Source organism: Streptomyces sp. NPDC052496 (assembly GCF_040679095.1).
In the GTDB taxonomy this organism is placed as follows: domain Bacteria; phylum Actinomycetota; class Actinomycetes; order Streptomycetales; family Streptomycetaceae; genus Streptomyces.
In genome coordinates this window covers 1-54,824 of sequence record NZ_JBFAUH010000041.1, presented here as the reverse complement: position 1 = coordinate 54,824, position 54,824 = coordinate 1, and the positions used below count along the sequence as shown (strand labels likewise).

The 54,824-nt window shown below is 71.2% G+C and carries 45 protein-coding genes and 5 pseudogenes; 22 read left to right on the top strand and 28 right to left on the bottom strand.

The genetic code is table 11. The features are described 5' to 3' along the window. Positions 1-671: 671 nt before the first annotated feature. Both AB0L45_RS36265 and AB0L45_RS36260 read right to left on the bottom strand, forming a co-directional pair. Positions 672-1,058, bottom strand: a complete 387-nt coding sequence (locus tag AB0L45_RS36265) for a hypothetical protein (RefSeq protein WP_365847814.1) — start codon at positions 1,056-1,058, stop codon at positions 672-674. Next, a pseudogene (locus AB0L45_RS36260) lies at positions 1,055-1,327 on the bottom strand (hypothetical protein); the annotation flags it as partial. The gene AB0L45_RS36265 and the pseudogene AB0L45_RS36260, both read right to left, overlap by 4 nt. An 816-nt stretch (positions 1,328-2,143) precedes the next feature. On the opposite strand from AB0L45_RS36260, the gene AB0L45_RS36255 reads away from it, so the two are divergent. The 6 genes from AB0L45_RS36255 to AB0L45_RS36230 all read left to right on the top strand — a co-directional run bounded on the left by AB0L45_RS36255 (position 2,144) and on the right by AB0L45_RS36230 (position 6,695). Next, on the top strand, positions 2,144-3,076 hold the full coding sequence (locus AB0L45_RS36255; protein ID WP_365847812.1) for a hypothetical protein: 933 nt from the start codon (positions 2,144-2,146) through the stop codon (positions 3,074-3,076). Positions 3,077-3,100: 24 nt separating this feature from the next. Further along, positions 3,101-3,343, top strand: coding sequence for a hypothetical protein (locus AB0L45_RS36250; RefSeq protein WP_365847810.1), 243 nt, complete (start codon positions 3,101-3,103; stop codon positions 3,341-3,343). A 426-nt stretch (positions 3,344-3,769) separates the two neighbouring features. Continuing rightward, the gene (locus AB0L45_RS36245) at positions 3,770-4,291 is read left to right on the top strand and encodes a nitroreductase family protein (RefSeq protein ID WP_365847808.1); all 522 of its coding nucleotides are present in this window, start codon (positions 3,770-3,772) and stop codon (positions 4,289-4,291) included. Further along, positions 4,251-4,586: a DUF6092 family protein gene (locus AB0L45_RS36240; protein WP_365847806.1), complete on the top strand. Its 336-nt coding sequence runs from the start codon at positions 4,251-4,253 to the stop codon at positions 4,584-4,586. The genes AB0L45_RS36245 and AB0L45_RS36240 overlap by 41 nt, the downstream gene beginning before the upstream one ends. A 38-nt stretch (positions 4,587-4,624) precedes the next feature. Beyond that, the gene (locus tag AB0L45_RS36235) at positions 4,625-5,365 is read left to right on the top strand and encodes a tRNA-dependent cyclodipeptide synthase (RefSeq protein WP_365847804.1); all 741 of its coding nucleotides are present in this window, start codon (positions 4,625-4,627) and stop codon (positions 5,363-5,365) included. Between the two features lie 94 nt (positions 5,366-5,459). Next, on the top strand, positions 5,460-6,695 hold the full coding sequence (locus tag AB0L45_RS36230; RefSeq protein ID WP_365847802.1) for a cytochrome P450: 1,236 nt from the start codon (positions 5,460-5,462) through the stop codon (positions 6,693-6,695). 1,779 nt (positions 6,696-8,474) lie between these two features. On the opposite strand, the gene AB0L45_RS36225 is transcribed toward AB0L45_RS36230, so the two are convergent. Then, positions 8,475-8,930, bottom strand: coding sequence for a hypothetical protein (locus AB0L45_RS36225; RefSeq protein WP_365847800.1), 456 nt, complete (start codon positions 8,928-8,930; stop codon positions 8,475-8,477). Positions 8,931-9,447: 517 nt separating this feature from the next. Here AB0L45_RS36225 and AB0L45_RS36220 point away from each other — a divergent pair. From AB0L45_RS36220 to AB0L45_RS36205, 4 genes and pseudogenes are all read left to right on the top strand, one after another. Further along, positions 9,448-9,882: pseudogene (locus AB0L45_RS36220) on the top strand (transposase); the annotation flags it as partial. A gap of 151 nt (positions 9,883-10,033) precedes the next feature. Beyond that, positions 10,034-10,363 (top strand): PadR family transcriptional regulator, encoded by a 330-nt coding sequence (locus AB0L45_RS36215; RefSeq protein WP_016570786.1) that lies wholly within the window; start codon positions 10,034-10,036, stop codon positions 10,361-10,363. Positions 10,364-10,365: 2 nt separating this feature from the next. Further along, positions 10,366-10,758: a DUF1048 domain-containing protein gene (locus AB0L45_RS36210; RefSeq protein WP_365847822.1), complete on the top strand. Its 393-nt coding sequence runs from the start codon at positions 10,366-10,368 to the stop codon at positions 10,756-10,758. Positions 10,759-10,908: 150 nt separating this feature from the next. After that, positions 10,909-12,144, top strand: a complete 1,236-nt coding sequence (locus AB0L45_RS36205; RefSeq protein ID WP_365847798.1) for a serine hydrolase domain-containing protein — start codon at positions 10,909-10,911, stop codon at positions 12,142-12,144. A gap of 45 nt (positions 12,145-12,189) precedes the next feature. Here the strand turns inward: AB0L45_RS36205 and AB0L45_RS36200 are convergent. From AB0L45_RS36200 to AB0L45_RS36180, 5 genes and pseudogenes are all read right to left on the bottom strand, one after another. Further along, a pseudogene (locus AB0L45_RS36200) lies at positions 12,190-13,325 on the bottom strand (Tn3 family transposase); the annotation flags it as partial. 409 nt (positions 13,326-13,734) lie between these two features. Continuing rightward, entirely contained in the window at positions 13,735-14,136 is a 402-nt protein-coding gene (locus AB0L45_RS36195) for a hypothetical protein (protein WP_365847820.1), read from the bottom strand. 498 nt (positions 14,137-14,634) lie between these two features. After that, positions 14,635-16,632, bottom strand: a complete 1,998-nt coding sequence (locus AB0L45_RS36190) for a hypothetical protein (protein ID WP_365847796.1) — start codon at positions 16,630-16,632, stop codon at positions 14,635-14,637. Positions 16,633-17,609: 977 nt separating this feature from the next. Continuing rightward, positions 17,610-18,146 (bottom strand): hypothetical protein, encoded by a 537-nt coding sequence (locus AB0L45_RS36185; protein WP_365847794.1) that lies wholly within the window; start codon positions 18,144-18,146, stop codon positions 17,610-17,612. Positions 18,147-18,767: 621 nt separating this feature from the next. Then, the gene (locus AB0L45_RS36180) at positions 18,768-19,328 is read right to left on the bottom strand and encodes a hypothetical protein (RefSeq protein WP_365847792.1); all 561 of its coding nucleotides are present in this window, start codon (positions 19,326-19,328) and stop codon (positions 18,768-18,770) included. Between the two features lie 233 nt (positions 19,329-19,561). Between AB0L45_RS36180 and AB0L45_RS36175 the strand changes: the two genes are divergently transcribed. Beyond that, the gene (locus AB0L45_RS36175) at positions 19,562-22,189 is read left to right on the top strand and encodes an ATP-binding protein (RefSeq protein ID WP_365847790.1); all 2,628 of its coding nucleotides are present in this window, start codon (positions 19,562-19,564) and stop codon (positions 22,187-22,189) included. 189 nt (positions 22,190-22,378) lie between these two features. After that, on the top strand, positions 22,379-22,468 hold the full coding sequence (locus tag AB0L45_RS36170; protein WP_365847788.1) for a K(+)-transporting ATPase subunit F: 90 nt from the start codon (positions 22,379-22,381) through the stop codon (positions 22,466-22,468). Between the two features lie 90 nt (positions 22,469-22,558). Here the strand turns inward: AB0L45_RS36170 and AB0L45_RS36165 are convergent. From AB0L45_RS36165 to AB0L45_RS36130, 8 genes and pseudogenes are all read right to left on the bottom strand, one after another. Beyond that, positions 22,559-22,995, bottom strand: a pseudogene (locus AB0L45_RS36165) (amino acid transporter); the annotation flags it as partial. A gap of 416 nt (positions 22,996-23,411) precedes the next feature. Then, positions 23,412-24,188 carry a GNAT family N-acetyltransferase gene (locus AB0L45_RS36160; protein WP_365847787.1) on the bottom strand — a complete coding sequence of 259 codons (777 nt, stop codon included), beginning with the start codon at positions 24,186-24,188 and terminating at the stop codon, positions 23,412-23,414. Positions 24,189-24,441: 253 nt separating this feature from the next. Then, positions 24,442-25,248, bottom strand: a complete 807-nt coding sequence (locus AB0L45_RS36155; RefSeq protein WP_365847785.1) for an SDR family NAD(P)-dependent oxidoreductase — start codon at positions 25,246-25,248, stop codon at positions 24,442-24,444. Positions 25,249-25,651: 403 nt separating this feature from the next. Further along, positions 25,652-26,308, bottom strand: coding sequence for a hypothetical protein (locus tag AB0L45_RS36150; protein ID WP_365847783.1), 657 nt, complete (start codon positions 26,306-26,308; stop codon positions 25,652-25,654). A gap of 794 nt (positions 26,309-27,102) precedes the next feature. After that, positions 27,103-28,803, bottom strand: coding sequence for a hypothetical protein (locus tag AB0L45_RS36145; RefSeq protein ID WP_365847781.1), 1,701 nt, complete (start codon positions 28,801-28,803; stop codon positions 27,103-27,105). Positions 28,804-29,188: 385 nt separating this feature from the next. Continuing rightward, a complete protein-coding gene (locus AB0L45_RS36140; RefSeq protein WP_365847779.1) occupies positions 29,189-29,527 on the bottom strand; it encodes an STAS domain-containing protein in 339 nt (112 codons plus the stop codon). Between the two features lie 68 nt (positions 29,528-29,595). Continuing rightward, positions 29,596-30,867, bottom strand: a complete 1,272-nt coding sequence (locus tag AB0L45_RS36135) for a SpoIIE family protein phosphatase (RefSeq protein ID WP_365847777.1) — start codon at positions 30,865-30,867, stop codon at positions 29,596-29,598. Then, positions 30,864-31,670, bottom strand: a complete 807-nt coding sequence (locus tag AB0L45_RS36130) for an alpha/beta hydrolase (RefSeq protein WP_365847775.1) — start codon at positions 31,668-31,670, stop codon at positions 30,864-30,866. The genes AB0L45_RS36135 and AB0L45_RS36130 overlap by 4 nt, the downstream gene beginning before the upstream one ends. Positions 31,671-32,008: 338 nt before the next feature. Here AB0L45_RS36130 and AB0L45_RS36125 point away from each other — a divergent pair, with 338 nt between their 5' ends. Then, on the top strand, positions 32,009-32,986 hold the full coding sequence (locus AB0L45_RS36125; protein WP_365847774.1) for an SDR family NAD(P)-dependent oxidoreductase: 978 nt from the start codon (positions 32,009-32,011) through the stop codon (positions 32,984-32,986). Here AB0L45_RS36125 and dctA read toward each other — a convergent pair. The 4 genes from dctA to AB0L45_RS36105 all read right to left on the bottom strand — a co-directional run bounded on the left by dctA (position 32,940) and on the right by AB0L45_RS36105 (position 37,361). Then, a complete protein-coding gene (dctA, locus tag AB0L45_RS36120; RefSeq protein WP_365847818.1) occupies positions 32,940-34,412 on the bottom strand; it encodes a C4-dicarboxylate transporter DctA in 1,473 nt (490 codons plus the stop codon). The genes AB0L45_RS36125 and dctA overlap by 47 nt on opposite strands. 198 nt (positions 34,413-34,610) lie before the next feature. Next, complete coding sequence (locus tag AB0L45_RS36115; protein ID WP_365847816.1) at positions 34,611-35,669, bottom strand: tartrate dehydrogenase; 1,059 nt, start codon at positions 35,667-35,669, stop codon at positions 34,611-34,613. A 362-nt stretch (positions 35,670-36,031) separates the two neighbouring features. Continuing rightward, positions 36,032-36,904: a LysR substrate-binding domain-containing protein gene (locus AB0L45_RS36110; RefSeq protein ID WP_365847772.1), complete on the bottom strand. Its 873-nt coding sequence runs from the start codon at positions 36,902-36,904 to the stop codon at positions 36,032-36,034. A 55-nt stretch (positions 36,905-36,959) separates the two neighbouring features. Further along, positions 36,960-37,361 carry an STAS domain-containing protein gene (locus AB0L45_RS36105; protein WP_365847770.1) on the bottom strand — a complete coding sequence of 134 codons (402 nt, stop codon included), beginning with the start codon at positions 37,359-37,361 and terminating at the stop codon, positions 36,960-36,962. Positions 37,362-37,761: 400 nt separating this feature from the next. On the opposite strand from AB0L45_RS36105, the gene AB0L45_RS36100 reads away from it, so the two are divergent. Continuing rightward, positions 37,762-38,331, top strand: a complete 570-nt coding sequence (locus tag AB0L45_RS36100) for a DUF1360 domain-containing protein (protein ID WP_365847768.1) — start codon at positions 37,762-37,764, stop codon at positions 38,329-38,331. On the opposite strand, the gene AB0L45_RS36095 is transcribed toward AB0L45_RS36100, so the two are convergent. From AB0L45_RS36095 to AB0L45_RS36085, 3 genes are all read right to left on the bottom strand, one after another. Further along, complete coding sequence (locus AB0L45_RS36095; RefSeq protein WP_365847766.1) at positions 38,306-38,458, bottom strand: hypothetical protein; 153 nt, start codon at positions 38,456-38,458, stop codon at positions 38,306-38,308. The two genes, AB0L45_RS36100 and AB0L45_RS36095, sit on opposite strands and share 26 nt — an antisense overlap. Before the next feature lie 81 nt (positions 38,459-38,539). Next, positions 38,540-38,716, bottom strand: coding sequence for a hypothetical protein (locus tag AB0L45_RS36090; protein ID WP_365847764.1), 177 nt, complete (start codon positions 38,714-38,716; stop codon positions 38,540-38,542). Positions 38,717-39,181: 465 nt separating this feature from the next. Next, a complete protein-coding gene (locus AB0L45_RS36085) occupies positions 39,182-40,657 on the bottom strand; it encodes an MFS transporter (RefSeq protein WP_365847762.1) in 1,476 nt (491 codons plus the stop codon). 230 nt (positions 40,658-40,887) lie between these two features. Between AB0L45_RS36085 and AB0L45_RS36080 the strand changes: the two genes are divergently transcribed. After that, positions 40,888-41,985 carry a WYL domain-containing protein gene (locus AB0L45_RS36080; protein WP_365847760.1) on the top strand — a complete coding sequence of 366 codons (1,098 nt, stop codon included), beginning with the start codon at positions 40,888-40,890 and terminating at the stop codon, positions 41,983-41,985. On the opposite strand, the gene AB0L45_RS36075 is transcribed toward AB0L45_RS36080, so the two are convergent. The 3 genes from AB0L45_RS36075 to AB0L45_RS36065 all read right to left on the bottom strand — a co-directional run bounded on the left by AB0L45_RS36075 (position 41,966) and on the right by AB0L45_RS36065 (position 44,655). Then, positions 41,966-42,337, bottom strand: a complete 372-nt coding sequence (locus AB0L45_RS36075) for a VOC family protein (RefSeq protein ID WP_365847758.1) — start codon at positions 42,335-42,337, stop codon at positions 41,966-41,968. The genes AB0L45_RS36080 and AB0L45_RS36075 overlap by 20 nt on opposite strands. Positions 42,338-42,629: 292 nt before the next feature. Next, entirely contained in the window at positions 42,630-42,971 is a 342-nt protein-coding gene (locus AB0L45_RS36070; RefSeq protein WP_365847756.1) for a hypothetical protein, read from the bottom strand. 508 nt (positions 42,972-43,479) lie between these two features. After that, positions 43,480-44,655, bottom strand: a complete 1,176-nt coding sequence (locus AB0L45_RS36065) for a protein-L-isoaspartate(D-aspartate) O-methyltransferase (protein ID WP_365847754.1) — start codon at positions 44,653-44,655, stop codon at positions 43,480-43,482. Between the two features lie 274 nt (positions 44,656-44,929). Here AB0L45_RS36065 and AB0L45_RS36060 point away from each other — a divergent pair, with 274 nt between their 5' ends. From AB0L45_RS36060 to AB0L45_RS36050, 3 genes are all read left to right on the top strand, one after another. Beyond that, complete coding sequence (locus tag AB0L45_RS36060; protein ID WP_365847752.1) at positions 44,930-45,847, top strand: aminoglycoside phosphotransferase family protein; 918 nt, start codon at positions 44,930-44,932, stop codon at positions 45,845-45,847. Positions 45,848-46,085: 238 nt separating this feature from the next. Then, positions 46,086-46,913, top strand: a complete 828-nt coding sequence (locus AB0L45_RS36055) for a SigB/SigF/SigG family RNA polymerase sigma factor (RefSeq protein ID WP_365847750.1) — start codon at positions 46,086-46,088, stop codon at positions 46,911-46,913. A 163-nt stretch (positions 46,914-47,076) separates the two neighbouring features. Further along, a complete protein-coding gene (locus AB0L45_RS36050) occupies positions 47,077-48,357 on the top strand; it encodes an aromatic acid exporter family protein (RefSeq protein WP_365847748.1) in 1,281 nt (426 codons plus the stop codon). 163 nt (positions 48,358-48,520) lie between these two features. Here AB0L45_RS36050 and AB0L45_RS36045 read toward each other — a convergent pair whose 3' ends face one another. Next, positions 48,521-49,417 (bottom strand): alpha/beta hydrolase, encoded by an 897-nt coding sequence (locus AB0L45_RS36045; protein WP_365847746.1) that lies wholly within the window; start codon positions 49,415-49,417, stop codon positions 48,521-48,523. A 325-nt stretch (positions 49,418-49,742) separates the two neighbouring features. On the opposite strand from AB0L45_RS36045, the gene AB0L45_RS36040 reads away from it, so the two are divergent. Continuing rightward, on the top strand, positions 49,743-50,534 hold the full coding sequence (locus tag AB0L45_RS36040; RefSeq protein ID WP_365847744.1) for a DUF6042 family protein: 792 nt from the start codon (positions 49,743-49,745) through the stop codon (positions 50,532-50,534). Between the two features lie 345 nt (positions 50,535-50,879). On the opposite strand, the gene AB0L45_RS36035 is transcribed toward AB0L45_RS36040, so the two are convergent. Beyond that, on the bottom strand, positions 50,880-51,332 hold the full coding sequence (locus AB0L45_RS36035) for a helix-turn-helix domain-containing protein (RefSeq protein ID WP_365847742.1): 453 nt from the start codon (positions 51,330-51,332) through the stop codon (positions 50,880-50,882). Positions 51,333-51,458: 126 nt separating this feature from the next. Between AB0L45_RS36035 and AB0L45_RS36030 the strand changes: the two genes are divergently transcribed. From AB0L45_RS36030 to AB0L45_RS36020, 3 genes and pseudogenes are all read left to right on the top strand, one after another. Beyond that, entirely contained in the window at positions 51,459-52,742 is a 1,284-nt protein-coding gene (locus tag AB0L45_RS36030) for an MFS transporter (protein ID WP_365847740.1), read from the top strand. A gap of 196 nt (positions 52,743-52,938) precedes the next feature. Continuing rightward, positions 52,939-54,162: an ABC transporter substrate-binding protein gene (locus tag AB0L45_RS36025; RefSeq protein WP_365847738.1), complete on the top strand. Its 1,224-nt coding sequence runs from the start codon at positions 52,939-52,941 to the stop codon at positions 54,160-54,162. Positions 54,163-54,363: 201 nt separating this feature from the next. Then, positions 54,364-54,824 (top strand): annotated as a pseudogene (locus tag AB0L45_RS36020) (two-component sensor histidine kinase); the annotation flags it as partial.

Below are 54,824 nucleotides of genomic sequence, written 5' to 3'. Positions count from 1 at the left end.
GCTCGGCGTCGCTCTCCGGCGCCCCGGAGGGCCGCAGCGAGCTCGTCAGTCCACGCACGGGATGCCTCCGCCATCAATCATGGGAGCCGTCTGCCTGGGACCTTCCGCCCCGGAACCGGCTCCAGCAGTCGAATAGGGAGACGTGAGATGTGATGTCAGGGTTCCGGAAGATAAGCGAGATATGACGAGTCCGGTGCCGAGCCCGACCAAGGCACCGGATGCTGGAAAGCCGCCGTCCGTTGCGCCGGCCTGTGCGGTGTCGCGAGGGCTTTGCGGTTTGGCATCACACCGCACTGGCGAGACCTCGCTTCAGCGCCGAGGATTTCGGATCCGCTCGCCCGGGCTCTGTCGTCGTTCAGGGCTCCGGATCTACGCATCGAGGACCGGCGCTTGAATCCACGTAAAGGGAAACCGAGTCCGTTGGCGCCTGGATGGCGCACGGCGGGAATCGGAACCGCCTGAGAAAAGCCTCAGAGAGCGTGTGCGACACCGAGCCGTCCTCGGAAAGGAGACTCTTGAGTGGGTAAAGTCCGTGCTCCTGGGGCGCAACGATAAGTCGCTGAAGCAGCGGGTCCAGGAACAGTCGACTCCACTGGCAAGATGGGCGAAGTTGTCATGGGGAAGGTTCCTCAGTTCGCCAGATCGGTCGCTTCGGCACGATCGGCACTTGCTCACGGTGGCGCGAAAACCCCCTCGATCCAGTCGCTCTCCACTGGCATGGCGAGGTTCTGCTGTGGGTCGTGCGGGCCAGGCTTCTGGCCGGGCTCGGCGTATCTGATGTCTACGATCGGGCCCTCGGTAATGACCTCCTGTGGTGTTTTATTGGTGCGTGCGAAAGGACGATGAAGGCGCCGCCTGGTTTCGTCTCTCTCGGTTCGCAGGAGGGGGAGGGGCAAGTCGATGCTTTCGGTCTCGCCGCGCAGGACGGTGGCCACGGGGTCATTCCGCGCGAAGGGGCCGCCGAGGGGGTGCTCGACCTTTGGGCTGCCCGGCACCGCGTTGTAGGTGATGACAGCGGCCAGTTCGCATTCCCCACGTACGGCCAGTTCCTCTTTCACGGACCGTAGGCAGTGGGAGAACGCAGATTGCGCTCCACAGGGCGGACAGCACCCCTGTGCCCGTGCCGAGCGGTGCGTACCGCACCGGGCGGAGTGTTGGTCCGTTGCGCCGATGCGGTGTCCGCCCACGCGTTGCCGTCCACCGCCAGCCCTGGGTCACCGGCCAGCGCCGCCGGAGTCATTGCGGTGAACGCCACGACCTCCCGGTGGAAATGGGACTGGTCGGCGTAACCGCAGTCCGCCGCGACCCGGGCCGCGCTGTCGCCTGCGGTGCCGCACATGGTAATGCAGATCATCCGGTGTGCGCTGGCGATCCGGGACACCGAGGGCGAGGCGCTGGTCGCGCCGGAGATGCTCGACCAGGTCCGGCTGCCGCTGAAGGCCGCCGCAGCCGAACTCCTCGCCCGCGCCGGGATGCTGCGCACCCCGCACGAGTCCGCCGCCCGTGCTGTGGCCGGTCGGGTCCTGCGCGGGCTGCCAGTGCTGGGCCATTACAGCGTCCCGGTGCCGGAGCTGCCGCGCAGGGCGGCACCGGCCCGACCGCTACCCACCGGGCCGCTGCCTGCGCTGCCGACGTGCGGATCTGCCCCTGCACGAGGAGGGGCCGTGCAGGGGCCGCCTGGCCTACGAGCGCGAGTGCGGCCACGAGGCGGGCGGAGCAGCCGGCACGCAGCTCACCTTCGCCGGGGCCCTCGCGCACCAGTTCAAACGGCGAGACGGAGAGCTGGGCTTCGTCGCGCACCACCAGTCCGGCCCGGCCGCCCGTACCCGTGCCCGGGACCGGTTCACCCCTGCGCCGCCGGGCAGAAATCCGCTGCCGCCGATCCCCCCAGGCCAGACGACGCTGTTCACGATGCCCCGAACCTGAACCTGGAGGCCCGAGTAGTACGCCGATGTCGTCTCGGCCGACCTGCCGGCTCTGGCGCACGGTTTGTCGCATGTGTTCGCTGCCAGCTACCCACGAGCCTGGCGTACCGCCAAGAGCAGTATCCCGGCAGCGCAGTCCTCGTCTTGCGCACCCTGCTGACCCGGCTGGGCCCCACGCCCCGATCCCCGAGCGGGACGTACGGACCCTGGCGCAGACGGTGGCGGCCGGCCCCGCCGCGACCCACAGCGTGATCTCCTTCCTCGACCAGCACGGCCTGCTGGAAGCCGATGAAGTCGACGAAGCCGATGAAGCCGCCGAAACCCCCTCCCAGCTCCTCGCCGATGTCCGCCGCCAGCCCTCCATCCTTCCCGTGGACCTGGACCTGGACCTGGACCTGGACCTGGACCTGGACCTGGACCTGGACCTGGACCTGGACCTGGACCTGGCCCTGGACCTGGGCCGGGAGCGACGCGACCGGCACGACGACCGAGCCCTGCACCAGCGCATCGCGCAACTGCCCGAACCGATGGCCGGCCAGCTGCATGCCTGGGCCCGCGTCATGCGCGGCCGCGGCCGCTATCAGCCCCCCGGCAGGTTTCCGGCTCATCCGCCGCACCTGCGCATCACCTGGCCCGCCCTGATGACCTGGGCCGACGACGGGAAAGACTTGCGGCAGATCACCAGCGACGACCTTCACATCGAACTCGACCGGCACCCGGGCAACATTGCCCGCGCGATGCTCAGCGTCCTGCGCAGCATCTTCCGGGCCCTGAAACAGGAACAGGTGATCTTCCACAATCCCACCGCCGGGATGCAGGCATCCGCCGGCGTCCACCTGCCGCTGCCGTTGCCGCTGCCGCGGCCGGTGCCCAGCGACCGCCTGGCCGGCGCCCTCGACCGGCTCGCCCGGCCCGCCGCACGGCTGATCGTCGGCCTGGTCGCCATCCACGCCGTGCGCGCCGTGGAGGTCGCCCGCCTGCACCTGGCCGACGCCGGCCTGACGTACCGGACCCTGGTGCACCGAAGCGAGCACATCCACACCGTCTACCTCGACGATCTGAGTGCCCACCTCGTGGCGAACTGGCTGCGCGAACGCCGCCACCGCTGGCCCCAGACCATCAACCCACGCCTCCTGATCAGTGATCAATGATCAGTGCTCAGTGATCACTGATCATTGATCGCTGCTCAGACCTACCGGCACCCGGCCTGCCCGCAGATCAGCTACTGCGCTCCGCGGGCCGCCTTCGACCAGGTCGGGCTGCTGCCCCGGCAGGTATGGGCTGATCGCATCCTCTACGAGGCCCAGCAGACCGCCGACCCGGTCCACCTCGTTCGCCTGTTCGGGATCCACCCCGCCATCGCCGTCAAGTGCGTGCACACCGCACATCCGGACAAGGCACTGCCGCAGATCCGCTGACCCGAAGAGCTCCGCCCACACTCATCCCGGCATGAGGCGCTTGCCGAGGTTCCTCCTTCCGCCCGAAGGCCATCGCGCGCTTGCACCTGCCGGGACGCTGCAATCGATCACTCGTTCGGCCTCCCGTGGGGCGCGCCATCACAGTGCGGCTGGCACGTTGGCATTGCTCCCGCCTGCCTGCACGGCCGACCGGCTGGAACTGCGGGCTCAGTGGAAGGATCCAAGTGGCGACCGTCCGTATTGCGGCCCCGAACCCGGCTCCGCCGGCCCGTGCCGCCTCTCCAGCAGACCATCACCCCGCTTACTCCCGCGCCGCCGGACGTCAGTGGCTCCGCCGCCATGGTTGACACGTCAAGTTCCGTCACCGACGTCCCGGGCGGGCTGCCGCGTACCGTCCCGCCACGGACCCCGTCGGCGTCCGCGTTCATGCAGACCCTGCTCACCCGCAGCGTGGTACGCGGCTACACCGACGCGCCGATCGACGCGCCCGTCGTGGAGGCGCTGCTCGACGCCATGCTGGCCGCGCCTTCCGGGGGCAATGCCCAGGCGTGGTCCTTCCTCGCCGTCCGGAACCGGCGCACCATCCGGCGATTGCGCGGCCTGTCGCCGGGTGTGATCGGACTGCCCCCGCTGATCGTCGTCGTCTGCGTGGACACCACGCGGGGCACCGATGCCTCCGGGCGGCGGATCGCGCCGCTGTGCGCAGCCATGGCCACGCAGAACCTGCTGCTCGCCGCGCACGCGCACGGGCTCGGCGCCTGTCCGGTGCACGGCTTTGTGCCCGGCGTGCTGCGGGAGCTGCTCGACCTGCCGGCCTGGCTCGACCCGCTGCTGATGGTGCCGGTCGGGCATCCCGCGCAACCTTCGCAACCGTCCCTGCGGCGTCCGAGAAGCGAGGTGATCAGTTATGAGCGATTCGGCCTCTTCGAACCCGCCGCAGCTGAATGAAGGGCTCGCGCTGCTGGCCGGCTTCCTGCTCAGCAGCGCGCGCGGCCTGATGGACGAACCCGGCTTCTACGGCGTCTTCCGGTGCATGGACGGGGCGCGCCGCACCTTGGAACTGCTGGAGGCCAGCGGCGCCCACGACCCGCGGCTGGCCGCCGTCCGTGCCGAGATCGAACGCGTGGCCACCGGCCCGCAGCAACCCCTGGATGCGGCCGAACTCCTGGACGACCTCTGCCGTCAGGTCGCCCACGCCATCCGGACACCCGCACCGGCCGCAGGCACCTCCGTACGCCCCTGACCCGGGCGGCCCATCCCAGCTGACAGCGAGGAACATCTGTGACGACCCCCCTGACCCCCACCGTGGCCACGATCGCGAAGAGCTACACCGCACTGCCACACACGCCCAACTGCCGGCGGCTGCTGTCCGGCGCCGACCACCTGCTGATCGGCGTCAGTCCGGGCAACAGCTACTACCGCATCCCCACCCTGGCCCGGATGCTGCGCTGGGCGCACGCCACCTTCCAGCGGGTGGACGTCATCGTCCCGGACCGCTCCCTGGCCGCCAACTACCGCGCGCAGGGCTATCCGGAGCAGGTGGCGCGCAAGAAGGCCCGCACCGAGATATCCAGCGTCCGCCGACGCGTCCGCCGCGCCTTCGAAAGCAGCGGCATCCCTGAAGCGGAACAACGCACCCACCAGCTGTCCGAGCTGGCGCAGTGCCCCGCGTACCGCGCACTGCACCAGCGGGTCCGGGACGCGCTGGCCACGGACGAGCACACCCGCCGCGTCTGCCGGGAGGTGACGGCCCGGGCCGTCACCGGTTCGCAGGACGGACGGCAGTCGACGCAGGACGAGACCCCGCAGGCCGACCCGACGGGCCTGGCTTTGGAGTACCTCATCGACGAGCTGCCGTTCTTCATCGACACCCCGAGCATCCTCGGCGTGCCGACGTCACTGGCCAGCTACCACGCCCCCGTCCCGTTCGCCGACCTGCTGTACACCGAGAACGGACCACTGCGCGCCACCGCCGACCAGGGTCTCGTCCTGCTCTCGGAGAACTCGGCCGAACACAGATGACCAGCATGCCGCCGAACGCAGCCGTCGACGGCACCCGCCCCGCCCGTCCAGCAGGACGGTGCGGGTCCTCCCCTCACGAAAAAGAGCACTCGCCGTGACCACCGCACATGACCCCGCCGTGCCCGCGGACCTCGCGTCCGGCACCCTCACGTACCCGTTTCACGACTGGAGCCAGCAGCTCTCCCCGCACTACGCGCGGCTGCGCGAAACCGGCCCACCCCTCTGCCCGGTCGTGGCCGAGTACACCGGCGACCGGCTGTGGCTGGTGACCCGCTACGCCACCGCCGTGCAGGTGCTGGAGGACCCGCGGCTCAGCTCGGCCGATGCCATGGCCTCAGGCTCCCCGCGCCAGGAACCCGTGGAGTTGCGGGCCCCGGGCACCCGCGGCAATGGCGTTGCTCTTCTCAAGGAGGCCGGGCTGCGAGCGGTGTTCGCGGACGGCCTCGGTCCGCGTGCGGTCCGCCGCCACCATGAGTGGATCCGCGAGCGGGCCGACACCCTGATGCACGAACTCGTCCAACGCCGGGACACATTCGACCTGGCACGGGAGTTCGCCCTGCCGCTGGCGCGGGAGACGGCATCGAGATTCCTGCTGGGGCCGCTTGGCGCCGATGAGGGAGAGCAGCTGATCCGATGGGCGGACCTGAGCCTGCGGTTCTGCGGAGCGACCGCCGAGCAAATGGTCGCTGCCTTCACCGACATGCACCAGTACTTCCTCACCCATGCCCGCCGCCTGGCCGACGCACCGGGGGAGCACCTGCTCAAGACCGTGGCCACCACCACAGGCGCTGGTCGACTCAGCGACGCGGACTTGGCCGAAGTCGCCGAACTCTTCCTCGTGGCCGGGTACCCGACCTCCTCCGGGTTCCTCTGCGGAGCCCTGATCACTTTGCTGAGGCATCCCGAGGCCGTCATGGCGCTTCACCGCGATCCGGCACTGGTCCCGGCCGCCGTCGAGGAACTGCTGCGCCACACGCCCCTTTCCACCGGGGCCGCCAGGCGCCGGGCCACCGAGGACGTTCAGGTGGACGGTATGACCATCAAGGCAGGCGACGTGGTGCTGGTCTCGATGGAGGCCGTCAACCACGACCCGGAGGCGTTCGAGGAACCAGACGCCTTCCTCCTCGGCCGCCAGGGCCCGGCGCACTTCGGCTTCGGGCGCGGCCTGCACTTCTGCCCGGGCAACCGGCTGGCGCGCTGCCTGATCGACGCCATGGTGCGCACCGTGGCCCGGCACCCGGGCCTGCGCCTGGCTGTAGAGCCGGAGGAGATCCGCTGGCATGAGGGCCTCTTCTTCCGCCGCCCACAGACGATTCCGGCGTCCTGGTGACCCATCCGCTCACCCACCGCCACTGGACGCTCCCCCCTCCGCCACTGGACGCCCCCCCGCCACTGGACGCCCCCCGCCACTGGACGAACCCGCTTACCTGCCCATCCTCAAGCAGAACCCGTCTAACAGGCGCAGATGAAACCGGGTGCAGGAACAGGTTCCGGGCCACGCGCCGTCAGGATTTCGCGAACTCGCACACTTCTGGACAGGACATGCTGCAGGCGGACCATCGGACCTGCGTCGTAGCCCTGTTGCGTGACCCTGAGCAGGGTCTCGCGGACGCCACCGGCGGCGCGGGCCTCGACCACCTCCTGGACCAGCTGCCGCAGGGGCCGCTCGGGGGGCAGGCTCCGGACGGTTGAACCGGGACGCGGCGTCGGGACGCAGGACTCTGGGCGGAACCGCGCGGCAGCGCCTGTCCGGCTGCCTACTCGTGGGCGTAGTGCCCGATGACCTCCCAGCCCGGCGCGCCCGGGTCTCCGGCGAGTGCGACGACGGTGGAGTCCTCGTTCTCGACGAGGAGGTGGGCGAGCGTGATGCGTTGGTCGTCGGCGGCGTAGCACTACTTGATCCGGTTCAGCTCGCCTCGCCGTCGCGCGACTCGGACCCTTCCGGTCCACGCATGCCGCTGCTCGTCGGTCAGAGCCTGTTTCCGAGAATTAAGGGCTGGTCTGACCTGGCGGAATGCCAGGAGCTGTGCCATTACGGCGATGGGTTCGCCGGTACTTTCCATGGTGACCCGCTACCGCTGTCGAAGAACCGACGGGTGCCGAGCGGCACAAACTGCCCAGCGTGACTTTTGTATGCCGGTCACCGTTCGTAGAACATGACCACTCGTCGGGCACTCGCAGGGCTTACCGTCACCGCAGCAGTAGTCGGAAGTACGCTGGCCACAGCGCCCCCTGCCGCAGCCGGCGGGGTCCTCGTCTTCCTCTCACCTGCCTACGACAACAGCTGTTTCAACCGCGGCCATGCCACAACTGGAGGCAGCACCACGCAGGGCAGCGGAACCGCCGGGGGACTCCTCGCCGCAGTTCCCGTCTCCGCACCGACGAACCAGTGCGGCGGCGCCGACATTCCGGCGGTTAAGGCGGCTCGCCTCATTGTGAATGTGTAGGAGGGTGGCTGACGAGTTCCTGCGCCAAATACCGGAACCGCCGGAGGTTCCGGTAATGCGGATCCATCCCCGGCCCCCGCCCACACCCGAGGCCGGCAGTGGCGGCTCCCACGGCTGCGCGCGGATCCATGCGATCGTCGCCGCTACCAGCGGACCTTGCAACACTATAAGTACCGCGACGAGGTGTCCTGTGCTCTACCCCTGGAGTTCTGACCTCCCCCGACCCGCCCCCCCATTGCCACACCAGGGTGTGCTGCTCACGCTCGGCGGCCGAGCCGGGCGGGGTGGGACGGTCGAGGATGCGGACGATCTCCGTGTGGGAGGTGGCGAGCGAGACGAGACGGACCCGCCACGTGCGGGTGTGCCGGGCGGGCGGCAACCCGTCGACGGCGCTGCGGGCCGCATCCAGCAGGGGCCGGCGTGCGAGGCGAGGGCGACGTTGTCGGTCGCAGGGGGTCGGGGATCTGTTTTCCTGGTGGTGTCGCATCAGCGGCGCGGCGCGCGACCGGGTGGGGCCTGCGCGGTCATGGCCGCCGGACGCTGCGGCCCAGAGGGGACCACCGGCGCGGCTCAGGATGTATCGGCCAGGAGGTTGATGACGCCTTCGACTTTGACCTGGCCGCCTTGCCCGCGAGTGATGCCGATCGGCTCGGCGTCGGGCGTCATCGCGACCGCCCGGTGGGGGAGGCAGTCAGGTGGACGGTGGGCGCGTACGCGGGCTTCGGCGGGATCGGGAGCGTGGAGGACGCTGACGTGGTGGGCGCCGAACGGCGCTGTGGCACGCGGCCGGCGGCCCGCGCGATACGGCTGCGCCGCTCCGCCAGCCCGTTGGGCCTGACGGGACGCGGCGGGCCGGCCGAAGCAGTGGGATCTGGGGCGACGTCGGCGTGCACGGCGTACCCGCTGCGGCGCAGGTCGTGGACGGCCTGCCGGGTGCGGCGCGGGTCATCGAGTTCCGGTTCCGTCAGCCGCAACAGGCCCGGCTGGCCGCCTAAGGGCTCGAACTGTTCCCGTACAAGGAACCAGCGAGCCAGATGCGTGGAAATGTTGGAGGTGGCGGAGGCGACGAAGCCGTGGTGCGGGTGGGTGCTGAAGGCGAAGTGGGGGCTGGGGCACAAAGAGCGGGTTCTCCTAGCGTCGGTCGCCGCAGATCAGCGACGGGGTACGGGCCGGGCCGGCGGGAGGGCACGGGGCGGCGCCGAGGCCGTGAGGACGGGCCGGGGGCGGGCTGGCGGCTCGTGCCTGCCGGAGGAACGATTCGCCGTAGGTGAACCAGGTTTCGGCGGTCGGCCACGTCCGGGCGTTGCGCTCCGCGGGGTGAGCGGGGTGAGCGGGGACAGGCCAGATCCGCGCGCACCGCTTCGGCATCGGTGAGGGCGTCGGCGAGCTGCACGAGCGCCTCGGCGTCCTCGGTCCACGGGCTGGCGGTGGGGCGGCACCGGTCCAACAGGGTGGGAGCGTGGTCCACAACGGTGAGGAACTCATCCCAGGCGGTGCCCAAGAACTGTGCCGTGGCGGTGCCGAGCTCGTCGAAGCTGAGCGGTGTGGCGTCGCTGTAGCGGCCGGAGGCGACCATCGCGGTCCAGCCGGAGGCGATCATCGGGATCCAGGGGCGGTGCTCAGCCGCCGCTGGCCGAGGATGCCCTCGGCCGGCAGATGCTCGCCCTCCTGGGCCAGCTGGAGGCCGCCTGCACCGCCGCCGACGACCTCGCCCAGGCGGTGGAGGAGTCTTTTCCCCAACACCCGGACGCTGACGTGCTCCTGAGCTTCCCGGGCCTCGGCGTCCAGCTCGGCGCCCGGGTGCTGGCCGAGATCGGCGACGACCACACCCGCTTCGCCGACACCCGCGGCCTGAAGTCGTACGCAGGCTCCTCACCCATCACCAAAGCTTCCGGTGAGAAGTCGAGCATCACCCGCCGCCGGGTCAAGAACGACCGGCTCAATCACGACGGATACCTGTGGGCCATCTTCGCCTTGACCGCCTCCCCGGGCGCCAAGGTCCACTACCGACGACGCCGCGACGAACACGGCGACTGGCACTCAGCCGCCTTGAGACACCTCGACGACAGGCGGCGGATGCGTCAGACCGGTCAGGCTGGAGGGCGGCCGAGGGCAGAGCTCCCGACCAGGCCCGTCTACTCCTTCCTGCTAAGTACCGGTAGTCAGCGTTACGGTGTACCAGTACTCAGTAGCACTGAATACCTCGAGAAGGAGGTGCCCCATGGCCAAGCTGCTGACCGAGATGCTCAAGGGCACGCTGGACGGCCTCATCCTCGCGTCCCTGTCCGGCCGGCCCGCGTACGGCTACGAGATCACCGCACGGCTGCGGGAACAGGGCTTCTCCGACATCGCCGAAGGCACCATCTACGCGCTGCTCCTGCGGATGGAGAAACGCGGCCTGGTCGACGTGGAGAAGGTGCCCTCCGAGAAGGGCCCGCCGCGCAAGGTGCACTCCCTGAACGCGCAGGGGCGGGAGTACCTCGAAGAGTTCTGGAGGACATGGAGCTTCCTCACAGAACGACTGGAACAGCTCCGCGAAGGGGGAAAGTAACCATGTCCGAGGTTGAGAAGAGCGGATTCCTCTCGAAGGTGATCGGGCCCAAGAAGCGCTGGCGGGCGTACAAGGCGCGCGTCAGGACGCTTCCCGCGAACCACCGGACCGCGGTCGAGGCGATCGAGAAGTACTTGATGCACTTCGTACCGATCGATGAAGACAGCAGTGCGTCGATGTTCGAAGACCTCGCCGACCTGTTCGAGCAGGCTGCGGCGGATGGCACGCCGATCCGCGAGATCGTCGGAGAGAACCCGGTGGAGTTCGCCGAGGCGTTCGCGCAGAACTACTCCGAGGGCGGCTACGTGCCCGCCCGCGCACGGAAACAGCTGACCGACGACATCGAGGGCGCCGCCGCCGGTACCGAGGCCGGAACCGAGGACAAGACGGCCTGATCGCACCGCAGCACACCGCCCTCCAAGGGCCGAACACCACTTTCATCGACTGCCTGCCCCGCGCGGCCGCCGGCCCATGACCGGCCGGCGGCCTCCCGCGCATGCCCGCGGCACCGTCGAGACCGACCAAAGCGTGCAAGGAGACACATGATGGGAAACGGCAACAACGGCTTCTCCGAAGCAGGGCTGCGCAGACTGCGCGAGGTGCTGGAACGGCATGTGGAGTCCAAGAAGATCCCCGGACTCGTTGCCCTGGTCGGCCGAGGCGAGGAGACCCATGTCGAGGCGATCGGGACGATGCGCCATGACGGCGGCACCCCCATGCGCCGGGACACCATCTTCCGCATGGCGTCCACCACCAAGCCCGTCGCGGTCGCCGCGACCATGGTTCTGCTGGACGAGTGCCGGCTGCGACTAGACGACCCGACAGACCAGTGGCTGCCCGAACTCGCCGACCGACGGGTCCTCAAGCGCGCAGACGGCCCGCTGGACGAGACCGTACCGGCGCGGCGTCCGATCACCGTACGCGACCTGCTCACCTCGACCTGCGGCCTCGGACTGGACATGACGGCGATGGGCTCCCCGATGATGGGCGCGTACTTCGCGCAGAGGGTCTACGGCGAGAACGGATGGATGCTGCCGGCCGTGGAGCCGGACGAGTGGATGCGCCGCCTGGGCACGCTTCCGCTGATGTACCAGCCCGGAGAGCGGTGGCTGTACAACGTCAGCGACGACGTGCTGGGCGTACTCGTCGCCCGAGTAACCGGCCAGCCCTTCGAGGCGTTCCTGCGCGAGCGCATCTTCGACCCGCTGGGCATGAAGGACACCGGCTTCCACGTGCCCGCCGACAAGATCGACCGGCTGCCGCCCCTGTACGCCCCCGATCCGCAGACCGGGGAGTTCACGGTGGAGGACCCGGCCGAAGGGGGACACCACAGCAAGCCCCCGGCGTTCCAGTCCGGCGGCGGCGGACTCGACTCCACCGTCGACGACTACCACGCCTACTTCCGGATGCTGCTCAACCACGGAACGCACGGCACCCAGCGCATCCTATCCCGGCCCGCCGTCGAGCTGATGACCACCAACCGGCTCACCCCCGAACAGCTGGCAGCCCGGGAAACCTGGGCCCGCAATGTGGTCCATCTGTCACATGGCCAGGGGCAGCACGGCGGCTGGGGCTTCGGCATGGCGGTGCGCACCTACCGCGGCGACTACGCGCCGGTCGGCCAGTTCGGCTGGGACGGCGGAACAGGCACCAGCACCTACGCCGACCCGCAGAACAAGCTTGTCGGCATCCTGCTCACCCAGACCGGGATGTCCACCCCGGATTCGGCGCGGGCCATGCAGGACTTCTGGGCCACCCTCTACCAGGCCATCGACGACTGACCTGACTACCTGGACGCGGCCGGTCCGGCAACCGAATCGTTTGGGGTGCTCGGTCTTGGCGCTCCGTCCGTACTCGGCGAACGTGGTGCCCAGCGGGGTCGGGCGGCCGTCGCGTCCGAAGATGCGCAGCACGTCGTAGGCGCGGACCTGGTTGGTGACCAGAGAACCGGCGACCTTCAGTCTGTCCGGCCCGTGCGTGAGCACCTTGTTCAGGTTCACGCGGTTGCGAGCCAGGTCCTCCACCGCACCGTACGTGCCCGTCTCGACGCCGGGCATCGTCGCCCGCCAGAACCGCTGGTCGTCAAGGTCGCGAAACCGGGGGCTGAAGTTGTAGCCCAGGATCTTGAACAGGCCGAACACCATGTCCGAGTACGAGGCGTTGTCGGTCGCCATCATCTCCGGCTTGACCCCGCCGTCCAGGTTCAGCAGCGCGTCCAGGATGTGCAGGGAGTCGCGAGGGCCGCCGGGCACGGCCATCTGCCCGATGCCCGCGACCTGGTCGTTGACGGCGTTGAGCCAGGTGATGCCCCGTTTGAACCCGAAGTCTTCAGCGACGGGGCGGCGCTGACCGTGCGGATGGGGACGACGAACCGCAGCCCGTCCACCGAGGCGAGCAGCCCGTCGCCCCAGCACTTCACGATGGCACGGCGGCCTGGGCGGCGAGTAGCCGCGCGTTCGCCGAGGTGATGGTGTCGGCGCGCAGGTAGTACTGGTCGAGGTCGACGTGCACGATCCGGGCCCGGATCAGGGCCTCGTACCCGGGGTTCACCACCGGGGCCAGGCCGATGTTGGACGCCTCCGACACCAGCAACGCGACCACCGAGGTGGGCAGGTCCTTCATCCGGGTCGTGCCGTCCCCGGTGTGCACGAACGCGTCGAGGAAGCCGGTCCAGGCGTTCACCTCGAACAGCAGGTCCCGGTAGGTCGATCTTCGGGAGCATCTTCTCGACCCGCTTGCGCAGCCAGGTCAGGGACTTCGGCTCGCCGAGCGCGCCGAGCTGCTTCCATCCGGCACCCAGGCCCCGCACCAGCTCCGTCAGGTGCTCGGTGACGGGCATATCCAGGCTCAGCCCGGCCAGCACGTCCTCCTCGACCGTGTCCTAGTCGGGCCCGTCCAGCAGGCGGGCGCGGTTGTTCAGGGCCCGGTGCAGCTGCTCCAGCACGTACGCGTCCCGGTCCACCGCGCCCTGCGGCAGATCAGGTTCTCGTCCTCGGGCACCAGCGAGACCACCGTGGCCGCCGGGGTCATCACGGCGGCGCGCGGGGCGGCCTCCTCCCTCAGCGGAGCCCCGAGTCGATGTGCTAGCTGACCATGATCTACCTCAGCGCCAACCGCTGTACCGATGTTCCTACCGACGCCAATTGCATCGGATGCGACGGTCAGCCTGCAAGTCCATCTGCGTGAGATCGGCGTCCCGCCGCAGCGCGGCAGGACCTCCGCCATTCGGCAGCTCGTCCTCCAGGCCCCGACTCCCGTCATCGCGAAGGCGCTCGGCTATCACGACAAGACAGCCACTCGCTTGGTCACCGAAGCCGGAGGAACATGGAGCCGATACGCCCCCGGTGACCACCAGCCATGAAGCGCGGTACTTACGCTGGGTCCGCTGAGCCGCATTTGTCCTCAACATGGACGACGTGAAGCTCGGTGCCGTCCCGGTGGCGCTTGGAACGTCCGAACAGCCCGACAGCGATCTGCGACTGATCCTGAGGCTCATCGGGGCCGACATAGGTAAGGACGTCGTTGTGATGCCCGGTGACGACCCATCCCTCGACGTCCTTGGGGTCGATCACCCCAAAGTCTCCTGCCGAAGATCCGGCATGCGCCGGGCCGGACTTCTTCAGGAGGTCGGTTGCCTGTTCAGCAAGCTCCCCTTCCGGAGCGGTCAGCACGACACAAGTGCCATGCTCGAACAGCACCCACGACTTGCGAGGGTCGGCGAGAAGCCGCTGCCAGACGTCTATCAGTATCTCGGTGTCCACGCCGGTCATCATGCCGCAGAGCACCGACACAGGGTGACGATCGGCCTGCGGCTACGGCAAATACGCGACACCTGAACATGCGGGCCTACCAGTCCCAAGGCCGGAGATCGCCATCGTCGCGCCACTGTGACCATGCGGCTACCGGCTTGGGGTGGCATCTCCTGATACTGCTTGCCAAGAGGTGACGCGCCAAGGTCGCATGGCGTAGGGGAAAGGCCACGGTGGCTCGGCGCCTGTTGGTGCGGGGCGAGCTTGCGGTGCAGGTGCGTGCGGTCGGTTTGGTCACGTTTTCTGTCGCCGGTGCCGTAGTCGCTCGTTCTGGTCAGCTGCCAGTAGCAGCGCGGACCGCACCAGCTCCGACCCCGGGGTGTCCATCGGCGGCACGGGCTTCGCCAGGATCGGCTGTTACAGGTGCCGGTGAAGCCGATGCTTCCGCGTGCTGGACAGCTTTGGGTTGACGTAGGTCAGACCGCGGGCAAGAGGCCCGTTCGGAACGTATGCGCCCGGAGGTCACCAGGTGATGTCAGCTCTGGCAGTGGGGGAATGGGTGCCGTCGTGGCCGACGGCGGTGACGGCGAGGCGGGCGGCGGCCTTCTCACGCGGGGCCAGCTGCGGGAGGTAGAAGACCGGGTTGAGACTGGCTCCCAGGAAGGTTGTGTCCCTGCCGGCGGTGATCTCGTAGATCTCGTAGTGGTGGACGGCGGATTCGTCATCGGGGGGTTTCCAGGCCAGGCGTACGGAGAATCCCCCGGTGATGGTGCGTTCGGGTACCTGGAATTCCAGATCGGTGGGGGCCGGCGGCGTGGCGAAGGCCGCGTCGTGCACGGTGATCTGTCCGACGGCCAGCGGGCCGTGCATCGGCAGGTCGCCGGCGGTCAGGCGCAGCCCGAGCTGGGTCAGCGTGCGGACGTGGTGGGGCAGGTAGGCGGTGTAGGTGGCCCAGCCGGCCGGGGACTCGCCGCTGCGGGTCAGGGCGACGGCACCGAGGGTTTCGGGGTCGTGGGCGTCGGCGATCAGTACCTGCACGGTGCAGTCCCTGTCGTGCGGGTGGGGTGTCTTGGCGCGCACGGTGACCTGGGCGACGGCGCCGGGTGTCACCGGCAGGTCGAGCTGGTAGAGCCGTACCCACGCCGAGGCGCCCGGCTCCAGACGGGGCTCCAGCATCAGGCAAGAGCCGCCTTCCCAGGCGTCGTCGAAGGACAGGCTCGCCTTCAGGGCGCAGCGCGGGTCGGCGCCGGTGAGCCACCGGTAGGTCGGCAGAACGTCCTGCAGGGAGAGGTTGGCCCACCCGCCGCGGCGCACCACGGTTCCGGCATGGTGGTAGGCGTGCCCGTGACCGGTGTTGAAGTGGGTGACGAACGGCAGGGTGCTCTGGGGGCAGGCTTCGGCGACGTAGTGGGCGATGCCGGGGAATTCATCGGCTGGGCCGGTGGAGGGGTGGTCGGGGTCGGGGCCGGTCCAGAAGGCGGCTTCCTGGGCGTACAGGTGATGGGTCCAGGTGGTGTCGTCGACGCCCTTGGGCGGGGTGGAGACGGTGTGGGTCTTGTACAGGGCCAGGGATCCACGGTGTGCACCGCCCGGTGTGAACAGCAGGTCCAGACGCTCTTTCCAGTTCTTCTCCAGGACCAGTTCCAGTCCGAAGTACAGGTCGTGGACAGGGCGTTTGATCTGGTCGGCTTTGGTCTTGGAGTTGGTCAGGTCGGAGTCGTCCCAGTAATAGTCCACGAAGAGGGAGTCGCACACGCGCTGGTGGTCGTGTTGCAGGAACTGTGCATTGTGGTCGTTCAGGCTCTGCTGCCGCATCTCGTACCAGGTGAAGTCGACGGCGTCCGGCTTGCCGGGTTCGGTGAGCGAGCGGCCGTAGGCGAGAGCAGCACGGATGGCCGCGTCCCCCTCGCGGATGGTCTCGTAGTTGATGAACCAGCCGTCGAAGCCGAAGTACTGGGCGACCTTGACCAGCTTGTCCACGACTGGGTAGGTGGTGCCCTTCTTGGTGGTGAAGTCGCGCACCCAGGCCTCTCGGCCGCCCCAGTTCGTGGGGGGAAAGAAGACGCTGCCGTAGACTTTGACGCCGTTGCGGTGCGCGGCGTCGGTCACGTGCCCGTTGGGCGGGCAGATCAGGCCGGTGCCGGCCACTCCGGCCCAGAAGACGAGGATCTGCACGTACTGCCAGTACCCGAAGGCGTAGAAGCGGCAGGAGGCCAGCCCCTGAGGCGGGTTGTCCCCGGTGCCCCAGAACTCGGCACACGACATCACCTGGCCCTGACCGGCCCGCGCCTGCGGACGGGACTTCAACCGCTCGTCCTGGCGGCGCTCGCGCAGCGGTATCCGCGAGCGGTGGAAGACACCGTCCTGGTCCTGGTCCTTGGCCGGGTTCCAGTCGAGCAGCGGGTGGGCTCCGGAGGGCAGCTCACTGCGGCCGGGGTGCCAGTACGGCACGTACGGCGCCCCGTACAGTTTCAGTACCTCTTTCACCGCCCCCGTCGGTTGTGTGTGGTCCGTGGCCATGGTCTGCTCCCTTCATGAAGGTGCTGAGTTCCATCGGCGCCGCACCGGTCGGCTGCGGTGCCCGTCGTGGCAGCGCAGAACGAACAACACGCACCGGCAGGCGTCGCCCCAGCCGCCTGGCCTGCGGCGACGCGCCGCCCATCGCATGCGTGCGCCGCTGGGTCGATGAGTCCGGTCCCGTGCTGCGCTCGGCGAACGGGCGGTGCTGGGCATGGGAGGGAGCACCGCTCGCCGTCCGGGCCACCAGGCCCACCACAGCTTCTTTCCGACCGCTGCCTCTTCTCATCGTCGGGCACCAGCGCGGACCCGGCATCTTCGCACTTGCCCAGGTGCCCGCTGACGCGTTGGTCGTGCACGTCGCCACACGGCAGGCATTTTCCACGCCACCCCCGGCGCTGCGACACGCAGCCTTTCGGTGGTTCTCCTCGCCACGAGGTAAGAAGGCGGAGAGCGGCCTTGGTCGGCCCTGCCGCCGGAGCCCTGAACGGTGGCGCGCAGATGGAGGTAGGGCTGTGGCGCCTGCTACGACCACTCCGTTTCTGGTGCAGCAGGCCAAGGCCGGCCGGTCTCGTATCAGCTATCAGCGGAGGTCGATCAGTGTCGCGCCGCCACCACGTCGCTGCTTGAGCAGTGAGGCGACCGAGATATGCAGCCCGCCTGTCGACGACGTCATTGACGACAGGGCCGACGCTACCGTCCGGCCAACCATTACCGTTCGCCGTCGTACGCGTACGCAGCGACCCAGGTGATCCGCAGTTCGGCGCTGCTGCCGGGTTCCGCGTGAGGACCGTCCGACGATCCGTGCGACAACGCCCCACTCGCATCGCCCGATGGCCCGCGCCCGATGGCCCGCGCCCGATGGGCCTTGCCCGCTTGGCGTATACGCGGGTCGACAACCCGCCCGGTGCGGCAAGGAGGCCGGCAGCGGCGTGGCGGTGCCGGGCACCCGGCACCGCCATGCCGCTGTCGATGCGCCCTCACCGGCAGCGAGAGAAGTTCCGATGCCCGTTGCCGGGGCCCTCGGCGAACGCCGTGACCACGTTGTACGGGGGCGTGCCGTTGGTCCTGAAGCCGACCCGCCACACAACGCCGTCCAGCGCTTTCCTGGTGAAGCGGTACGCCCCGCCGCCCTGATTGCGCCGGGTGTCGGGGTCGCGCAGGATGTAGCCCACGCAGTCGGCCACCGCCCTGACCGCCGGGACCGTGTTGAACGGCCCGTGACCAGCTTCGATGTGCCGCAACCCGTAGTTGTCGTTGCCGCAGCGCAAGTAGAGCATGACTTCAGGGCTGTTGGGCTGCGCGGTCAGTCGGATGTTGCTGTAGCGCCGGTACTCGACCGTGGGGTCGTTGGCGACGCACACGTTGTGGGGCAGCACACGTTCACCGGCCGGTTGCGCCGCCGAGGCGGGCGAGGCGGCCAGCAGAAGACCGGGCATCAGCAGCGTGAGCGCGCCGAGACGGGCGGAGCCCCGCACGGCACCGGACGCGGCACGCCGGATCGCTATGACACTCATGAGGGCTCCTCCCGAGGGCATCGGATTCTTCATCTCAGGCACCTTTCGGGACACAGCGCGAGCAGCACCGCCCGCTGGAATCCGTGTCCGCCTCTCCAGGGCACCCCACGGCGCCGCCGTCCGCCCCGTACCCCCCAGTACCACTCACCCGAACAGGTGGCCCGCCCGCGTGGATACCCGAGTATGTGCGCAGGCCAGGGCAGAGATACCCCACAGCGGCGCTGAATCACCCGATCAGCCTTGGGCGCGCTCATCGCCCGGCCGGCGCGCAACGGGCCACCTCGTCGGTCTCGCGCACGGCGCCCGCCAGACCGCCTCGCTTCTCCGGGGGCGGCGAGGCCGGCGAAGCCCTCCATCGTGTCTGCGTGCCCGGTCGGCCGGCGGCGTTGGCCGGGTTGCGAGGGCGGGGAACCGTGAGCCCGAGGCCGAGGAATGTGTCCGGGTCCAGGCGGAAGGTGCCGTACGGGGTGACGTTGGACCAGAACAGCGTGGTCGAGCGGCCGAACTTAGGTGAGCAGTTCGCCGAACTTCGGGCGCTCAAGCGGGTGCAGGCGGCTGGAGGTGCCCGCCTGATCCTCGAAGACGACCGGATCCGCGATCCCGGGCTCAATCCCGGCCTCGTCAAGGGCGAGGGGCTGCCGGGCGGTGGCCTGCCGGTCGATCGAGAGCCGCTTGTAGACCAGATTCGCCACCGACGGGGCTGATCCGGGGCGCCACCTTGCCGCCCATACTGTGCCCGAGGAGGTGGATCCGGTCCGGTGCCACTTGGGGCTGCTGCCGGAGCAGTTGGACGGCTGCAAGAGCGTGGGGCAGGTACTCGTCGGCCATGGTGAAGCTCGATGGCAGACGATCCTGGTGCGCGAAGGTCACCTTGTCGAAGCGCAGCACGGCCACCTGCCGGGAGGTGAGCCCCCAGGCGAGGTCCTTCAGCGGCTTGTTCGGGCCGCTGCTCGAGTCCCGGTCGAATGCACCGCCACCGCTGAGCAGCACTGCTGCGGGCGGCCACGGTCCGGGGCCGGGGGGCAGACTGAGCGTGCCGGGGACCGCGAGCGGTCCGGTGCCGAGCAGGACGTCCCGCTCGGTGAATCGGCCCGTATCCGCGTAGTGCGGCGGCTGCCACTCGGCGCCGCCGTGCGGATCGAGTCTCAATCCGTGCAACAGACCATCGTCACCGACCGACATGACCACGGTGAAGCTGGCTCTTGCCCGTCGCCGTGGTCACCGGCCTGAACAGGGACGTAGGGGAGAGACAGAGTTGCGTCAACGTTTTCGAACTCCTTCGCGGTTCTTGCCGCTGTGAAGTGACGCTGTCTTCAGGAACCTCGCACGCCGACCGGTGCCATGCCGTGAACTCTCCTTCGTCATGCCGCCCGGCGTGCCGCTTTCCGGAAGTGGGGTACGTGGAGGAGTACGCGATGGCGCGGAGCAGCGGTGGGACCGACGGGCCGGGGAGGCGCCCCGGCCGGCTCAAGGTCTTTCTCGGGGCTGCTCCCGGGGTGGGCAAGACCTACCGGATGCTGGACGAGGGGCGGCGCCGGGCCGCGCGCGGTACGCGGGTGGTGGTGGCCCTCGCGGAGTGCCACGGCCGTCCGTCCACCGAGGCGATGCTCGACGGGCTGGACGTACTGCCGCGGGTGACGCGCAGACACGGCGGTGCGGACGTCGACGAGGTCGACCTGGACCGGGTGCTGGAGCTGCGGCCGCAGGTGGTGCTCATCGACGAACTGGCCCACACCAACGCACCGGGTGGCCGGCACGCCAAACGGTGGCAGGACGTCGAGGAACTGCTCGGAGCCGGGATCGATGTCGCGGCCACGCTCAACGTCCAGCACCTGGACTCGCTCAGCGACGTGGTCGAGAAGATCACCGGTGTGCCGCAGCACGAGACCGTACCCGACGCATTCGTGCGCCGCGCCGACCAGATCGAACTGGTCGACCTGCCGGCCGAGGGGCTGCGGCGCCGGATGGCACACGGCAACATCCACCCACCGGAGAAGGTCGACGCGGCGCTCTCGCACTACTTCCGGCTCGGGAACCTCACCGCACTGCGGGAGCTGGCGCTGCTGTGGGTGGCGGGCCGGGTGGACGAGGCGCTGCGCAAGTACCGGGACGAGCACCGCATCGGCCGGGTGTGGGAGACCCGCGAACGGGTGGTGGTGGCACTCACGGGCGGTGCGGAGGGCGCCACCCTGATCCGCCGGGCCGCCCGGATCGTGAGCCGCTCCTCCGGTGACCTGCTGGCCGTCCACATCACCCGCAGCCGCGACCTGGTGGGCTCCTCACCCGCGGCGCTGGCCGGACAGCGGCAGCTCACGGAGAGCCTCGGGGGCAGCTACCACTCGGTGGTGGGTGACGACGTACCCGCCGCCCTGCTCGACTTCGCCCGGTCCCAGAACGCCACCCAACTGGTCATCGGCGCCAGCCGCCGGAGCCGTCTGCGGCGCCTGCTGATGCCCCGCGGTGTCGGCGAGACCGTGGTCGAGCGATCCGGCGACATCGACGTCCACACAGTGACCCACGAACACGCCGGCCAGGGACGCAGGTGGACCGCGCCGGGAAGCGGCCTGCCGCGTTCGCGCCGGGTGGCCGGACCGCTGGCCGGCCTGGTGCTTCCCCTGCTGCTCACCCTCGTCCTGCGTGCCGTCTCGGGGCCGCTGGCGCTCAACCTCACCAGCGAGGCACTGCTGTTCCTGCTCACGGTGCTGGGGGTGGCCTGCATCGGCGGGGTGGTCTCCGCGCTGCTCGCCTCCGTGACGACCTCGCTGCTGCTGAACTACTACTTCATCCCGCCCATCGGCCACTTCACTTACGCCGAGGCCAACATCGTCGTCGCCCAAGCGGCCTTGACGACGGTCGCGGTCACCGTCGCAGCCATCGTCGACCGCTCGCTGCGGCTGAACCGGCGGGCCGCCCGGGCCACCGCGGAAGCGGAGAGCCTCACCTCGCTGGCGGGTGGCATCCTGCGCGGGGACCGGGCGGTGTCTGTCCTCCTGGAGCGCACCCGTGAGACCTTCGGCATGGACGGCATCGCACTGCGGCCACGCGATGCGGGGACGGAATCCGGTGCCGTGGGCAGTACGTTGTCCGACCGCGATGACGATCACGAGACGAGGGTGGCGATAGGGGAGGACAGCGTCCTGGTGCTGAGCGGACGCCGGCTGCCCGCCTCGGAGCACCGTGTCCTCACGGCTTTCGCGGCGCACCTGACCGCTGCCGTCGAACGCGCCCGGCTGGCCGAGGCCGCTGCCGAGGTCGAGCCGGTCAAGGCGGCCGACCGTATGCGTACCGCACTGCTCGCCGCGGTCGGCCACGATCTGCGCACGCCGCTGGCCGGCTGCTGGGCCGCGATCAGCTCACTGCGCACCCGTGACGTCGAGTTCTCCGTCGAGGACCGGGAGGAGCTGCTGGCCACCGCCGAGGAGTCGCTGGCCAAGCTCAGCCGTCTGGTCGACAATCTCCTCGACATGAGCCGGCTGCAGGCCGGTGCGCTGACCCTGCGCCTGGAGCCCGTCGCGCTCACCGACGTACTTCCCGCGGCGTTGGACACCCTGCCAGGCTCGACCCCGAAGGCACTCGCCCATGTGGCCACGCAGGGGCTGGACACCGCCCCCGATGTGCTCGCGGACCCGCCGCTGCTGGAGCGGGTCCTGGCCAACCTGGTCTCCAACGCGGTACGGCATTCGCCCGCCGGGCGCCCGGTGACGATCGGCGCCAGCGCGCTGGCCGGGTGGGTGGAACTCAGGATCACCGACCGGGGCCCGGGCATCCGGCTTCCCGACCGCGAGCGGGCGTTCGAGCCGTTCCAGCGGCTCGGCGACACCGACAACACCACCGGCCTCGGGCTCGGCCTGGCCCTCTCCCGGGGGCTCACCGAGGCGATGGGCGGCACTCTGACCCCCGAGGACACTCCCGGCGGCGGCCTGACGATGGTCGTCTCCCTGCCCGCCGCCCCGGTTCCGGAGGCGGTGACGTCTTTCCGTACGCCGGGGACGCGTGCCATCCGGCCGGACCACCGGCCGAGCGGGATCTGCCCGACGACGTGACCGGGCGCGGCGCTCCCGCGGTACGCGGGGCGCCGCCTCGTTCGGATCCCGTTAGGGACCGGCCGTGCTGTCCGCCTGTGCACCGCGTCGCCGTCACGGTGGAAGCCGGCCGGCAGGGAGACAACCGAGGAGGTTGCGGATGTGTGGAGTTGCGATCGTGGCGATGGCGGTGGCGGTGGCGGTGGCGACGTGAGTATCGAGCGGGTGGTGGGGCTGTTGGTGGCGGCGGCGCTGGCCGGTTTCCTGGTGCTCACCGTCAAGTTCCCGGACCGCTTCTGAGGCCGCCGCCCGCGTCCTCCGCACCCTCTGTGTTCTCTGTAGGGCCGGACGCCACCGCCCGCTCGTACGGAGCCGCGGTGCGCTCCCGGCTCAGCCCACGTGGACGCGGGGGCGCTGCTCGCGGTCGGTTCGGCCTCGCGGAGGACTTCGCGGGTGACGGGGGCGACGTCGCCGTGCCCGGACAGGAAGAAGCGGAGGAACTGGGCGAACGGATCTCCTTCGGTCCACTCGAAGGAGATGTGCGGCCGCTGGCCCGTCTCGTCGCGGACGTGCAGCAGCAGGGCGGCCAGCGCGTTGGAGACGGCGGAGCTCTCCAGGCGGAGCACGCGGTAGCGGCCGTGCAGTACTTCCCCCCGTACCCGCAGCTCGCTCTCGAACTCAATGGGGTCGCCGACGGTGACCTCGACCAGAATGAAGTCCTCGGATGCCGCGAGGTCGTTGTCGGTGCGGATCTGCTGGAGCTTGTCGCGGTACTCGGCCACATCACGCCGGCCGGGCTCGTTGGCGACGAAGCGGATCGTGCGATGAGGTTGAGCAGCCCGGCGGCCAGGGCCGCGATGCCCGGCTGGTAGCCCAGGGTGGAGAAGTAGTCCACACCGGTCAGGCACATCACCCGCCACCACCGTCGGCCCTGGTCGGCGCTCGGTGGGTCGGCGTGCGGGCCGGGATGGCGCTTGGCCATGTCGGTCAGCCCCTTCAGCATCCACGCCCGGAAGCGATGCTGTACGGCGGCCCGGGACGCGGAACCGGCCGGGGCGGAGGGGGCCATCGTGGGCTCCTGTCGTACCTCGAACGCTCGGGCCACCGTGCGAAGGCCACGTCAGCGTACGCAGGCACGGTCCCTTCCCCGCCGTGAAAACGTCGGCATGGCGGCCCGTTGTCCCCTGAACGGTGGGTGGTGAGCCATGGGCACGGCAGGACGCTGAAGTGCACGCCGGGGTGTTCAGGCCGCGAGGTTCGCGCCGCTGCGTGCGGGACGGCTGGTGAGGTGGTGGACGTACTCGTACTCCAAGCGGAAACCCGCGGTCCAGGCGAGGAGCCGGCTGGGGCGGTTGTCACGTGAGCAGTTCCAGCTCGGGGTGTGGCCGCGGGCGGCGATGTCCTGGCACAGGGCGGTGACGCAGGCCAGCGCGAGGCGCTGACGGCGGTGTTCGGGGACGGTGAGGCAGGCCACGTCCTCATGCGTGTGGCCGCGGAAGTACGTACAGGCCATGGCCAGTACGCGGCCCTTCGCGAACGCCGCCCAGCCGTGCCCGGAGGCGGCCAGACCGGCCGGCCCGCCCCAGCTGGCGTGGCTCCAGGCCGCCTCGGGCCCCAGCGCGGCCAGCGCCGGCGCGTCCTCGCGTGTCAGCCGACGCACCGTCACCCCACGGGGCACGCGCGGACGCGGTACGGGAACGCGGTGGACGTAACCCAGGCGCTCCCACGGCACCACGATGTCGAACGCGTGCCCGAGTAGGGGCAGGAAGCGGGCCGGGGCCCGGACGTAGCGCTCGGCGAAGGGAAGAAGTGCGAGCGGGGCCAGGGCGGTCGGTTCGCCGCGCAGCAGTACGTGATCGGCACAGGCCACGGCGACGGCTCGGGGAGCGACGGGACGGTCGGCCCACCAGCGGCCGAGGCCCGGGGTCAGTGCGTGTTCGGCCAGTGCCGCCGTGCCAGGAGGGCCGTCGGCGAACCAGTGGGAGAATGCGGCGGCTTGGCTCTGCGGAAGCTCGATCACGATGACTCCTTGTGACGTGCGTGGTGCGTGGGATACCCCCGAGCGGGGCGGTGCGGGAAACGGGCACCGCCCCGCAGGGCGGTTCAGCCTTGTCCGGCCTTGCTGCCGTGGCTGACCTCGTGCTGACGCCGGGCCCTCTTCTTGCGGGCGCGTTGGGACATGGCGGAGTTGGCCTTTCGAGTCGGAAGGTGCCTGGTGCTGATCCAGGCGGTGGCACCTCAGGGCAGAGGGCTGTCCGGCGCGCTGCCGTGGTTCAGCTGTGGTGGCCGACAAGCTGGTCGGCGAGCTTGCTCAGGCGCTTGACGGTGCGCCCCTCGGTAGCGGCGGGGGCGGGCTCGACGCGCTGGTCACGGTCGTAGTACGCGCCGTTGACGATCTCGACCGCCGGGTCGCAGAGCCGTACGACGTGGGCGGCGCCGTCGGCCGCCGGGGAGCCGTCGAGGCCGTAGAGGGCCAGCAGGCCGGTGGCGCAGATGCCGGGGTGGACGGAGACCGCGGCCACCCGGGGGTCGGCGGCGAAGACGGTCAGGGCGAGCTGCGACTGGGCGTACGCGGCGAGCCGGGAGTAACGGCGGGCCCGGTGCGGATCGCTCCACTGGATCGAGGCGGTGCGGTGCAGCGACGACGACACATTGACGACCCGGCCGCCGGGGTCGGTGGTCAGCGCGGGCTCCAGGAGGCAGGTCAGCAGGTAGTGGGCGAGGAAGTTGACCTGGAAGGCGATCTCGTTGCCGTCGCCGGTGCGGGTGTGCCGTTCGGGGGCGGCGGTGGCGGCGTTGTTGACCAGGACGTCCAGGCGCGGGTGCTCGGCCACGATCCGCCGCGCCAGGGCCTCGACCTCTTCCAGACGCGTGAAGTCCGCGCTGAACGCGCACAGTTGGGCCGCGTCGATGCCGGTGGCGGTCAGCCTGTCGGTGGCGGCCTGCGCGTCCTCGGCGGTGCGGCCGTGGACGAGGACGGTGGCGCCGCGCTCGGCGAGCTGCCGGGCGGTCTCGAAGCCGATGCCGGAGGTGGCACCGGTCACCAGGACGGTACGGGAGGAAAGGTCGAAGACGGACATGGTCCCTTCCGGTCGGGGAATGTACGGGTACGCCGAGCCGGCCCTGAGGAGCGCGGTGGCGTGCGGGTGGACGAAAGAGGGGCGCCGGATCAGGTCGCGGCGCCCCGTAGGGATGCGGGAAAGGGATCAGCGGGAGGCGGATCTTCCCTGACAGCGCCGGGCACGACGAGACGCCGCCTGATGAGGCGGACGGTCGAGCAGGAGCCAGGCGCTGTTCACGTCCCCCATCGAAGGCCGTGCCGCCCCGGGCCGCAAGACTTGCTCCGCCCCCTTGACGCGCCTCTGATGAGCTTCCGGTCCCGATCGGCGGCGAGTGCTGAACCTCGGCGGGCGATCACCGGGCTGTCTGTGCCCAGCAGCCAGCCGCCGGCCACGAGACGAGCGCCCGCGGTGACCGCCTCCGTCAAGTCCGCCGTGCCAGGCGCCGCAGAAAGACCGTGCGCCGGTACAGGATGGTCACAAGGCCCGCCAGCGGCCCTGCCACGGCGGTGACGAAGCACGTGCCGAGCAGCGGCCCGCCGTCGTGGCCGACGCCCGCGACGATCAGGCATACAGCGAGGAAGCCGAGACCGAATCCGTACATGCCCGGCCCGTGCACGGCCGGCTGCCACAACGCATACGGCCCCACCGCGCGCAACGCACGGGCGCCCGGGCCGGGCGGCTCGGCCGGCTCGCCCTGAGGAAGGCCGGCGTCGCTTCCCGGGGACGTCAGCCCGCAGACGTACCGGTCGTCGTCGAGGACGAGCAGGGCCGCGACGCACCAGTTCGATGGTTGCTCCGCAGCTGGTGTCCAGTACAGCCAACCGGCTCGGCCTTCGAGGACGTCGGCGAGGGCTTGGGGGTCCAGGCACCGGTCGATGAACAGGTCGCGGCTGCCTTCGGGCGAGGAGAGGCGCAAGGCGGGGGACAGGCGGGACTTGGGCTCGGAGCACTCCTTCCGGCGGCTGCGGGAAGCCGGTCGGGGATCGGACGATGTGGCACATGGCCCGGCCGCCCCGCCCGCGATGCGCACCCGCAGTCTGCGTGCCGGGCTGTCGCCGAACGCGGACTCGGGGGTCAAGGGCACCGTCCCCGTCCATGGCGCCGGACCTGGCGAGCAGGAGGAACAAGAGTTCTGCCGTGCCCACCGGGACCGGGCGCCTCGACGGTTACCGCGTAGGAGTACGTCGTACCGGACTTGGACTGATTCCGGTAGCTAGCGGCAGATCGAGCAGCTCGGCCAGTGATTCGGGGGCGATCGGGGTCCGGTGGCTCTCGTACTTGGGCGGCTTATTCAGGTGTCGACGCGATGTTCCGCTCGTGCGGGCTGGGTGGGGAGCCACTGTCGGGGGCCGAGCCGTTCAGCCTCTGCTCGTGCGAGGTGGCCTCGCTGGCGGCGCTTGTTTGCAGAACTTGGGTGGGGAGGCCGGTCGCCGGGCGTGGTAGCCGCCGCCACGGGCCAGAGGCAGTGGCATTCCGTGGCACCGTCATGCTTCGCAGGGGTGGTTCATCGGTGGACGACGCATGCCGAGGGCAGTGGCGGATGTCCGAGGCGCAGTGCGGCACGTCGGCATCGTGGCGTGCCTCGTAGCCGGTCCGTGACCGCCGAGCCGCCGTGCTGGGAGGCGGTACCCACCCAACATGATCAACTGGGAGATGGATGGGAAACCGGCGCGGCGCATCGCTGCCGGTCTCGCCCGCGAGAGGCCTGATTGTGCGAGGAAGTGCCGCCGGTGAGCGAGTGCGGGGCAGCGGGCCGTCCTCGTCGGATTCGGTCCTGCCTCCCGCGCGCTCGCGCGTCCGCCCCCGCCCCACCATGCTTCTGTCCTGCTCGTGCCTGCGGCGAGGTCCCCTGCGCGGCCTGCGCCCCGGTGCTCACCCGCCCTCCGCCGGACGCGGGCACGAGATCCGTACGTTCACCTCACCCGGACCGCGCCACGCATCGGCCCGTACGCAGGACCACACCTCCCGGCCGCCGCCCTTCGGCAGTGCCTGGCCGGTGAGATCCCATACGTCGACCGCGCGTACGCCGTCCGGCAGCCCGGCCAGCCAGCAGGCCGTGCGCGCCCAACTCGCGGACGCCGCCGCGCCGGTGGCCTCGCGGGGCGGCCGCGGCGACGTGCCGCCATCGGGCGGTGGCGTGTACGTCAGGTGGGCGGGCACGAGGCCGCCGAGGTCGGTGATGAGGAAGGCGTGTGGGTGGTCGGTGATGCGGGTCGAGGTGCGCAGTTGCAGCGTGACCCGGGAAGCGCAGGGGCCGGGCTCGGCGGGGGCGCGCAGGGGTTCGGTGACACCGTCGGCAGAGATCCGCACCGGCCGCGCGGGCGCACCGGGACGCAGCAGATCACGCGCCTGTGCACCGGCGATCCAGGGGGCGGTGAGGTAGCGCACCGCGCCGTGCGCCCGGCTGACGGTGAGAGCGGCGGCCGTCGTCAGGTCGCTGCTGTCCGTACGGGCGAAGTCGAGCGCGGGGTGGCCGCCGGGGGAGAGGGGCTCGCGGTAGCGGACGGTACGTGAGCCGTCGTGGAGCAGTACCACCGCGTCGCCGTCCGCCTCCCCGGCGTACAGCAGCTGCGTACCGTGCGGGGGAGGGCCGGTGGAAGTGCCGGGTGTACGGGTGACGTGGGTGCCGCGCGGCGGCCGTGACCAAGCGGCGAGGGCGCGGCCGAGCAGGTTCCGGTCTCCGGTGCGTCCGCCGCGGGACGGCCAGGCCGTGAAGTCGAACCGCGCGGTGTCGGCCCCTTCTGTGCGCGGCGTCCGTACCAGGTCCGCGGCGGTGACCGGGCCGACGGCCGGGCGTGGCGGCCGCGGGCCCGTCGACGAGCCGGTGGCGGTCAGGACCACGGCGCCGACCGCCACCATCGCGGTCACGGCCCAGCCGAGGCGGAACCGCTGTCTGCGGCGGAGCAGGTCCGTGGGGCGGGTCTGCACCGAGCAGGCGTCGAACTCCGCCGAGCGCAGGAGTGTCTGGGCGGCGGAGACGGCCGGCGCGTCGAGCTGCCGCGCGACCCGCAGGGCCCGGTCCGGGTGGCCGGCGCCGGCGGCCCCGAGCAGGGCCCGGACCTGGGCGTCGGGCAGTTCGTCGGCCCGGGAGAGCACGAAGGCCGCGCGGACGTCGGCGGACAGCCCGGACAGCGCCTGCCCCAGCGCGATCTCCTCGCGCCCGCCCGCGCGCGGGAACAGCCGCAGCCCCCACACCACCGGCAGCATGGGCCGCAGCGCACGGGGCGGCGGCAGGCGCCCCGGCCACATCCGCGGGCGCCGCTCGTACGCCAGGGCCGCGCGCAGCACACGTTCGCGTACCCAGGCCGGCCCGAGCCGCTCGGGTTCCAGCCGTTCCGGCCCCGGCCGCTGGGCCGGCACCCGCAGGGCGGCCTTCCGGAGCCGGAAGCCGGGCAGCGCGCGCTGCACCAGGCCGTGGGCGGTCAGCACCCTGCGGTGCCTGCCGAGCGAGGGCGGGAGCGTGAGGTAGGCGAGACGGACCAGACCGGTGTAGTGCTCGACGAGACCGGCCTCGGCCGCGTCGAGCGTCACCCGGTCACGGCCGTCCGGAGACCGGCGCTGCGACGTGACCATGGAGCGGGGTGCCTCCAAAGGCTGCGAGGTGCGGAGCGCTTACCTCCTTCAAACGAGTGAATGCGGGGAGGGTCACTGGGTGGACATGGCGGTTACCGGTTTGGTTCGGTCGGGTCCGGTTTGGTTCGGTCGGGTCCGGTTCGGCGAGGGCCTGTGCGGTAGGGGGCCGGGGTCGGAGCCATGCACGGTTCGGGGCCGGGGCCGGGGCCGCGTTCGAGGTCGGCGCCGGGGAGTTGGCGAGTCGGCGATGTGGCGATGCCGGGGAGATCCGTCAGGTAGGGCCCTGGCCGTCGCCGGGTTTCCGCCTCGGGGGCGTCGGTGCGGCGAGCTCGGCCAGGTGGTGCAGCGAGTTGGTGCAGCCGTCGAGCTCCAGGTGGCCGCCCCGTCAGGGAACGGTAGCGGTCTCGCTGTCGGGGTGGCAGGTGAAAACCTGGTCGAGGCCGACGTAGCGCAGGACGCGCAGCGTGTTGGCGGGTACGGCGGCCAGCGCGATGTCCGCCTCGGCGGCGATGGCGTGATTACGGGCGGCCAGCAGGGCGGTGATGCCGCTGGAGTCGCAGAACTCCATCGCTCTCAGGTCGAGGACCAGGCGCTGGCCCGGTTTCAGGGTGAGGCCGGAGACGACGGAGCGCAGCTCGTCGGCGTGGTCGTAATCGAGGTCTCCGGCGATCTCCAGTACGGGACCGGTCGCGGCGTCTCGAAGCGTGGTCTTCAGCGAGCTCATCTCTGGGGTGGGGTCGAAGGGACAGGGACAGGGGGTGACATCCGTGGCGGACGGCCGGAGGCGGAGCCTCAGGGCCGGGTGCCGGCGGGGACTCCGAGGGCGAGCAGGGCCGTGTCGTCGTCCAGGCCGTCGCCGAAGCTGTCCAGCAGCCCGGTCAGCGCCTGGATGACGGTGTGCGGTGGCGACCCGCTGTGCCCGGTGGCGAACGTACGCAGGGCGTCGTCCCCGTACAAGGCGCGGTCGGGCCCCGTACGGGCCTCGGTGAGGCCGTCGGTGTAGAGCAGCAGACTGTCGCCCGGCGCGAGGGTGGTGGTGGCGGTCGTGAAGCGCGGGTCGGGCAGGATGCCGACGAGCAGCCCGCCCGGGGTGGGCAGGAAGTCGCAGGTGCCGTCGGCGCGCATGACCAGCGCGGGCGGGTGGCCGCCGGAGGCGAGCCGTACGCCGACCTCTCCGCTGTCCTGATCGGGCTCCAGGATGCCGAATATGGCGGTGCAGTAGCGCGGGTCGCCGCCGCTGTACCGCTCGTGCAGGACCGTGTTCAAGGTGGCCAGGGTGGCCACCGGGTCCGCGTCGTGCAGGGCGGCGGCGCGCAGGGTGTAGCGGGTCAGCGACGTCAGGGCGGCAGCCCTGGGCCCCTTGCCGCTCACATCGCCGAGGAAGAACGCCCAGCGTTTGCCGTCCAGGGCGAACAGGTCGTAGAAATCGCCGCCGAGCCGGTCGGGGGAGGCGGTGTGGTAGTACGTGGCCACTTCGAGGCCGGGTATGTCGGGCAGCACGGCGGGCAGCAGGCTCTGCTGGAGGACGGCTAGTGCTTCCTGGAGCCGCGCGCGGTCCGCCTCTGCGCGCTTGCGGGCCTCCTCCGCCTCCTGCCGGCGCCGCAGCAGCTCCTCCTCGTACGCGCGGCGGTCCCGCGCGTCGAAGAGAGTGGTACGGATCAGCAGCGGCTCGCCCTCGCTGCCGTGCTTGACGGTCGAGGAGACCAGGACCGGTATCCGGGTGCCGTCGGCGCGCTTGATCTCCAGCGCGATGCCGTTGATCTCGCCCTGCATCCGCAGCAGCGGCGCGAAGTGCGTCTCGTGGTAGAGCTTGCCGCCCACGGTGAGCAGGTCGGTGAAGCGGGTCCGCCCCACCACCGCCTCCCGGGTCAGGCCGAGCCAGTCCAGCAGGGTGGCGTTGATCTTCGCGATGGTGCCGTCCATCAGCGTCGAGACGTAGCCGCACGGTGCGGAGTCGTAGAGCTCCTCGGCGCTGTCCTCCAGCAGGGCCGCGAACGCCGCGTCGGTGGTGCGGTCGCCGTCCGTCTCGTGCGGGTCGGGTTCCTCCTGCCCGGCGCGGCTCATCGGCGCAGCCCCGCCAGGAAACCGGTGATCGCCGTGTTGGTGGCCTCGGGCGCGGACAGGTGCGGGCAGTGGCCGGTGGCGTCCAGGGTGACCAGCTCCGAGCCGGGCACCTGCGCGTGCACGTACGCGCCGACCTCGCGCGGGGCGATCACGTCCTGGGTGCACTCCAGCACCAGCGTCGGCACCTCGACCGTCTTCAGGTCGTCGCGGGAGTCGGACAGAAAGGTGGTACGGGCGAAGACGCGAGCCATGTCCGGGTCGGTGGCGCAGAAGCTGTTGGTCAGTTCCGCGCCCAGCTCGGGCCGGTCCGGATTGCCCATGATCACCGGCGCCATGGCGGCCGACCAGCCCAGATAGTTGGAGTCCAGCGAGGCCAGCAGCTCGTCGATGTCCTCGGCGGTGAAGCCGCCGCGGTATCCCTCGTCGTCGATGTAGCGCGGGGACGGGGCGACCATGACCAGGGCACCGATGCGCTCCGGGGCGCGCCGGGCGGCGAGCACGCCGGTCATGGCGCTGACCGAGTGCCCGACGAAGGTGGCGTCGCGCAGGTCGAGGGCCTCGGCCACCTCCACCACGTCCTGGGCGTAACCGTCGAGGGAGGAGTAACGGTTCTCCTGGAACGCCGACAGGTCGGAGCGGCCGCAGCCGACGTAGTCGAACAGCACCACCCGGTAGGCATCGGTCAGGGCAGGCACCGTCAGACGCCACATGTTCTGGTCACAGCCGAAGCCGTGGGCCAGCATCACCACCGGTCCCGCCGGGTTACCGGTGACGGTGACGTTGTTCCTGCGCAGGATGTCCATACGGCCCATCCTCGCATCCGCCTGTGGTCGGCTGGAGCGCGCCCGTCGACGGGGCGCCAGGCCGCGTGCAGAAGCCGTGTCGGTGCTGTATCGGCGGTGTGTCGGACACCGTTGCGATCTTGGGGTACGGGTGGGGCGCTCGGCTCCGGAACACGACCAAGCGATCGCACGACCGCACGACCACGTGACCGCACGCCCACGTGACCGGCGCGACCGCACGCCCACGTGACCGGGCGACCGCACGACCGCGTGACCAAGCGATCACGCGACCACACGACCCCACGACCGCACGACCAAGCGACCGCACGACCAAGCGACCGCACGACCGAGGAATCACCATGCCTTCAAAATCCCAGCCCCAGCCTGCGCACCGGCCGCCGTCCCCGCCGTGGGACGTGCGCCGGCTGCCGTCCGCCGAAGGCAAGACCTTCCTGATCACCGGTGGCAACGCGGGCATCGGTTACTTCGTCGCCGAACAGCTCGCCGGAACCGGCGCCACCGTCGTCCTCGGCAGCCGCGACCACACCAAGGCAGTCGCCGCCGAGGGCTGCATCCGCTCCCGCGTCCCCGGCGCACGCGTACGTCACATCCTGCTGGACCTGGCCGACCTGTCCTCCCTCGAAACCGCGGTGGACACGCTCGGTGTCGGCAGCCTCGACGCGGTGGTCCACAACGCCGGGGTGGCGCTCGACGATCCGCCCCGAAGGGTGACCAAGGACGGCCACGAGCTGATGTTCGGGACCAACCACCTCGGTCATGTCGCCCTGACCCGGTGGCTCGCGCCGCTGCTCGCGGCGGCACCGGCCGCCCGGGTCGTGACCGTCGGCAGCTTCGCGGCGAAGTCCGAGCGGCTCGATCTGGCCGATCTGCAGTCCGCCGGGGGCGATTACCGTCCGAAGCGGACCTACGGCAGGTCGAAGCTGGCGCAGCTGTACTTCGGTCTCGACCTCGACCGCCGGCTGCGTGCCGCCGGCAGCCCCGTGCGCAGCCTGGTGGCCCACCCCGGAGGCGCACTGGACTCCCTTACGCCCTCACGCCCACCCGTACACGTACGGACCGCCGGCGCACGGCTGCGCGGGCTGCCCGCCGGCCTTCTCGTCCAGGGCAAGGACGCCGGCGCGTGGCCCGTGGTGCGCGCTGTGCTCGACCCGTGCGCGGCGGGCGGCGGGCTGTGGGGCCCCCGGGCCTTCGGGCTGCACGGGGAGCCCCGTAGCGAGCCGGTGTGGGACCACCTGAAGGACACCGCCGTCGCGGAGCGGTTGTGGGAGGTCAGCTGCGAGCTGATCGGCGCGGAACCGGGCCTGGGCTTCGGGTGAGCGGCCCGGCGGCCCGTTCGGCGCGCAGCACCCGGTTGACCCGCGCACTGTCGAGGACGCGTTCCCAGCGCGCGACGACGAGGGTGGCGACGCTGTTGCCGGCGAGGTTCGTCAGGGCGCGGCACTCGGACATGAACTTGTCGATGCCGAAGATCAGCATGATGCCCGCGGCCGGAACGGTGCCGACCGTCGAGAGCGTCGCGGCCAGGGCGATGAAGCCCGCCCCAGTGACGCCGCCGGACCCCTTGGAGGTCAGCAGCATCACGGCGAGCAGCCCCAACTGTTGGCCGAGGCCGAGCGGAGTGTCGGTGGCCTGGGCGATGTAGACGGCGGCCAGCGAGAGGTAGATCGAACTGCCGTCGAGGTTGAAGGAGTACCCGGTGGGGACGGTCAGGCCGACGATGTCTCGGCGGATACCGAGACCTTCCAGCTTGGCCATGAGCCGGGGCAGGGCGCTCTCCGAGGACGAGGTGCCCAGCACCAGCAGGAACTCCTCACGCAGGTGGTACAGCAGCCGGAAGAGATTGATCTTCAGCAACGCGGTCACCGAACCCAGCACCACCACGACGAAGAACAGGGACGTGCCGTAGAAGAGCGCGATGAGGCGGCCGAGGCTGGTGAGGGTGGAGACGCCGTACGTACCGACGGTGTACGCCATCGCGCCGAACGCGCCGACGGGAGCGGCCAGCATGACGTAGTGCAGGATCTTGAAGATGACGGCGCTCAGCCGGGTCACGCCGTCGATGACCGGCTCGCCCACGGGGCCCACGGTCTTCAGGGCGACGCCGAAGAGGACCGAGAAGAAGATGACCTGGAGGATGTTGCCCTCGGCGAAGGCGCCGACCGTACTGCTGGGCACCAGGTCGGTGAGGAAATGCCACCAGCTCTGGCCCGACCCGCTCTGCGCGTACCGCGCTGCGTCGCCCGACAGCTGCAGATCGCCGGGGTGGGCGTGCACGCCGGCGCCGGGCTGGAAGACGTTGACGGCGAGCAGGCCCAGGAGGAGGGCGAGCAGCGTGCCGGCCTGGAAGTAGGCGAGCGACTTCAGGCCGACCCGGCCCACCCGGCCGAGGCTGTCGACGCTTCCGATCCCGGCCACGATGGTCAGGAAGACGATCGGCGCGATGAGCATTTTGATCGCGGTCACGAAGGTGGTGCCGACCGGCCCCAGCGCCGCCCCGGCCGCCGGCCACAGCCAGCCGGTCGCGATGCCGGCGACGATCGCGGTCAGCACCCAGAAATAGAGCCGGCGGTACCAGGGGGTGGCGGGGGGCGGGGCGGGAGCCGGAGCGGTTGCCGGTTCCGGTTCCGGTGCCGGTGCCGGTGCACGGACCGGAGCGGATCCAGGGCCCGGTGTCGGAACGGGTCCTGGGCCCGGTGTCGGAGCGGATCCTGGACCCGGTGCGGGAGCGGTTTCCGAACCCAGTGCGGCGTCCGGATCCAGTGCGGCGTCCGGATTCGGTGCGGCATCCGGATCCAGTGCCGCATCCGGTTCGGGAGCCGATGGCCGGGCCGGCAGGGCGGGCTCGGGTGGTGCCATGCGTATCACCTCGTCGGGTAACGGACCGGACGCAGCCGGGCGCGGGCCGGAACCGCGAAGGGACGGGCGGGACCGGCCCACGGGTCACAGGAGTTCGAGGAGCGCGTCGGAGAACTCCGCCGTCGAGGCGGTGCCGCCGAGATCGGGCGTGCGGACGTCCGTCTTGGCGAGCACCGCCGCGATGGCGTCGGTGACGTCCTTCGCCGCCTCGGGGTGCCCGAGGTGGTCGAGCATCATGGCGGCGGACCAGATCGCCCCCAGCGGATTGGCGATGCCGCGCCCCGCGATGTCGGGCGCCGAACCGTGCACCGGCTCGAACATCGAGGGGAACTCGCGTTCCGGGTTGAGGTTGGCGGCCGGCGCGATGCCGATGGAACCGGCCACGGCGGCCGCCAGGTCACTGAGGATGTCGCCGAACAGGTTGGAGCCCACCACCACGTCGAAACGAGCCGGTTCGAGCACGAACTTGGCGGCCAGCGCGTCGATGTGCTCCTGGTCCCACGCCACTGCGGGGTACGCGGCGCCCCGCTCGGCGACGAGTTCGTCCCAGAAGGGCAGGGTGTGCACGATGCCGTTCGACTTGGTGGCCGACGTCAGCTTGCCCCGGCGGCTCGCGGCCAGCTGGAAGGCGTGATCCAGCACCCGCGTCACCCCGGCCCGGGTGAAGATCGACTCCTGCACGGCCGCCTCTTCGGGAAGCCCGCGGTACAGACGCCCGCCGATCTCGCTGTACTCGCCCTCGACGTTCTCCCGTACGACGACGAAGTCGACCTCCCCGGCCGTCGCGCCCCGCACGGGGCTGTCGATCCCCTCGAAGACGCGCACCGGCCGCAGGTTGACGTACTGACGGAAGCCGCGGCGGATCGGGATCAGCAGCCCCCACAGCGAGACGTGGTCCGGCACGTCGGGCCGGCCGACCGCGCCGAGCAGGATGGCGTCCTTGTCGCGCAGCTGGTCCAGACCGTCCGGGGGCATCATCGCGCCCTCCCGCAGGTAGCGCTCGCAGGACCAGTCGTCGTACGAGGTGTAGGAGAACGCGAAGCCGTGGCGGCGGCCGACGGCGTCGAGCACCTGCCGCGCCGGAGGCAGCACCTCCGTGCCGATGCCGTCGCCGGGGATCAGGGCGATGCGGTGATGCGTCAGGGGTGGGTTCGTCATGCGTCCGATTGCAGCAACGGGGCCCGGGGGCGGTCCAAGACGCAGTTCCGATCTGCCTGATCAGCGAGGGTTATCAGCGAGGGCTGCCAGGGAGGGCTGCCAGGGGCTGCCAGATAGGGCCGTCAGCGAGGGCCGTCAGCGAGGGCTGCCAACGAGGACCGACAGCGAGGACCGACAGCGAGGACCGACAGTGAGGGCTGTCGACGAGGGCCGGGGTGGCTCCTCAGCCCCGCCCCTCAGCCCCCGCCCCCTCAGCCCCCGCCCCCTCAGTCCCCGCCTCTCAGTCCCCGCCTCTCAGTCCCCGCCTCTCAGCCCCCGCCCTCAGCGGCTCCCCTTCGTCGCACATCTCAGGGCAGGGCCGCCGCCACGAAGGCCCGGGCGGCCGGCGACAGCCCCGTACGGCGGCTGACCAGCCCGACGTTCAGCGTGGTCCGCGGCTCGATGTCCAGCACCCGGGCGCCGGTCTGCTCGGCCATGGCCCGCCAGGACTCGGTCACCACCGCCGACCCCACCCCGGCCAGCACCAGGGGGAGCAGGGCGACCCGGTGCTCGGTCTCGGCGGCGATGGTGAACATGACGCCGCGCTCGCGCAGACCGTCCACGTACGCACGCATCCCGGTACCCCGCTGCCCGACGATCAGCCGCTGACCCGCCAGTTCCTCGCAGGCCACGGCGCGCCGCCCGGCGAACGGGCCGTCGGGGGAGACCACGAGCACGAAGCGCTGCTCCCCGGTGGGCAGCGCCGTCACCTCCTGGTCCGGCAACGGGCCCACGGTGGCCAGCAGTCCGAGTTCGACCGCGCCGGTACGGACCATTTCGACCACGTCCCGCGAGGTGAACGCGGCCTTGATGGCCACGGACACCCCCGGGTGGCGGCTGCTGAAGGCGCGGATCATCGTGGTCAGCGGCTCCACCGCCTGGGACGGCATGGCGGCCACGTCCACCCGCCCCGTACGCAGTTCGTGCACCGCCGCGACGCTGGCCCGCGCGGTCGCCAGGCTGCGTACCGCCGCGCGCGCCGGTTCGATCAGGGCCCGGCCCGCCTCCGTGAGCACCGCGCGCCGGCCGATGCGGTGGAACAGGTCGCTGCCCAGGTCGCGTTCGAGCGCCCGGACCGTCTGGGACAGCGACGGCTGGGAGACGTACAGCGCCGCGGCGGCCCGGTGGAAGCCGCCCTGGTCGACGATCGCGAGAAAGTACTCCAGCTGCCGGATGTCCATCCGCCGATTCTCACCCGCACGGCCATCGGGCCCCGCCCCGCCCTTCCGTCGCCGCTCAGCCGCCCTCCGCCGGCTGGGGTAAGGCGCTGCCGCAGCCGGGGGCCAGTTCGGTGACCGTCCATGGCCGCCCGGACGCGGGCAGGGACGCCACCGCGGCCTCCACGTCGCGGTGGACGGGCAGCAGCCAGGCGGTGCCGGTACGGGCGGCCAGCTGGCGCGCCGCGGCACCGGCACCGACCAGCAGCACCCCGCCCCCGGTCGAGCGCAGCAGCATCGACAGGCGGGCCAGCGCCCCCAGCGCCTCCACGTCCAGCTCACCGGTCTCGGTCACGTCCACCAGGACGGTCGGGGTGGTCGCTCCGAAACGGACGGCCCTGACCAGGCGGGCGGCGGCGGACGACGGGTGGCCGGTGAGGGCGAGCAAGTGGTAACGGGAACCCGCGGCAGGCGTGGTCATGGCCGGCCACCTTTCGTCGGTGCGGTTCGGGAGGCAGGACGCACGCGTTTGCGGGTGCTCCGGCAACACGTGCGTTACGCCTCCGCAGACGTGGACGAAAATTAGTTCCCATTGCGTGGTCGCACGCTTGTGCGTGGCGGCGGTGGCTGTGGTGACTGTGGTGGTGCCAGTGGTGTGGAGGGGCTTGAGGGGTGCAGGTCCGGGCCCGGAACCGCGGCTCCCGGCCCAGTAGGCCGGCGGGCGCGTATCGGAGCGGAGTGCCGCTGCCCGGTGGCCCCGCCGGCCGCCCGGCCGTGCTCCTCTTCGGCGACACGTTCGGTCGCATCTCGCCTCATCGACGTGCACCGGGCGGTTTCGGGGGTACCGGTCCAGCCTCAGCGTCGTCGTAGGAGGCAGCAGCATGGCATTCAATCCGCTCCCGGAAGAAGGCAAGCCCGGCGGCACGGCCGGCCGCGCCGGCTCAGCGGACGGCTCGGCGGACGGCCCGGCGGACGGAACGTACGCACAGGGGGAGGAGGTGCCCATGCGGGGCTATGCCGTGCTGGCCGGTACCTACACGGCGGCCACGGCCCTGTTCGCGCTCGGCTACCGGAAGTCCGGACGTACGCTCCCCTCCCGTGTCCCTCCGTGGGACGTGCTGCTGCTGGGTGCGGCGACGTACAAGGCATCGCGACTGCTGGCGAAGGACAAGATCACCAGTCTCGTACGGGCGCCGTTCACCCGTCGGAAGGAGGCCGTCAGCGCCAGCGAGGTCATGGACGAACCCCGCGGACACGGCCTGCGCCTGGCCGCGGGCGAGCTGGTCGCCTGTCCCTTCTGCCTGGCCGCCTGGATCGGTACGTCGCTGGTATGCGGCTACGCGGTCGCCCCGCGAGCCACCCGGCTGGTCGCCTGCGGGCTGAGTGCCGTCGCGCTCTCGGACTGGCTCCAGTACGCCTGGAGTGTCACTCAGGAGCGGGCCGAGGGATGAGACGCCGGCCGACGACCATGATCACGTCCACGTCGATGGCCACGTCCATGACCATGACCACGTCCATGACCACGTCCACGGCTGCGGTCCCGACGCCGACCAGGGCACCCGACGCCGACCAGGGCACCCGACACCGACCACGGTTCCGGCTTCGACCACGGCCTCGGCTCCGGCCTCGGCTTCGGCGCATGCCCAGGAGCCCGGGGATTCAGAGCGTCGGCGGCTCCAAGGCGTACGTGGTGCCGCAGGCGCCGCACGCGAAGCGGCCGTTGAGGCCGTCGTTCGCGCTCTGGCACTCTGGGCAGGTGGCGGAGGTGAAGTAGACCGGGAGCGGTTCGCCCGCCCCCACACTTTCCTCCGTCGGGACACCATGGTTCTCTGTCATCCGGATGCTCCGCAGTTGCAAGACCAGCTGCCGTCGGGCCCTTGGATGACCTGGGCACCGCATCGGCTGCCCCACATGATGCCCTCCCCCCGGCCCCCGAAGTCCATGACTCCCCCAAGCACAGAGTGCGCCTACAAAAACATCACAAAACCCCCTAGGAACGGTTACGCCGAGGCCGTGGACGCGCGGAACCGGCGCACGATGCGCATACCGGAGCACGGGTCGTCATCAGGGGGCGCAGAAACCATCGACGGCGCACCCCGCCGCTGGCCCGCCGCCCCAGGAGCCACCGCACGACCAGGCTCCGGACGCCCTCCGGCCCGCGTCCGGAAACCTGGTCACCACCGCTTCACCCTCGGGGTCCTGCTCCCCTCATGGGGGGCTCTGCTTCCCTTGCGGGCCTCTATGCAGCGTGTGATGCTGCACGTCGCACCTGCCGCTGCACTCCCTCCGCGGCGCTCGGCCTCACCCGCATCGCTTCCCGCCCCTCCTGACGGCCGTCGGCTCCGAAGCCTCTGCCAGGGCGTGCGCGTGCTTCGGGAGCAGCAGCATCAGCGCTGCCGCCGCGACGTAGAACGCGACCTGCCAGGGCAGGACGGCGGAGAACGCCTCTCCGTACGCTGCGAGCGGGGGAGACCCGGCAGCCGAAGACGCTTCGAGCGAGGCGAAGAAACCTACGCCCAGAACAGCCACCCCGACCGCGTTCCCGACCTGGCCGACGGTGGTGAGCGCGCCGCCGGCAGCACCCGCGTCCCGTGCGGGTACTCCCGCGAGGACGACGTTGACCAGTGACGGCGACGTCAGCCCCAGCCCGAGCCCGCCGACGAACAAGGGCAACGCCAGTTGCCAGTACGCGGGTTCGGCTCCGCCCCGTACGACGAACAGCAACAGGAGCTGCGAGGCGGCGAGAATGAGCGAGCCGGTGACGAGCAGCCGACGGCCGGCGCGCGCGGCCAGCTGTACGCCGGCTCCGGACGTGAGGGTCGAGCCGACCGCGTACGGAAGGATGACCGCCCCGGCTTCCAGGGCCGAGCGTCCCGTGCCGTACTGGAGGTAGAGCGACAGCAGCAGGAAGAACGAGCCGATGGCGCCGAAGAACAGCGCGGAGGCGGCCAGGCCGCTGCTGAAGGCCCGTACCCGCAACAGGCCCGGGTCGAGGACGGGTTGGCCCCCGCGCGCGACCAGACGGCGCTCCCTCCTGAGGAACAGCGCCGTGACCGGCACGGACAGGGCCAGCAGGACGAAGCCCCACCAGGGCCAGCCCCACTCGCGGCCCTGGACCAGGGGCAGCAGGACGCACACCGCCGCCAGCGCGGCGAGCGCCGCGCCGGGCAGGTCCAGCCGGGCCCTTCCGGCCGCGTTCGACTCCGGCAGGAACCGCAGGCCGAGTACGAGTCCGGCCGCCGCGACCGGAACGTTCACCCAGAAGATCGTCCGCCAGCCCAGGCCGAACACGTCCGCGTCGACGAGCAGGCCGCCGAGCAGCGGCCCCGCCACCGACGCGAGCCCGAGCACCGCGCCGTACGCGCCGAACGCCTTCGCCCGGACGGCCGGCGCGAACGACGACCGGATGATGCCGAACACCTGCGGAACCATCAGCCCGCCCGCCAGCCCCTGGGCGACGCGGGTGACGACGAGGACCACCGGGTCCGGGGCGAGCGCGCAGGCCGCCGAGGTGACCGCGAAAGCCGCCAGCCCGATCAGGAAGACGCGGCGCCGTCCGAACTGGTCACCGACGCGCCCACCGGTGATCAGACCGGCGCCGAGCGCGAGGGTGTACCCCGCGACGGTCCACTGCAACGTGGCCGCACCGGCGCCCAGCCCCTCGGCGATGGCCGGAGCGGCGACCGTGATGATCGTCGCGTCGAGAAGCTCCATGAAGGAGGCGATGAGCACCACGACGAGGGCCACCACGGCGGAGGAACCGGAGACGGCGGCCACATCCGGCCCGGGCCCGGCTCCTGCCTCGTCCCTTGGGCCGCCTCCTGCGTCGCTTCCTGTGTCGCCTCCTGCGTCGACTCCTGCCTCGCCCGCTGCCTCTCCTTGTTCCGGGCCGGACGCGGATGCGCCCCGCTGCTGTGACGTTCGTGCTGCGGATGAATGGGTCATGCACGCCAGCGTCACAGGAGTACCGGCCACATGATGGCCGATACTCCTGGCACGGTTGAGCCATGGCAGAGACATCGGCGCGCCTCCTCCTGCTGCTCTCCCTGTTCCAGTCCCGACGCGAATGGCCGGGTCAGGTACTGGCGGAACGCCTGGAGGTGAGCCCGCGCACCGTGCGCCGGGACATCGGCCGGTTACGGGAACTCGGCTATCCCGTACGCGTCACCAAGGGGCCGGGAGGCGCGTACCGCCTGGACGCGGGGGCGAAGATCCCGCCCCTGCTGTTCGACGACGAACAGGCCATCGCGGTCGCCGTCGCACTGCAGACCGCCCCTTCCACGGTGGCCGGTCTCGGTGAAGCGGCCGCCCGCGCGCTGGCCACCGTCCGCCAGGTCATGCCGGAGCGGCTGCGGCGGCGGGTCGACTCGGTACGGGTGACGTCCATCGACAACGCGTGGGACCTCGCGGCGCCGCCGGTCGACTCGCGGGTGCTGCTCGCCGTGGGCGCGGCCGTCCGCCACTGCGAGGTACTGACCTTCGACTACGCGGACGGCCTGGACGGCCCGGATGGTGCGGACAGCCCGGACGGTCCGGACGGCCTGGACGGTCCGGACGGCCCGGGCAGCCCGGGCAGCCCGGACAGCCCGGACGGTCCGGAATTGTCCTTCCGCGTGGAGCCGCACCACCTCGTCATGTGGTCCGGCCGCTGGTACCTCGTCGCGTGGGAGGTGCGGCGCTGCCGTTGGCGTACCTTCCGGGTCGACCGGGTCACGCCGCACGCCCCCACCGGGCTCCGCTTCGCGCCGCGGGAACTGCCCGGCGCCGACGTCGCGGCGTTCGTCGTCGGCCAGCTCGACCGCGGAGACGTTCCCGAACAGTGGGCCTGCCACGGCGAAGTGATCCTCGACGCCCCCGCCGCGGTCGTCGCCCGCTGGGCGCCCGGCGGCGCCGTGGTCGAGGAAGTCGCCCCGGACCGCTGCCGGCTCGGCCTCGGCGCGTGGTCGTGGCCGGGACTGGCGGCCCTGATCGGCACCTTCGGCTGCGACATCGAGGTGATCGGCCCACCGGAACTCGCCGCCGCGTGCGAGGAACTGGCCCACCGGTACGCCGCGGCAGCGCGGCGTCACGCGATGACGCCGCCGGTCAGCTGCCGTGTGCCGTGAGGGCGTACCCCTCGGGACCGGCGAAGGTGAAGGCGCGGCCGAAAGGGGTGTCCTGCGGCGGGCTGAGGATGGTCACGCCGGCGGCGCTGAGCTGGTCGTGCAGCTCCTGGGCGTCCGTGGTGCGGAACCACAGGGCCACGCCGAGGCCGGGCCGGGCGGCCCCGTCCAGCTCCACTCCCGGCAGCGGCTCACGGACGGCGAACGCGACCGGCTCGGTGGCGAACACCACCGCGCCGGGCGGCGAAGCGGGGGCCCGGCGCAGACCGAGGTGCTTCTCGCAGAAGGCGGCTGCCGCTTCGACGTCGCGTACCTGGAGAGCGAGGAAGTCGGGGCCGAGGAGGGTGGCGGTCATAGGGGCCTCATTTCAGGGTGATCAGGCGCGGCGGAAATCCGTGCCGGATGACGGATGCCGGATGCCGGATAACGGGAGGGGATGTCAAAACTCTGACACCTGGAATGTAGGTGCACCCGGAAGCTGTGTCAAACTCCTGACATGCCCGGGGGCTGGCCACTTGACCACCGAGGCCCGTCCAATTCCGAGGCGGTGCCACCCGTGGGACGAGCCCCCGCCGCCGCGATGTCGCGGAACATCAGCAGGGGCTCGCCGTGGGCCGGGCTGGCGCGGACCCGCGCCTGTGCGGGTGTCAGCCCGCGGTGTCGGTCTGCCAGATCGGGCCGCCGTCGGAGTTGTAGATGACGACATTGCCGTCGTCCTGCACGGAGAAGGTGGCTCCGTGGTTCCCGCTGGTGTCGGAGTGCCAGATCTGCCGGCCGCTGGTGTCGTAGACGACGAGGTCACCGTCCATCTCGAAGGCGGCCGTGTCGCCGTTCGGATACACGTTGTCGGCCTGCCAGGCCGCCTTGCCGTGGCGGTAGACGACGAAGTTGCCGTCCTCCTGCAGGCGCAGCAGGGTGTTGCCGTCGCCGGATGTCCAGGCCTGGTTCCGGCGGATCACTGTCCTGGCCCGGAAGTCCGCGTTCGCCATGTTCTTCCCCTCGGTCCGGCCGCGGGGCCGCTCCCCGGGCCGCCAGTCAACGTAGTCCCGCGGATCCGGGGCACCGCAGGGCGAATGACGCCGACTGGTTCGCTCGGCGCGCAGGCCGGGGATACGGCCACCTGGCGGTTCCGTCCCGAACCGCCGTTCCCTCGTGGGGGAGGGGCGCCGGTGAGGGCTGAGGGGTGCGGTGCCGGCTGCGACGCGGGAGGGGGAGAATCTTCGGCGGAATCCGATCCGTACGGAGACGTCTGCGGGCCCATGAGTCCCGCACGGCAGTTGGGCCCCAGCCACGCACCCCTGAGCCGGCCCGCCGAAACTGGCGCGCTTGTCACCCTGCGGCCCACGAACGCGGACCGACGAACGCGGACCGACGAACGGGAAGCGACGAACGGGAAGCGACAAACGAGGAGCGACGATCGTGCGGCCACGAACGGGCAGCAACGATCGGGCAGCAATGAACGGGCAGCAATGAACGGGCAGCAATGAACGGCCGCCATCACCCGACCCGTCGGCCGGGCTCGTCCAGCCACACGCTGTGCGTGCCGTCGGTCTCCACGCTCAGGCCGAAACGTGGGAGGTCCGGCCGACCGTGAGTACGCCACCAGGTGTACGCGGTGACGGCCTCCCGCCACAGGTCGCGCGGCCCCCAGACGCGGACCGCACCCCGCCGCCACCAGGCGTCGTACGACACGACGGCGGCCGACGTACCGGACTCGTCCCAGAGCTGGACCTGCCGGTCCGCCCCGTCGCCGCGGTGGGTGTAGTCGATGTCGCGTACGTGCAGGCCGATGGCGAAGTCCTGCTGCCAGCTGCCCTGGAGCACTTCCGCCGGGTCCAGGGGCGAGGCGCGCGGGCGGGAGCCGTCCGGTACGTCGATCACACGGCGGGGTCGCTGGCCCCGGACCCACATGTAGTGAGCGCTGCCGACGAACGTCCCCTGGGCGCGGCCGTCCCGTACCCGCAGTTTGAGCAGGCCCGCGTTGGCGTACGCCGTCCCGAAGGGAGTGAGGATCACCCCTCCGTCGGCGGTCTGCGCCAGCCACGCCGTAGGGATGCGCCGGACCGACGCCGTACTGAGGACACGGTCGTACGGGTCCAATGCCGCCCGGTCCGGCGGGCCGCCCGCCAGCCCGTCGCCGCAGACGGCCCGCACCGACGCGTACCCGGCCCGCTTGAGGTTGTCCGCGCCCCACGCGGCGAGCACCGGATCCACCTCCACGGTCGCCACCCGCGCGCTGCCGACCCGCTCGCACAGCAGCGCCGTGTTGTAGCCGGACGCCGTGCCGATCTCCAGGACGCGGTGGTGCGGTTCGAGATCCAGGTGGCACAGCTTCTCGTACGCGATGTCCAGCGCGGACACGGACGAGGTGAAGTCGCCGCGCGCCGGTCCGTCGGGCGCGGTGGCCCCGTCGTCCATCTGCACGATCGCGGAACGGCGGGTGTCCCACACGGCCCGCCGCCACCGTTCCTCGTCCTCCTCCCGGTCCAGCAGCGGACAGCGGCCGTCGTCCCGGGCGGGCAGCCCCCAGAACCGGGAGGGCACGAACCGCTCCCGATCCACCGCGTCGAACGCCTCCGCCAGCCACGGCCGGCGGAAGGCCCCCTTCGCGGCGAGCGCGGTGCGCGCCACGTCGCGCCAGCACACCGCCGCGTCTTCGTCTCGCCGGCGCACCGCTACTTCTTCTTGCCCGGGTTGTCGCCGTCCGGACTGGGCGGATCGGGCGGCGGCGTCCACGGCTTGTCGGACGGCTCGCCCCGGTGATTTCCCACACTGCCTCCTCATGGCCGGTCGGAACGGGCCCAGTCTGCCCCGGGAATCGGCCTTCCAGACCCTGCTGTACGGCGACCACTCGCGAGAGCGTGACGTACGGTCATCGCGTTCGAACCGCACACCCGCACACCCGCACACCCGTAGGCCCGCACGCCCCGGCAAAGGAAGCATGCTGATGAGCACGGTGGAAAACGTCGACATCCCGGACGCCCTGACCGCTTCGTACGGCAGGAGCGACACCGGGCGAGCCTGGCTCGCCGGTCTGCCCGCCCAGGTCGCGCGGTTCCTCGAACGCTGGGAGCTGAGGCGGGACGGTGCGGCCGCTTCCGGGATGGCCTCACTCGTACTGCCGGTCGTACGGACGGACGGGACGCGCGCCGTGCTGCGGTTACAGCCGCCCACGGAGGAGACCGACGCCGCGCTGATCGGACTGCGTACCTGGAACGGCGACGGTGCCGTACGGCTGCTGGGCGACGATCGCGCGAGCGGCGTCATGCTGCTGGAGCGGCTGGACGGATCCCGGACGCTCGCGTCCGTCGCGGACGACGACACCGCGATGTCCGTCCTGGCCGGGCTGCTGCGGCGCCTGGTCTCCGTCCCCGCCCCGGCGGGCCTGCGCGGACTCGGCGACATCGCCGCCGGCCTGCTGGAGCAGGTACCCACGGCGGTGCCGGCACTGTCCGACCCCGTCGACCGGCAGCACCTGCGGACCTGGGCGTCGGTCGTGGCCGACCTGGCGGACGAACCGGGGGACCGGTTGCTGCACTGGGACCTGCACTACGACAACGTGCTGGCCGGGGAGCGCGAACCATGGCTCGCCATCGACCCGGAGCCACTGGCCGGCGACCCCGGCTTCGACCTGTGGCCCGCGCTGGACAGCCGCTGGGAGGAGATCGCCGCGACGGGGGCGGCCCACCGCGTGGTACGGCGCCGGTTCGACCTGCTCACCGATGCACTCGGCCTGGACCGCGAGCGGGCGGCCGGCTGGACGCTGGGCCGGCTGCTGCAGAACTCCCTGTGGGACATCGAGGACGGGGCGACGTCCCTCGCCCCGTCCCAGGTCACCGTCGCGGAGGCGTTGCTGCACCGGTAGGCGCGACGCCCGGCCCGCTCCTGCCGTACCCCGCCCCACGCCGCCCCGTGACTCACACCACAGCCGTAACGCCGAAACGCCGGGTGTAAGGGCGGCCGGCCGGGACACACGAGCGGCAGTGCTTCGGAACCGTAGGCACCCTTCCCTTTTTCGGCCGAGGGGCCCGTCTGCCGTTTTCCGGACCGGCCTCCGGCCTGCCTGTGGACCACCACACCTGAGCGGCAAAGGAGAGCCGGCGATGGCCACCCCCGCGACCGCGCGTACCCATGAGCGCGGTGCCAACGATGTCGACACCAGCGACGAGTTCCGTCTGCTGGCCACGCTGGAGGAGGGGCCGGTCAAGGAGCAGATACGCCGACGCATCATCACCGCCTGGCTGCCGATGGCCCACCGTCTGGCGTACCGGCTGCGGGAGCGCGGCGAGCACCTCGACGACCTCAAGCAGGTCGCCGCCCTGGGCCTGGTCAAGGCCGTCGACCGGTTCGATCCCGAGCGCGCCGACGCGTTCGAGCAGTTCGCCGTGCCCACCATCACCGGCGAGCTGAAGCGGCACTTCCGCGACCACACCTGGCACGTGCACGTGCCGCGCCGGATCCAGGAACTGCGCAACAAGGTCCGTATCGCCGTCAAGGAACTCAGCACCACCCTGGACGGGCGTACACCCAGCACCGAGCAGATCGCCGCGTACACCCAGCTGCCCGAGAAGGACGTCACCCTCGGGCTGAGGGCGCTGGAGAGCTACCGGTCCCTGTCCCTGGACGCCGCCCTCGACCACGGCGGTGAGAGCCGTGACGACCACACCCTGATGCACGTCCTCGGCGCGCTCGAAGACGCCTTCGCGCTCGTCGAGGACCGCGAGACGGTCAAGCCGGTACTGGCCCGGCTGCCCGAGCGGGACCGCCGCATCCTGTACCTGCGGTTCTTCGAGGACATGACGCAGAGCGCCATCGCCGCCGAACTGGGCGTGTCGCAGATGCACGTCTCGCGCCTGCTCAACCGGGCGCTGTCCCGGATACGCGCGGAGGCGACGCGGGCCCCGGCGGAGAAGTACCGCAAGGCCGCCTGAGCCGTGGTGCCCGTACGGCGCGGACCGCGAGCCCGCCCCTGATCCGTGACCCATCGGGACGGACGGGGCATGCGGTGTGGCCGCGCCGACGGGGTACCGAGTGAGAACGTACGGTCCTCCGACGGAAGCGGACCGGAAGAGGATGGAGTGGAACGGAGCGTGCATGGCCGGTCAGACGCGGAAGCAAGAGCTTCCGGCGCGTAAGCGGAACCGTGGGACGGACGAACGGGAGGACCGGCCCGCATGGCGGGGCTCCTCGGAAGGGCACCGTGAGCAGCCCGCGGCGCAGGGGCGCGTCGCCCGTGCGCGGCAGTGGTGGACCCGGGCCTGGGGCTCGGCGGGACACGAACGCCACACCCTGCTGCTGATCGGCAAGAGCACCCTGGCGGCGACCATCGCCTGGGTGTGCTCCTACAACCTGCTCGACGCGGAGTCGCCGGCGTTCGCACCGTTCTCCGCCGTTCTGATCATGCAGGTGACGGTGTACCAGTCCCTGCTGCAGTCGCTGCGGTACGTGGGCGCCGTGGCGACCGGCGTCGCCGTGCAGGCGGCGCTGGGCTACCTGGCCGGCCCCGACCTGCTCACCTTCGCGCTCGTGGCGGTGGTGGCGCTCACCATCGGGCGGTGGCCCGCCCTGGGGTCGCAGGGTACCCAGGTGGCGACGGCGGCCTTCTTCGCCTTCTCCACCTACGTCCAGGCGCCGGCCGGCCTCGGCAAGATCACCCACCTCGGGCAGATCATCCTGCTGGTCCTCATCGGGTGCGGCGTCGGCGTCCTGGTCAACGTCACCCTGGTGCCCCCACTGCGCTACCGCAGTGCCGAACACGGGATCCACACGCTCGCCCGCGCCCTGTGCGACCTGGTCAGCGACATGTACCCGGCGATGCGCGAAGGGGAGATGGAGAAGGAACGCATCAGCCACTGGCGCGACCGGGCCGAGCAGACCGGCGGGCTGATCAGCCAGGCCGAGAACGGGCTGCGGACGGCCCGGGAGAGCCTCTACTACAACCCGCGCAACCGCCTGGGCCGCCACCGGGGCCGGACGAACTTCGAAGGGTACGGCGCGGTGCTCAAGGCGCTGGAACGGACCATGTACCAGGTGGCCTCGCTCACCCGCAGCCTCGACCAGTGGCGCCAGGACGGCGGCGAACAGGACCGGCGCTTCCTGAGCCGCTACGCCGACTTCCTGGAGTCGGTCTCCCGGATCACCCAGGTCCTCGGGCAGGTGAACGAGGACTCGCTGGCCGACCAGACCGGCGAACTGTGCGAGCTCACGGACCAGGCGCAGGAGTACTGCCGCCGGGTGACCGAACAGGCCGCGCAGGACGGGCTGCCGCTGACTGACCCGGCGTACCCGTACGGAGTGCTGGTGGTGGAGGCCACCCGGCTGATGGACGAGTTCCAGTACACCTGCTCGGTGCTCCGGCGGCAGGCCGACGCGTGAGGGCGGGAGGACGGCCGCCGGCAGCAGGGGGGGCGGCCCCCGCCGCCGGCGGCCCCCCCCGACGGCGGCGGCCGTCCTCCCTCCGCCGCCGTCGGCCGCCCTGGCTGCCGCCGGCCCCCGCTCCCGTCGGATTCCCCCAGCTGCCGACCTGTCCGAGTGATCTTCAGCGCCGGACGGCACGGCGCAGGACGGCGCCCAGTTCGGCGATCTGCCGCTGCGACACCTCGGCGGACAGGATCGCCTGCGACCCGTGGAACGTGCCTGGCCACTGATGCAGCTCGACCGGTACCCCCGCCCGCAGCATGCGCAGCGCGTACGTGATGTCCTCGTCGCGGTTCGGGCAGAGCTCGGCGGTGGCGACGTAGGCAGGGGGCAGGCCGGACAGGTCGTCGGCGCGTGCCGGGGCCGCGTACGGGGTGGCGGGGCCGGGCCCCAGATAGTGCCGCCACGCCGCGGCGACCTTGTCGCGGGTCATCCAGGGCGTGGCGGTGAAGTTCCGCTGCGACCACGTCTCCTGGCGGTCGTCGAGCTGGGGCTGGTTGAGCAACTGGTAACAGATCGCGGGCCCCCGTTCGTCACGCGCCCGTAGCGCCAGTGCCGCCGCGAGCCCGCCGCCGGCACTGTGGCCGCCGACCGCGATCCGTTCCGCGTCGAAGCCGAGTTCCGCCGCGTGCTCGGCAGCCCAGGCCAGTACGGCGTACGCGTCGTCCAGGGCGGCCGGGAACAGGTGCTCGGGAGCCAGCCGGTAACCCACCGAGATCACCACCGCGCCGGAGAGCGCCGCGAGCCGGGCGGCCCACGGGTGCTCGGTCTCCAGGTCGCCCATGACGAACCCGCCGCCGTGCAGCCAGACCACGGCGCCCCGCGCGTGGCGCGGACGATAGATCCGCACCGGTACGTCCGGGCCGGCGGACACCGTACGGTCCTCGACGTCCATACCGGAGGTGTCCGGCGCCGGAACGGAGGCTGCCAGCCCGGCCAGGTTCTTGCGCTCGGCGACCGGGTCGGTCAGATCGGCCTTGGGGAACAACGGGATGAACGCTTCGAGTTCGGGATCCATGCCGTCCATCCTCGCGGTCGTCCCGCCCGCGTTCATCCGCCACCCGTCGGGCATCCCGCGGAGATCACGCACCGATCGGCGCACCGGCACCCCGCACCGGCATCACACGCCGGCACCGCGCACCGATCGGTACACCAGCATCGCGCACCGTCCGCCGTCGTTAGTCCTTTCAACCGACAAGGAGAACGACATGCCTGCTGGAAACACCACCAACACCCCGTACCGGCCTGATGAAGTGCAACGACCCGATGAAGTGCAACGGCCTGGTTCAGTGCAACGGCCTGGTTCAGTGCAACAGCCCGACGAGTCGCAACGGCCTGATGCAGTGCAACTGTGCATCCGCAACGACTGGTTCGAGAGCGGCTGGGAGGTGGTCCTGCCGCTCCACCAGGCCATGTGGACGGCCATGCTGCTCAGCACCGCGGTGGCTGCGAACCTGGCGGGCGACCTCGACACCGTCGTCGGACGGATCTCCGTCGACGCCCCGGCAGTTGTCTCGTACCGGCTCGGCGACCAGGGGTTGGAGTCGCCGCTGGTGTGGCCGGACATGGAGGCCGTCGAGGTGGCGGCGAGTCCGGAGGAAGCCGCGCAGATCATCGCGGACGCGGAGACGCGCCGTGCGTGGTGCGAAGAGGCGCTGCGCGCGGCCGGACTGGCGATGCCGTCCACCGTGCGGGACCTGGTGGCCGTCATGCAACGCCTGGGCATCGTCCGGTACCACGAGGCAAACGGCGGGTATTGGACGATGCCCGCCAAGTTTCCCCGGCCGGAGGATGTGCTGCCCCTGCCGGAAGGGCTGGCCGGGTGGCTGCGGGACTTCCGGAAGGTGAAGGCCGTCGGGCCGGCCGAGGATGCCCTGCTGGAGTACGCCGCCCGTACGCTGGGCTGCCCGGCACAGTTCGTCACGACGCTGCAACGGCTGAAGCGCGCCACCGGTTTCGGCACGAACAAGCTGCGGGCCGCCCTGGACCGCCTCGCCACGGACACGGGCGAGATCCGGCTGTACCGCGGACAGCCCCCGGTCGCCGTCGCGGTGAAGGACCTGACCGCGAACAGCCGCTTCCAGATCGCCGTGGACTGGGACCGCATCAACCTCGATTCCCTCTCCCTCCTGTGACGCCGCCCGGGCTGGGCCGGTACGGGGTTCCTCGTTCCGGGCCTGCCGTATTTTCGTGGGCCGGCTCGGGGACGGCGGAGCGGGCTCGGTGAAGGTGCCGCCGTGGCCGGCGCGGCGGTCGGCCTCGTCTCACCCTGTACCTGGCGATCGCGCGCCCGGCCGGTGCGATGCTGCCGGAAAACCTTCTGCTCGCGGCAGTCCTGCACCTGACGCGGTGGCGACGGGCGCCGGTTCAGGGCGCTCAGTGGAGATGCTGTGAGCGGTGATGCCGCCATACTCGGCGGAGACTTTGTGGACGGCGGTGTCGCCTCACTCGGCAGAGGCCTTCTGGACGGTGGTGTCGCCTCACTCGGCGGAGACCTTGTGGACGGTGGTGTCGTCGGGGTCCAGTCGTCGCCCGTCCGCGGACCGTACCTCCAGCGCGGGCAGGGTACGGCCCTGCCGGCGGTCGACCAGCTGTGAGTGCGGCTCGCCGGGGGCGAAGAAGTTCTGTTCGCCCCACTGCCGCAGTGCCACGATGACGGGGAAGAGCGCCTTGCCCTTGGGAGTCAGTACGTACTCGCGGTAGGCGCTGCCGTCCGAGGCGGGCACGGATGAGAGGACGCCGCCGGCGACGAGCGTGCGCAGGCGTGCGCTGAGGATGTTCTTCGCCACGCCGAGACTGCGCTGGAACTCCCCGAAGCGCCGGCTTCCGTCGAAGGCGTCCCGCACGATCAGCAGGGACCACCAGTCGCCGATCGCGTCCACCGACCGGGCGACGGGGCAGTCGCTGTCGTCGAAGCGTGTCCTGGTCACCATGGCGGTCCTCCTTCGATCCGACGGTGGTTGCAACATGCTACCGCAAGGGCTACCTTTCCCCTCGTTGGTAGCAAGTTGAAACCAGGCCAGGCCGGGTTGTACCCGAGGTGCGAAGGGTGGGGGCTGATGTCGATGCCCACTGACGGTGCGGGCGGCGAGGCCGTGACACGACGGAATGCGGCTCGGAACGGGGGAAGTTCCGCGTCCGGCCTGCCCCGTGGCGTCGTCGCGCTGTTCGCCGTCGCCTGCGGAGCGGCGGTGGCCAACGTCTATTTCTCCCAGCCGCTCTTGGTGACCATGGGCCACGACCTCGCCATGAGCCCGGCGCTCATCGGCAGCGTGGTCACTCTGACCCAGGTCGGTTACGGGCTGGGGCTCTTCCTCCTCGTACCGCTGGGCGACGTGGCCGACCGTCGACGGCTCATCGTGACCCAGCTGGTGCTCCTGGTAGCGGCGCTGGCCGTGGTGGCCACCGCCCGAACGGCGGCGGTCCTGCTCGCGGGCATGGCCGCGACGGGGCTGCTCGCGGTCGTCACACAGACGCTGGTGGCCTTCGCGGCAGCGCTGGCCGCGCCCGCCGCGCGCGGCCGGGCCGTCGGCGTGGTCACCAGCGGCGTGGTCGTCGGCATCCTGCTCGCCCGCACCGCCTCCGGCCTGCTGGCCGATCTCGCGGGCTGGCGCTCCGTCTACCTCGCCTCGGCGTCGCTCACCGCTGTGCTCGCCCTGGTCCTGTACCGCGTGCTGCCGCGGCACAGCGCCGCCCCGCCGGCAGCGTTGCGCTACGGTCAGCTCCTGCGCTCCACGGTCACCCTGTTCGCACGGGAACGGCTGCTGCGGCTGCGGGCCCTGTTCGGCCTGCTGGTCTTCGCCGCGTTCAGCACCCTGTGGAGCAGCGTCGCACTGCCGCTCAGCGAGGCCCCGTACTTCCTGTCCCACAGTGCGATCGGGGCGCTGGGACTGGTCGGTGCGGCCGGCGCCCTGGCCGCGACCGTGGCGGGCCGGCTGAACGACCGCGGGCTCTCCCGGCGGACCACCGGCATCGCCCTGGCCCTGCTCGCCGTCTCGTGGCTGCCTCTGTCCGCCACCCGCAGTTCGCTCTGGGCCCTGGTCGCCGGGGTGATCCTCCTCGACCTCGCCGTACAGGCCGTCCATGTCACCAACCAGACGCTGATCCACGCGCTGCACCCGGACGCGGGGAGCCGGCTGATCGGCGGGTACATGGTCTTCTACTCGATCGGCAGCGCCACCGGTGCCGTCGCCGCGACCTCCCTCTACGCGGTGGCGGGCTGGGGCGCCGTGTGCGCGCTGGGCGCCGCGTTCAGCTGCCTCGGGCTCGCGCTGTGGGTGTTCACCCGGCGCGGAGACCCGGCGGGGCCGAACGCTGAGGCGGTGTCGCGCAGCGGGAGTTGAACGTTCCCCGCAAATCCCGGTCGGCTTGCCCCGTCTGCGCCCGTCTTGGGCCTACTTGTTCCCTCCCCCCCCACGACCGTCCCCGCCGCCCCAGCGGGCCGCTGAACGGGTGAGTGCCCGTGCCCGGTGCGCCCCTCCGCCGGTTGTCCCCAGGACGCGCGCGAAAGTTCGAGGGCTCGAACGCTCGGAGGTGTACGTGGAATCGGCGGAGCTGCGAGACCGGGAGGACGGGGCGGGGCGGACCCTGGCCGTCGGAGTCGTCGCCGCACGTACCGGGCGGCTGGCGGGCCTGGGAGACCCGCTCGACTTTGCGGCGTCCTTCCTGAGGCCCAGACTCACCCGGCTCACCAACGGGGGCCGTACCTATCCTGTGCGCCTGGTGTGCCGGGACAGCCGGTCCACCGCGGACGGCGGACGGCAGGCGGTGCGCGAGCTGGTGGCGGACGAAGACGTACGGATCGTCGTGACGCTGGCCGGCACCCAGGTGCTGCCGGCCGTCGCCGACGCCTGCGAGGAGGCGGGTGTGCCGTGCGTGTCGAGCGCGTTTCCGTGGCAGGTGTACTACTACGGGCGCGGAGCGGGCGACGCCACACCGTTCCGTCACACGTACCACTTCTGCTGGGGACTCGACACCATCGCCGACACCTTCGCGGACCTGTGGGAAGCGGTCGGCGGCCCGGGGCGCACGGTGGGCTGCCTGTGGAACGACGGGCCGCAAGGGGCGTGGTCCCGCGACGCGGAGCGGGGCTTCGCCCCCGTGGCCCGGGCTCGTGGCCACCACCTGGTGGACCCGTCGGCCTACACCGAACCCGCCACCGACCTCTCCGGCCACGTCGCGGCGTTCGCCGCCGCCGGCGCGGACCTCGTCACCAGCGCGGCCACCGGCCGTGACCTGGCCCTGTTCCGCGCCACCGCGGCCGAACTCGGCGCCACACCCCGGCTCATCACCTGCTCGCGCTGGCTCGCCTACCCTCCCTCGGCCACCGGGCCCGCCCGACAGCCCGCGCAGGCGAACGTGGCGACCCTGGTCTACTGGACACCCGCCCACCCCTACCGCTCCTCCCTGGACGGCACGACCGCCGCCCAGCTCGCCGACGCCTACGAACAGGCCACGGGCCGGCAGTGGCTCCAGCCCCTCGGCCTGGCCCACGCCCTGTTCGAGGTCGCCGCCCACGCCCTGCGGACCGCCGACGACCCCACCGACCCGGCGGCGGTCGCCGCGGCGGTGGGCCGCACGCGCCTGGACACCGTCGCGGGCCGCCTGGACTGGACGGCGGGACCGGTACCGAACGTCGCGACCGTCCCGCTCGCCGGCGGACAGTGGCAGCCGGGCAGCCGTCACGATTACGAACTGGCGGTCGTGACCAACCCACACGTCGACGGCCTGCCCGTCGGCGCCGACCTCCTGGTGCACCGGTAGCGCCGCCCTTACAGCCGGTTTACCGCACTTCCATGCAGGATGGACAGGGTTTGCACCTGTCGCGCGGCGCAGCGCGTCACCTGAGGAAGGATCAGCTGTGGGCTCGTTCCCCGTCCCCGTCCCCGTATCGGTTGTTCTGTCCGCTCGACGGGGCCGCCGGGGCTGATCGCTGTGACTGCTTCCACCGAGCCGCATCCACCGGTGCCCCTGCGCCCGAAGCCCGCGGCCGGCCCGGAGCCCGCGCTCCGCCCGGTGCGATGGCTCCGGCCGACCATCCGGATACGGCTCACGCTGCTGTACGGCGGCATGTTCCTGATGGCGGGCATCGTGCTGCTGGCGATCATCTACCTGTTCGCGGCCAACACCCTCAAGGAGGGCACCCCGGAGTTCCAGGTCTTCGGCACGGACATCAGCGTGGGCAACGTCAACTGCCGGCACCTCCAGTCGGTCGCCACGGTCGACGACATCAACGCGGCCATCGGCGACTGTCTCCGCGACCGGCGCACCCTGGTGCTGCGGACCTTCCTCAACCGCTCGCTGCTGGCGCTGCTGGGGCTGACCGTCGTGGCGTTCGCCTTCGGGTACGCGATGGCGGGGCGGGTGCTGTCGCCGCTGGGCCGCATCACCCGGACCGCTCAGCGGGTGGCCGGTTCGGACCTGCA

Coding starts and splice junctions, on each gene's coding strand:
- AB0L45_RS36245 (WP_365847808.1), top strand. CDS start 3,770: ATGCAGACCCTGCTCACCCGCAGCGTGGTACGCGGCTACACCGACGCG.
- AB0L45_RS36240 (WP_365847806.1), top strand. CDS start 4,251: ATGAGCGATTCGGCCTCTTCGAACCCGCCGCAGCTGAATGAAGGGCTC.
- AB0L45_RS36215 (WP_016570786.1), top strand. CDS start 10,034: ATGGCCAAGCTGCTGACCGAGATGCTCAAGGGCACGCTGGACGGCCTC.
- AB0L45_RS36210 (WP_365847822.1), top strand. CDS start 10,366: ATGTCCGAGGTTGAGAAGAGCGGATTCCTCTCGAAGGTGATCGGGCCC.
- AB0L45_RS36205 (WP_365847798.1), top strand. CDS start 10,909: ATGGGAAACGGCAACAACGGCTTCTCCGAAGCAGGGCTGCGCAGACTG.
- AB0L45_RS36195 (WP_365847820.1), bottom strand. CDS start 14,136: ATGATGACCGGCGTGGACACCGAGATACTGATAGACGTCTGGCAGCGG.
- AB0L45_RS36190 (WP_365847796.1), bottom strand. CDS start 16,632: ATGGCCACGGACCACACACAACCGACGGGGGCGGTGAAAGAGGTACTG.
- AB0L45_RS36185 (WP_365847794.1), bottom strand. CDS start 18,146: ATGAGTGTCATAGCGATCCGGCGTGCCGCGTCCGGTGCCGTGCGGGGC.
- AB0L45_RS36180 (WP_365847792.1), bottom strand. CDS start 19,328: ATGTCGGTCGGTGACGATGGTCTGTTGCACGGATTGAGACTCGATCCG.
- AB0L45_RS36175 (WP_365847790.1), top strand. CDS start 19,562: ATGGCGCGGAGCAGCGGTGGGACCGACGGGCCGGGGAGGCGCCCCGGC.
- AB0L45_RS36155 (WP_365847785.1), bottom strand. CDS start 25,248: ATGTCCGTCTTCGACCTTTCCTCCCGTACCGTCCTGGTGACCGGTGCC.
- AB0L45_RS36145 (WP_365847781.1), bottom strand. CDS start 28,803: ATGGTCACGTCGCAGCGCCGGTCTCCGGACGGCCGTGACCGGGTGACG.
- AB0L45_RS36140 (WP_365847779.1), bottom strand. CDS start 29,527: ATGAGCTCGCTGAAGACCACGCTTCGAGACGCCGCGACCGGTCCCGTA.
- AB0L45_RS36135 (WP_365847777.1), bottom strand. CDS start 30,867: ATGAGCCGCGCCGGGCAGGAGGAACCCGACCCGCACGAGACGGACGGC.
- AB0L45_RS36130 (WP_365847775.1), bottom strand. CDS start 31,670: ATGGACATCCTGCGCAGGAACAACGTCACCGTCACCGGTAACCCGGCG.
- AB0L45_RS36125 (WP_365847774.1), top strand. CDS start 32,009: ATGCCTTCAAAATCCCAGCCCCAGCCTGCGCACCGGCCGCCGTCCCCG.
- AB0L45_RS36110 (WP_365847772.1), bottom strand. CDS start 36,904: ATGGACATCCGGCAGCTGGAGTACTTTCTCGCGATCGTCGACCAGGGC.
- AB0L45_RS36105 (WP_365847770.1), bottom strand. CDS start 37,361: ATGACCACGCCTGCCGCGGGTTCCCGTTACCACTTGCTCGCCCTCACC.
- AB0L45_RS36100 (WP_365847768.1), top strand. CDS start 37,762: ATGGCATTCAATCCGCTCCCGGAAGAAGGCAAGCCCGGCGGCACGGCC.
- AB0L45_RS36090 (WP_365847764.1), bottom strand. CDS start 38,716: ATGACAGAGAACCATGGTGTCCCGACGGAGGAAAGTGTGGGGGCGGGC.
- AB0L45_RS36080 (WP_365847760.1), top strand. CDS start 40,888: ATGGCAGAGACATCGGCGCGCCTCCTCCTGCTGCTCTCCCTGTTCCAG.
- AB0L45_RS36075 (WP_365847758.1), bottom strand. CDS start 42,337: ATGACCGCCACCCTCCTCGGCCCCGACTTCCTCGCTCTCCAGGTACGC.
- AB0L45_RS36070 (WP_365847756.1), bottom strand. CDS start 42,971: ATGGCGAACGCGGACTTCCGGGCCAGGACAGTGATCCGCCGGAACCAG.
- AB0L45_RS36060 (WP_365847752.1), top strand. CDS start 44,930: ATGAGCACGGTGGAAAACGTCGACATCCCGGACGCCCTGACCGCTTCG.
- AB0L45_RS36055 (WP_365847750.1), top strand. CDS start 46,086: ATGGCCACCCCCGCGACCGCGCGTACCCATGAGCGCGGTGCCAACGAT.
- AB0L45_RS36050 (WP_365847748.1), top strand. CDS start 47,077: ATGGCCGGTCAGACGCGGAAGCAAGAGCTTCCGGCGCGTAAGCGGAAC.
- AB0L45_RS36045 (WP_365847746.1), bottom strand. CDS start 49,417: ATGGATCCCGAACTCGAAGCGTTCATCCCGTTGTTCCCCAAGGCCGAT.
- AB0L45_RS36035 (WP_365847742.1), bottom strand. CDS start 51,332: ATGGTGACCAGGACACGCTTCGACGACAGCGACTGCCCCGTCGCCCGG.
- AB0L45_RS36030 (WP_365847740.1), top strand. CDS start 51,459: ATGTCGATGCCCACTGACGGTGCGGGCGGCGAGGCCGTGACACGACGG.